Here is a 49,262-nt window from a genome sequence, read left to right as displayed (position 1 = left end):
GCCCTTTCGCCTTCGCCTTCCTGCACCGGCACCCGGACGTCGAAGGGCAGCTGGCGCCCGGCAGTGCGGCGCGGGCCCTGGTGCGCGAGGTGCTGCTGAAGGGAGAGCAGGACGGGGCGCTGGTGCCCGGCTGCGCCCGGGTGGGCGAAGCGCTGGTGTGGGGCACGCTGGCGGAGTGGGTGCGCGTGCTGACGGAGAGAAACGAGGAGGTGTACCGGGAGGAACTCCTCGAATCGGCCGAAGCCCTCTGGCGCGCCCTGGCGAAGGAGGAAGACTCCGGTGGCTCCCACGGGGGCGGCACTCCTCCTGGTGCCGCTCAGCGAGAGTCACCGCCGCCGGCCGAGGACCCTGGCGCCTCCGCCGACAAGGTGACTCCTCTCTCTGGCGATTCGCTGCCCGAACGCTCGGCGCTTCCAGCCGGTGCGTCAGCTTTCGTCCCCACGCAGTGGGAATCGCCAGCAACCTCCTCACCGTTCGCGAGCGAGCTGGCTGCCGCCGACGCAACCCCGCGGTCGGGCGGCGGCACGCGCCTCGGCTGTTGGAGCCCGTACGGGCCTGGACGGATGTGGGGCTCCTCTTCCCTGCACGTGAATGAGCGCATGGTGACGCCACCGGGATGGCGGTCGGGGCGCTCATCGAGGTGCGGTGTGACTCCTGCCGACAGCGAAGACCAGGTCATCGTGGTCGATGTACCCGCCCGGCGAGCAGCTCTTCACGCCCTGGAGGTAGCCGAAGACTCCGCGGATGGCCTGCACGTCACCGGCGGGGAGGGTGAAGGTGGCGGAGAGCTCCTGCGCTTCGGGCTCCGTCACCTGCAGCCTCCCGAGGTGCGTCCAGACGGGGTGGTGCGCATCCGGCGCGTGGAAGAGGTCCAGCGCGTCCAGGCCGGGCAGGAGGGCCCAGACGCTGGCGGTGACCGTCACCTGCCGTCCTGGCGCGAGCGGCCGTCCATCCGTGGTGGCGATGCGCAGCCCCTCCAGGGACTCGGTCACCAGGTAGGTGCCGTAGTCACCGTCCGGGCAGCTCGAAGCGAGCGTGTTGGGCGCGTAGATCTCGGGGCCCACGAGTCCGGAGCCGCGCACCAACACCCCGGTGTCACAGGAGGCGCCCACGGTTTCGCACCTCGGGGCCAGGAGCACCGGGTCCGGGTCTGCGATGCCAGGGTTCCTCACGACGGCGGAGACAGCGGGACTCCGGCGGAGGTTGTACGCGGTGTCGTAAGCACGGGCCTCCAGCACGGCCGGCCCGTTCAGCTCCCCACGGGTGTCCCAGGTGAATTCGTAGGGCGCCGACGTGTCACTGCCGCGCAGCTCGCCGTTGACCCAGAAGTCCACGCGGTGGATGGCGACGTCGTCGAGCGCGGCGGCGAACACGCGCACGGTGTTCCGCAGCCTCGCCTTGTCGCCCGCAATGATGAGCCACACCTGGGGCGGCCGGGTGTCACCGGAGGCCGGCGGAGCGCCCGTGTGCAGCAGCAGGTTGGGGGAGCCCCGTCCGGTGAAGGCCAGGCGACCCGGCGTGGCCGAGCCGGTGAGTGCCGCGGCCACCTGCGCCGGCGTCGCGGACGGATGGGTCTCCAGGTAGAGCGCCGCCGCGCCGGCCACATGGGGCGAGGCCATGGACGTCCCTTCGAGCACCGCGGTGGCGGTGTCGTCGGAGTTCCACGCCGAGGTGATGTCCTGCCCCGGCGCGAAGAGGTCCACGCAGCGCCCGTGGTTGGAGAAGCCCGCCCGCTCATCCGTGTCCCGGGTGGCGCCCACGGTAACGGCCTCGGCGGTGCGCGCGGGAGACTCGTTGCAGGCGTCGAGACTGTCGTTGCCTGCCGCCACCACGGTGGTGACGCCCGAGGCGATGAGGTCTCGGACGGCCTGGTCCATCGCCTCCGAGGGCTCGAAGCCCAGGCTCAGGTTGGCCACCGCGGGCGCGACGTGGTGGGCGGCCACCCAGTCCAGGCCCGCGATGACGCTCGACAGGGTGCCCTCGCCATCGCAGTCCAGGACGCGCACGGGGTGCAGCGTCACGCCCCGGGCCACGCCCCAGGTGCTGCCACCCAGCGTTCCCGCCACGTGGGTGCCGTGGCCATCGCAGTCTTCCGCCGAGCCGCCCGGCTCCGCCGCGTCGAACCCGTCACCGAGCCGGCCGTGGAACTCGGCGTGCGTCCGACGGAGGCCGGTGTCGATGACGTACGCATGGACGCCCGCGCCCGTCAGCGCGGAGCGGTAGACGCCATCCAGGGGCAGGTCCACCTGGTCGATGCGGTCCAGTCCCCAGGGGGCATTCGCATGCACCGACGACAGGCGGACGTACGCGTCCTGCTCGACGAGCGCCACGGCGGGGTCCGCGCGCAGGGCGGCCACGCGCTCCTCGGAGAGGTCGGCCACGAAGCCATGCAGCACGTGGTCATACGTGCGCGCCACACGCGCATCATGCTTGCGGGCGACGTCCAGCGCCTGCTGCTTCACGCCCGCCGCCTGGACACGGGCGTCCGCCGGGCCCGGCTTCAACATGACGATGTATCGGCCGGGGACCCGGCGCGCGCTGGAGGACTTCGGGGGTTCGGCGCAGCCCATCAGCGCCAGTCCAGACAGCGTGGCCCACAGGAACGTCAGAAGGTGTTTCCGCATGCCTCCCTGACCCCCGAGTGACTTCGGACGGTCGCGGAGAAATGAAGAAGGTGCGCCCTGCGCTCAGGCGCCCTGGAGCGGGCCCCGGAAGCCGCTCGGCTCCGCGTGCACCGTGGTGTTGCCCGCGAGCATTCCCTTGGTGAAGAAGGGGTTCTCGAAGAACACGTACGGGGTGACGGGCTCGGGGCGGCTCGCGGCCTCCAGCCTGGCGGCGAGTGCGGGCGGCAGCGTGAAGTCGAGCGCGCGCAGGTTGTCCTCCAGTTGCTCCAGCCGGCTCGCGCCGATGATGGTGGAGACCACGCCCGGACGCGTCGCCACCCAGTTGAGCGCCACCTGCGCGGGCGTGCGCTCCACCTCCTTCGCCACGGCAACCAACTCCCGGACGATGCGCCACGGGCGCTCCTGGAGGAACTTGTCCGCCACGGGGTTGCCGCTGGCCAGCAGGGCATGGGCGCGCCCTTCTCCCTTCGGCTTCGTGCCCTCGCGCGTGTACTTGCCCGTGAGGAGCCCACCGGCCAGTGGGCTCCACGGGGTGATGGCGGCGCCCATCGCGAGCGCGGCGGGGAGGTGCTCGCGCTCGATGCTGCGCTCCGCGAGCGAGTACTCCAGTTGCAGCGCCGCCACCTTCTCCCAGCCGTTGCGCTCCGCGAGCGTCTGCGCGCGGGCGAAGTACCACGCGGGCACGTCGGAGAAGCCGAGGTAGCGGACCTTGCCCTCGCGCACGAGGCCGGTGAGCGTCTGCATCACCTCCTCCACGGGCGTCAGGCCGTCCCAGACGTGCAGCCAGTACACGTCCACGTAGTCCGTCTTGAGGCGCCGCAGCGAGCCTTCGAGCGCATTCAGGATGTGCTTGCGGCTGTTGCCTCCGGCGTTCGGGTCGCCGGGGGAGAGGTTCGCCGAGAACTTGGTGGTGAGCACGGCCCGCTGCCTGCCGCCGTGCTTCGCGAAGAAGTCGCCGATGATGCGCTCGCTGGAGCCGGAGGTGTACGCATCCGCGGTGTCGATGAAGTTGCCGCCCGCCTCCAGGTAGCGCGCCAGGAGGCGATGCGAGTCCTCCTCGGTATTCCCCCAGCCCCAGTCGGTGCCGAAAGTCATCGTGCCCAGGGCCAGCGGGCTGACCCGCAGGCCCGTCTGGCCGAGCAGGTGGTACTTCGCCAGGGAGTCAATCAGTTGCGTCGTCATGTCGGCTCTCTCCATCCGGAGGCGATGGGCACCAGCGCCCATCGCCCTGCTACGGATAGGGGAGTGCCCATTCGAAGGCAGCCCGCTTCTTGCGCCTGATTGAGGGCGCGAGGTGGCGCCCGCTCAGTCGATGTTGAAGTACACGTCGTCGATGGCGCCGTGGAACTGGTCGTTGTTGCTGCCCGTACTCTTGGCGCCGATGCCGACCGGCTGCCCCACCGGGCTGATGTCGTAGGTGGAGTCGATGAGCGCGCTGCCCCGGGCGATGTTGTCGATGAGGATGGTCAGCGTGGTGCTGGTGCGCTGGCAGGAGACCTTGTGCCAGGTGCCGTCCGCCACGCCCACCGACGACTTGACGATGATGGCCTGGGCGCCGCCCGTGGTGCGCACCACGCAGCTCGGCTTGCCGGCGACGGCGTCGTCGAGCTGCAGCTTCCACTGGGCCGTGGTGGACAGCCCCTTCTGCACCAGGTTGGAGCCGTGGTCCGCCGTCAGGTCCGCGAGAGTCAGGCGGACCCGCGCACCGAAGGTGAACAGGGCCGTGCCGGGGTTCAGGTCCGCGGCGTCCGCCGCGCTGAGGTTGGCGTGCGGGCAGCCGGTGCCCGTGCACACCGCGGGGAACTGCACACCCTGTCCGTCGTAGCCCGTCACCGGCACCACCGCGCCGCCATTGGCCGTCTGGACCGTGCCCGTGTGGCCCTTGCCGCTGTCGTCCACCACCGTCGTCACGGGGTTGGACACCGCCTCGAAGCGGTACCGCAGCTTCTGGCTCACCGCGCCCGCGGCCACGGGGCCCAGCACGAGCACCGCCAGCGCCGCGCGCGTCATCACCTGTCCAGGCTGTCTCTTCATGTCTTCCGGCTCCTTCAGGTACTTCGGGGAAACCTGAAGGTACCAGAAGGGGAGGGGCGCTCTCGACGACGCCCCCCGGCTCACACGGAGGGTGCGGACCGCGACTCGCAGAAGCCGAGCACCTCGGCGAAGGGCCGGTCCTCCAGGGCGCCGAAGAGCTTGTGGTTGCCCAGCTTCGCGCGTGAGAGCGCCGGGCTGCTCAGCCCGCAGAGGAAGCGCGCCGCCTGTCGCGGATGCCCGAGCGCCTCCGGGTGCCGAGAGGCCAGCGCGTGGAAGGCGGCCACGTCCAGGCCGGCGGGAAGGGGAGGCCGGGGACGCGGGGCGGGTAGCACCTGGGCCACGCCGGTGCGGCACCAGGTGCAGTGCCCGCAGGGGCGTTCGCGCCGCTGGCCGAAGTGGGCGACCAGGGCGTTGCTCTGGCAGCCCTCGTGCGTGACGAGCCGGAGCACCTCCTGCACGCGCGCCACCTCCTGCGCCTCGCGCTGCTGGAAGCGCTGGAGCAGCAGCGCCCCCAGCGCCGGACCGTCCTCGCGGGGGCGCAGCCGCGTGAAGCGCTGGCGGGGCTCGGAGACCTGCGTCTGCGCCAGCCCTTGCTCCTGGAGGTAGTCGAGCGCCTTCACCAGCCGCTCGCGGGGCTGGCCGAGTGCCTCGGCGACCTCGGTCGGGTCGAGCGAGTACCAGGTGCGCCCCTTCTTCGCTTTGGCGAAGACGTCCTTCACGAACCGAGCCCGCTCTCCCTGGAAGCGCCCTACCAGCTCCTCCAGTGGCACGAGCGGCTGCACCTTGTAGCCCGCGTAGAAGGGCGTGCCCTGGCGCAGCACGCCCTCCAGCTCCAGGTACGTCAGCGCGGTGCGCAGCACGAGCGGCCGCAGGTCATGCCGGTTGGACAGCGCGTACAGGTCGACGTGGAGCTCGGGGCCTCCCGCGAGGACCTCCGTCACCAGCCCTTGCAGCGCCTCGGGCGTGGGCAGGTCGCCGTGGGAGAAGTTCTCCAGGGTGGGCACGTCCTCGGGGCAGGCGAACAGCTCCACCACGGACGGCGCGCCGTCGCGGCCCGCGCGGCCCACCTCCTGGCTGTAGCTCTCCAGGCCCTTGGGCAGGTTGTAGTGGTACACGGCGCGCACGTCCGCCTTGTCGATGCCCATCCCGAAGGCGATGGTGGCCACCACGATGCCGCGCCCCGAGGCCATCCACGCCTCCTGCACCCGCTCGCGGTCCCCGGTCTCCAGGCCGGCGTGGTAGGCGCTCGCGGGGAGCCCCTCGGCGGTGAGGCGCTCCGCCACGCGCTCCGCCGTCTTCTGCAGCGTGACGTAGACGATGGTGGGCCCGGGCGGGCGCGACTTCAGCCGCTCGACGAGCAGCGCATCCCGCGCGTCGGCGCGCACCGGCGTGGTCTCCAGCGTGAGGTTCTCCCGGTAGAAGCCGGTGACGACGGCGTTCTCCCCGGGGATGGCGAAGCCCTGGCAGATGTCGCGCACCACCGCGGGCGTCGCCGTGGCGGTGAGCGCGAGGATGCGCTCGGCGCCGAGGTCTCGCGCCGCCTGTGCCAGCTTGAGGTAGTCCGGGCGGAAGTTGTGTCCCCACTCGGAGACGCAGTGCGCTTCGTCCACCGCGAAGAGGGAGATGCGCAGCTCGCGCAGCAGCGCGGTGAAGCGCTCGTTGTTGAAGCGCTCGGGCGCCACGTAGAGCAGCTTCAGCGCGCCACCCCGCAGGGCTTCCGTCACCTCGCGCGACTCCTCCAGGGACAGGGACGAGTCCAGCCTCGCGGCCCGGATGCCCCTGCGTCCGAGTGCGTCAATCTGGTCCTTCATCAGTGCGATGAGGGGGGACACCACCACCGTGACGCCCTCCAGGAGCAGCGCCGGAAGCTGGTAGCAGAGCGACTTTCCGCCGCCCGTGGGGAATACGGCGAGCGCCGCCGCCCCCGGCCCCAGCAGCGCCGAGAGCACCTCTCTCTGGCCGGGCCGGAATTCCGCCAGCCCGAAGCGCTCACGCAGGGTGCCTTCGAGCGCTTCCATTCCCCGTCCCATGTGGCCTTCCTTCATTCAGTTACGCCCTCGTAACACCCTGTGGCGGCCATCCGGTGACACCTGTCACGGTTACCGGTGTTTCGTGGCAGGACGCCCTGCTTGGGACGAGTCAATCGTTCGGTCCAAGCGGTTTGGCCCGGAGTGTGAAAGAGTCCGGGTTCCCCAACGTGACTGACATCTGTCGGGTGTGGAGGCGATGCAGGCAGGCGCCCCGTCACCACACCCCTGTCGCGGGACTGGCCGCAAGCAGAAGGAGATGAATGGCTTTTCTGGATCGCATCCTCGACCCTCCCAGCTACGGCTATGAGCGAAATGGCGAGCTCTACGTGCCGACCCACCGGGAAATCACCGCCGAGTTCTTCTCCCGGCTCAACGTCGTCCGCTCCCGGAAGAACTGGTTGGGGCTCTTCGCCTGGGTGACGAGTCTCAGCTTCGGCATTCCGCTCGTCCTCTTCCTCACCCACCACTTCAGCTGGTGGCTGATGGCCGCGGGCTTCGTCTACAGCATGGTGGTCCTCGGGACGCACGGCACCGTCTGGTTCCACCGCTACTCCACCCACGGCGCCTACCAGTTCAAGAACGCGTTCTTCCGCGAGCTGTGCCGCAACCTGGTCATCAAGATTGTCGTGGAGGAGGCGTACGTCGTCTCGCACCACGTCCACCACAGCTTCTCGGAGCAGCCCGGGGACCCGTACAACGTGCGCGCGGGCTGGCTCTACTGCTTCCTGGCGGATGTGAATCACCAGGCCATCAACAAGAACCTGGACCGCAAGGACTACGCGCAGGCCTGCAAGCTGATGAAGCACACGGGCGTGCGCCTCAACAGCTACGAGCAGTACCAGCGCTGGGGCTCGCTGTGCCATCCGGGGTACACGGTGCTGCACTTCGCCCTCAATTGGGCGTTCTGGTACGGCGCGTTCTTCCTCATCGGCGGGCACGCGCTGGCGCTGGCCCTCTTCGGCTGGGCCGGGGTGTGGGCCATCGGCGTGCGCACGTACAACTTCGACGGGCATGGCGGCGGCAAGGACAAGCGGCGGGACGGCGTGGACTTCAACAGGCGGGACCAGTCCATCAACCAGCTCTGGCCGGGGCTCATCACGGGTGAGTGGCACAACAACCACCACCTGTATCCCAGCGGCGCGCGCGCCGGCTTCCTGCCGTATCAGTTCGACACGGCGTGGCTCTTCATCCGCTCCTGGGCGTGGATGGGCGCCATCACCTCGTACCGCGACTACAAGCAGGACTTCATGGACCGCTACTACCTGCCGTGGCTGAAGGGCGCGAAGGCGCCCGACGGCCCGGCGCCCGAGCAGGTCCCCGAATCCGGTCTGTCCTGAAGCAGGCCCCCCGGCCCGCGCAACCGCGGGCCGGGGCGCACCACGCGCGTCTGAGCCCCCGACAGCGGTAGTGTCCCGTTTCATGACCTACCAACGCAGCCCGGTGAAGGCGCCCCGTGTTTCCGGCATGGCGCTCAAGGCCTTCGTCAACACCCTGGAGAGCGGGGTTGGCTCCGTGGTGCTGGAGAAGCTGGTGCGCGACAGCGGCATCGACCGCTGGCGCGAGCAGCCTCCAGGAGACGCTCCGCCCCTCCAGCTTCCGCTTCCACACGGCGAGCCCGCCGCCCAGGTCCAGACGCCCCAGGACCAGGCCGCGCGCGCCGTTGCCGCGTCCCCCGTGCCGAAGGAGCGCGAGACTGTCTCGGCCTACGCGCGTGCCTACCGCGAGGGCGCGGACCCCGTGGCCGTGGTGCGGCGCATCCACGAGGCCATCCAGAAGCTCGATGAAGGGAAGGAGCGCCTGGGCCTCTTCGTCGCGCGCAAGCCGGACGAGGTGCTGCGGGCCGCGGAGGCGTCGGCGGAGCGGCTGCGCGCGGGGCGCCCCCTGAGCGTGCTCGACGGCGTCCCCGTGGTGCTCAAGGACGAGGTGGACCTGGCCGGCTTCCCCACCACGCTGGGGACGAAGTTCCGCAACCAGGTGGCCGCCGCGGACTCGACGGTGGCCGCGCGCCTGAAGGCCGCCGGCGCCCTCATCCTCGGCAAGGCCAACATGAACGAGATTGGCATCAACCCCATCGGGTTGAACCCGCACCACGGCGCGGCGCGCAACCCGTGGAACCGGGGCCACATCACCGGTGGCAGCTCCAGCGGCTCGGGCGCCGTCGTGGCCGCGGGCCTGTGCCCGCTGAGCATCGGCGCGGACGGCGGTGGCTCCGTGCGCATCCCCGCGGCCCTGTGCGGCATCGTCGGCCTCAAGGCGACGTGGGGTCGCATCCCCGAGACGGGCGTGCCGCCGCTGTGCTGGAACGTGGGCCACGTGGGGCCCATGGGGCTCACCGTGGACGACGTCGCCGCGATGTACGCGCTCATCGCCGGGCCGGACGGGCATGATGTCGTCGCGCAGGCGCAGCCGCCGCACCACCTGTCGGGCTACGAGAACGCGGACCTGTCCGGCGTGCGGCTCGGCATCTGCTGGCCCTACTTCGAGGACGCCGACGCGGACGTGGTGGCGCGCTGCAAGGAGGCGGTGCGCGCGCTCACCGACGCGGGGGCCCGGGTGGTGGAGATTCCCGCGCCTGACCTGAACACGATTCTGTGGACGCACAGCTGCATCATCCTGAGCGAGATGGCGTCGGCGATGCTGCCCTACGTGAAGTCGCGCTCCTCGGACTTCGGGCTCGACTCGCGCACCAACCTCGCCATTGGCCGGCACTTCCGCGCCACCGACCTGGTGCATGCGCTGCGGCACCGGCACAAGCTGACGCGCGAGCTGCTGGCGCTCATGGCGGGCGTGGACGTCCTCGTCACGCCGACGACGGCCACGACGGCACCGGTGATTCCCGAGACGACGCTGCCGGACGGCGAGTCGAACCTGCCGGTGGTGGACGCGCTGATGCGCTACGTGCGCCTGGCCAACCTGACGGGCTTCCCCGCGCTGTCCGTGCCGGCCGGCTTCGACGGCGCGGGCCTGCCCGTGGGCGTGCAGCTCACCGGGCGGCCCTACGAGGAGCACCTGCTGCTGCGCCTGGGCCGCGCGGTGGAGCGCGCCACGGAGGTGCGCACGCCGCCCCTCCATGCGACGGCGCTGCGTTAGCCGGCTTCCGTCACGCGCGAGCGGAGCACCGCGCCCAGCGCCTCGGCCGTGTCCGGTGGGAGCCGGGCGAGGTGCGTGTAGAGCAACTCCTCCACCTGGGCCACCGTCTCCGCCGGAGCGCCGGCCTCACGCAGGCCGGCGAGCACCGTGTAGGCCGCCGCGCCGAGCGGCCCGACGAAGCCTCGCGACTCCTCCCAGAACTCCTCGAAGCAGGGCACCGCGTCCCCGGCGGCGACGCGGACCAGCCGCCCCAGGCAGGCGCCCCACCAGGCGCGGTGGGCCTCCAGCGCCTCGGCGGTGGAGAAGGGGCCCTGGCGCACCTCCACGCGCGTGCCGCCCTCCGCGGGGCGCAGGGCGATGGCGGCGCGCGTCGCGTCCGCGCCAAGGCCCCCGCCCTCCCACGCCATCTCCAATTCCAGCCCTTCGCCCGGCGTCACCGAGAGAATCTGTCCGCGCTGCATGACGGGCGCGCCGCTGGCGTCGATGAGGCTCACCTGGAATGGCTCGCCGGAGGCCACGTCGCCGGTGGCGCCCGTGCGGTGTCCGCCGGGAGGCGCGCCGTACCAGCGCCGCAGCCGGAAGGGGTCTCCGAAGGCCGCGAAGACTTCTTCCGGGCCCTGGGCCAGCCACACGTCCATCGTCAGCTCTCTCATGCCATCCCCGCGCGGGTGCGAACCTCGAAGCGCGGGACGCCGGCCCGCAGGGAGTGGGGGACGCGGTACTGCTCCACCACCAGGCTGATGCGCGCCCCCGAGAGCGCCGGGGCGCCCGCGTCGATGGCGGCGACCTCGTGCGTGAGGTCCCCGCGGAACACCACCAGCGTGCGCGGCACGGGCTTGAGCGCCGCCACCCGGTTGCCCCGGTGGTACAGCCGCAGCTCTCCACCCGAGAGCGTCTCCGGCACCTGCACGTAGAGCACGCTCACCGCCACCGGACAGCCGATGCCGGCGCCGTAGAACTCCAGGCTCCGGTCGATGTGCGCGCCCACCCCGCGGCCCTCGCGCACCAGCAGCGGGTTGAGCAGGAACGTGTCGCAGTCCGGCAGCAGCGCCGTGTCCAGGTAGGGCGCGAAGGCGGGGAACATCGCCGTCACCTCCGACAGGGCCTCCCGCCGGAAGGTGATGGAGAAGCCATACGTCCCGGAGAACTGCCCCGACAGGTTCGAGTCGCCGAGCAGGGAGGAGCCGAGGATGGCCTTCCGGATGGACTCGACGGTGGCGGGCGACAGGGCCTCGGGCGTGCGGTGGACGAAGCTCTGGAGGCGGAAGGCTCCGCCCCACGGTGGCTGGAAGCGCATGGGCGGACTCTAGCCCACCCTGGCGCCAGGCAGGCAGCGGCGCGGGTGGACCCGGCGAGCCAGGGGAACCCGTGTCTGCCTGCTTCTGTTCTGCGCGCCGCGCCCTACCCATCTCTACGGGAAGGATTGCGATGACCATGTCGGGCGACGTCCAGAGCATCCTGCGCTCCCCCGAGCGACTGGCCGCGCTGCGCCGCACCGCCCTCCTGGGCACCCAGGCCGAGGAGGCCTTCGACCGGCTCACCCGCCTGGCCTGCCGCATCCTCCGCGCGCCCATCGGCCTGGTGAGCCTGCTCGATGACAACCGTCACTTCTGCAAGAGCTGCATCGGCCTGCCGGAGCCCTGGCAGAGCCGGCGCGAGCTGCCGCTGTCGCACTCGCTCTGCAAGTACGCCCTGGGCGGCGGAGACCCCCTCGTGGTGACGGATGCCCGCGAGGACCCCGTGCTCCGGGAGTGCCTGGGCGTGAAGGAGATTGGCGTCGTAGCCTACGCGGGCGTGCCGCTCGTCAGCTCCGGGCAGACGCTGGGGAGCTTCTGCGTCCTCGACACCGTCCCGCGTCAATGGACGGACGACGACATCCACATCCTCAAGGACCTCGCGGCCGCGGTGATGACCGAGCTGGAGCTGCGGGCCACGCGCGAAATCGAGGTGGATGCGAGGGCGGAGCACGCGCGCCGCGAGGAGGCGGAGGACGCGCGCCGGCGGATGGCGCTGCTGGCGGACGCGAGCGCGCTGCTGGCGGACGTCTCCCGGAGCGAGGCCTCGCTCCAGCGGCTGGCCGAGCGAATCATCCCCGACCTGGGCGAGCTGTGCGACGTGGAGCTGCTCGGCGACGACGGGCCCTTCTCGGCCGGCGATCGGCTGGCCCACGTGGAGCCCGCGGGTCTGGAACGGCTGCGCGCCGTGCTGTCCTCTCCGGAGGCGCGGGACGTGTGGCGGGCGGGCGAGGCTTCCGAAACCTTCCGGCTCTGCGTGGACGACGTGCCCTCCGCCCGGCGGGGACTCGAGTCGCTCCTCCGGCGGATGGACGTGCGCTGCCTGCTTCGCGTCCCGGTGCTCACGCCCGAGGGACTGGAGGGGCTGCTCTCGGTGGGGCGTTGCTCGCGGGATGCGCGGCCCTACCAGGACGTGGACGTGGAGGTGGCGCAGGCGCTCGCGGGGCGCATCGCCGTGGCGCTGGAGAACGCCCGGCTCCTCCAGCAGGTGCGCGAGGGCGTCCGTGCCCGCGACGAGTTCCTCTCCATCGCCGCGCACGAGCTGCGCACGCCGCTGACGCCGCTGAAGCTGCAGCTGGAGACGCTCCGCCGCAGCGTGGCGGCCGCCGGTCTCGATGACGCACGGGTGCTCCGTCACCTGGAGCGCTCGGCGGGCCAGGTGCAGCGCCTGGCCCAGTTGGTGGAGCGCCTGCTGGACGTGTCGCGCGTGGCCACCGGGCGGCTGGGGCTGCTGCTCGAGGAGCTGGACCTCTCCGCCCTGGCCACGGAGGTGACGGACCGCTTCCGCGAGGAGGCGGAGGCCGCGGGCAGCCGGCTGGAGGTCCACACCCCCGGCCCGGTGCGCGGCGTGTGGGACCAGCTCCGGCTGGAGCAGGTGCTGTCCAGCCTCCTGTCCAACGCCATCAAGTACGGCGCGAGCCGTCCCATCCACGTTGCGGTGGAGGGCCATGGCGAGCTGGCGCGCCTGTGCGTGCGAGACCACGGCATCGGCCTCAGGCGCGAGGACACGGGCCGCATCTTCGAGCGCTTCGAGCGCGCGGTGTCCCCCCACCACTACGGCGGCATGGGGTTGGGGCTGTACGTGGCGAAGCAGATCATCGAGGCCCACGGCGGCACCATCGTGGTGCGGAGCCAGCCGGGGCAGGGCTCGACCTTCACCGTCGTCCTTCCCACCCAGGTGCCGCCCCGGCAGGTCTCCGCGGAGCAGGGAGCGTCCGCCGCTTCAGGGGCGTGAGGGGGGGGCCGCGCTCAGGGGAAGAGGAAGTGCCCGCCCGAGGTGGCTCGCGTCAGGTCCAGCAGCTCCTCGGAGGAGTTGAGCACGGACCAGGCGCCTTGCTCTTCAGGGAGCAGGCTCGCGGCCACGCGCCCTCCCGCCACGAGCGGGATGTTCGGCGTCGTGCGGTGCAGCAGCTCCAGGGTGAGCCGCGCGTCGTCCAGGCGCTCCGGCATGGCGACGGAGAGCCCGACGAAGGCGGGCTGCTCGCGGGCGACGAACACCGCCAGGTCCTTGGCGGGCGTGTCCGCTCCCAGGAAGCGCACGTGCCAGCCGTCGAGCGCCAGCACCTGGGCGACGAGCCGCGCCCCGAGCAGGTGCCGCTCTCCGGGCGCGCAGGCGATGACGGCCCGGGGCCCGCCCTGGTGCCACCCGAGGCCTGGCAGCGACTGGGTCAGCAGCTCGCGCAGCAGCTCCGAGGCGGCGTGTTCCTCCGCCACGGTGATGGCACCGTTGCACCAGCGGTCGCCGACGGCCTGCATGACGGGGCGGGCCAGCGCGTCCACGAGGAACGCCGCGCCGCCACCGTCCATGTAGTCATGCACCGCCTCGAGCACCGTCCCGGTATTCCCCACGAGGAGCGCGTCCGCGACGACTTCGGGAGAAGGCAACCGTGTAAGGGACAAGACACCCACCTCCTGGCACTCGGGTTCCACCTGGGAACGTGGGGGTGCGCGCCGCCGGTGCAAAGCCCCTGTGCGGCGAACATTCGCCTTGTGGTGGGGCGGGACATGCTGGAGCCTTGTCCCAATGCAGCCAACTCTCCAGGTCATGGCTCCGCTGCTCGTCCTCCTGGCGGTGGGCGGATGCCGGCGTGAGCCCGATGCGGGTGCGGCCCAGAAGGTCGCGCTCCCCGAAGTCGCACCCAACGCGCTCCGCGCTCCCCAGGACTTCGCCGCCATCGAAGCCCCGGCGGAGCGCTCGAAGGCGCTCTTCCTCGAGGCCAGCCGCGTGTTCCTGCACCCGCGCTGCGCCAACTGCCACCCCAGCGGCGACGTGCCCCTCCAGGGCATGAACGGACAGCCGCACGACCCACCGGTGGTGCGCGGTCCGGAGGACAAGGGCGTCGTCGGCATGGAGTGCACCAGCTGCCACCAGGACCGGAACCTGGCGCACGCCCGTGTGCCCGGCGCGCCGAACTGGCACCTGGCGCCCATTGAAATGGCCTGGGTGGGCAAGAGCCCGCGCCACCTCTGCGAGCAGCTGAAGGACCCCCAGCGCAACGGCGGCAAGACGCTGGCGCAGCTCGTCGAGCACAACGCCCACGACGAGCTGGTGGGCTGGGGTTGGAGGCCCGGGTGGGACCGCGAGCCCGCGCCCGGAACGCAGGAGCAGTTTGGCGCCATCATCTCGGCGTGGGTGGAGACGGGCGCGGAGTGCCCGAATGAGGAGGCACGGCCATGACGATTCACGTCCGCGTCAACGGTGTGGAGAAGGAGCTGGAGGTCGACCCGGAGATGCCGCTGCTCTGGGCGCTGCGCGACGTGCTCGGCCTCACGGGGACGAAGTACGGCTGCGGCCAGGCGCTGTGCGGCGCGTGCACCGTCCACCTGGACGGCCAGACGGTCCGCGCGTGCGTGACGCCGGTGCGCCGCGCGGAGGGGAAGTCGGTGACGACGATTGAGGGCCTGTCGCCGGACGGCAGCCACCCCCTGCAGAAGGCCTGGTGCGACCTGGGCGTCCCGCAGTGCGGCTTCTGCCAGGCGGGGCAGATCATGAGCGCCGCGGCGCTGCTGGCGAAGAAGCCGAAGCCGACGGACGCCGACATCGACCAGTCGCTCGCCGGCAACCTGTGCCGGTGCGGCACGTACACGCGCATCCGCGCGGCCGTGAAGAAGGTGGCGGGCATTGCCGAGGAGGAGCCATGACCCGGCACCTCCAGTTGATTTCGCGGCGCTCCTTCCTCGAGGGGCTGAACCTGGCGGTGGGCGGGCTCACCCTGGGCCTCTTCTCCGCCGAGGCGCTCGCGGCCGAGCCCTCCGGACGCACGGGCAAGAAGCCGAAGACGAGCTCCCCGGCGATTGAAGACGGCACCCCGGGGCTCAACCCGAATGCCTTCGTCCACGTGGCCCCGGACGGGCTCGTCACCATCGTCTGCCACCGCTCGGAGATGGGGCAGGGTATCCGCAGCTCGCTGCCGGTGCTCATCGCGGACGAGCTGGGCGCGGACATGGCGCGCGTGCGCATCCTCCAGGCGGACGGCAACAAGGCCTACGGCGACCAGAACACCGACGGCTCCAGCAGCGTGCGCGGCATCTACGACGACATGCGCCGCGCTGGCGCCACCGCGCGCACCATGCTGGTGGCCGCCGCCGCGAAGCGCTGGAAGGTGAAGCCGGAGGACTGCGAGGCGAAGGACCACGCCGTCTTCCATCGCGACGGCAAGCGCACGCTGGGCTTCGGCGAGCTGGCGGCCGAGGCGGCGAAGCTGGCCGTCCCCGAGGCGAAGTCCGTCAGGCTGCGGCCGAAGGCCGAGCTTCAGCACGTGGGCCGGCCGCTGCCGCTGCTGGACGGGCCCGCGTACGTCAACGGCTCCGCCGTCTTCGGCGCGGACGTGAAGCTGCCGGGCATGCTCGTCGCGGTGATTGCGCGGCCCGCCGTCGTGGGCGGGAAGGTGGCGCGGTACGACGCGGCGAAGGCGCTCGCCGTCCCCGGCGTGAAGCGCGTCCTCGAGCTGCCCGCGCCCCAGAAGCCCTACGTCTACCAGCAGTGGGGTGGGGTGGCGGTGCTGGCGGAGAACACCTGGGCGGCGCTGAAGGGCCGCGCGGCGCTGGACATCACCTGGGAGGACGGGGAGAACGCGTCGTACGACTCGAAGCAGTACCGCGAGGCGCTGGCCGCGTCGGTGCGCGCGCCGGGCACCGCGGTCCGCAACGTGGGCGACGTGGACAAGGCCCTGGCCGGGGCGGCGCGCGTCGTCGAGGCCGAGTACTACACCCCCCATTTGCCGCACGTGCCCATGGAGCCGCTCGTCGCGCTGGCCCGCGTGGACGGCGACACCTGCGAGGTGTGGGCCCCCACGCAGAACCCGCAGGACGCGCAAGAAGTAGCCGGGGGCATCCTCAAGATTCCGCCCGAGAAGGTGAAGGTCCACGTCACCTTCCTCGGCGGCGGCTTCGGCCGGAAGTCCAAGGCGGACTTCATCGCCGAGGTGGTGTGGCTGGCCCGCGAGGCGGGCGCTCCGGTGCGCGTGCAGTGGACGCGCGAGGACGACGTCCGCAACGACTACTACCACTCGGTCAGCATGCAGCGGCTGAGCGCGGGCCTGGACGCGGAGGGCAAGGTGGTGGCCTGGCGCCACCGCACGGCCTTCCCGCCCATCGCCTCCACCTTCGCGCCCGCGAACCGGCCGGGCTCGAGGGACCTGCAGCAGGGCGTGACGGACCTGGCGCTCGCCGTGCCCAACGTCCGCGCGGAGACGTGCGAGGCCAACGCCCACGTGCGCATCGGCTGGCTGCGCTCCGTCTACAACATCTTCCACTCCTTCTCGGTCAACTCGTTCATGGACGAGCTGGCCCACGCGCGCGGCGTGGACCCGCGCGACATGCGCCTGGAGTTGCTGGGGCCGCAGCGCGTGGTGACGTTGGCGGAGCTGGGCGTCCCCAAGCTGGAGAACTACGGCCAGTCCCTGGACGAGCACCCCGTCGACACCGGGCGCATGCGGCGCGTCGTCGAGCGGGTGACGAAGCTGGCGCGCTGGGACGAGCGCAAGCAGGACGGCCGGGCGCTGGGGCTCGCCGCGCACCGCAGCTTCCTGTCCTACGTGGCCGTCGTCGCGTCGGTGGTGAAGGATGCGGCTGGCAGGCTCCGCGTCGACGAGGCCTGGGTGGTGGTGGATGCCGGGACGGTCATCAACCCGGACCGCGTCCGCTCGCAGATGGAGGGCTCGGTCATCTTCGGGATGAGCATCGCCCTGCACGGGGAAATCAGCATGAAGGGCGGCGCGGTGGAGCAGTCCAACTTCCGCGACTTCAAGCTGGTGCGCATCAACGAGGCGCCCCGGAAGATTCACGTCGACATCGTGGAGAGCGACGGCGCGCCCGGTGGCATCGGCGAGCCGGGGGTGCCTCCCGTCGCGCCGGCCATCGCCAACGCCGTCTTCGCGCTCACCGGCACCCGCGTGCGGGAGCTGCCGCTGGCGCGCTCGTTCCCGGTCTGACGTCCCCCGCGGGCGGCGGTGCACCTGTCAGTGCATCGTCGCGCCCGGGGGCCGCCGCTCCATGGCGAGCGGCAGCTCCACGGTGAAGGTGGCGCCCCGGCCCTGCTGGCTCTCCGCCAGGATGGTGCCCTGGTGCGCCTCCACGATTCGCCGGCTGATGAAGAGGCCCAGGCCCAGGCCGCCGTAGTTGCGGGTGGAGACGGCGCGGCCGAACTTCTCGAAGATGCGCGCCAGGTGCTCCGGGGCGATGCCAATGCCCTCGTCCCGCACGATGAAGCGGGCCCTGTTGCCCACCTGCTCCACCCGGAGCACCACGGGCTGGCCGGGCCCGTACTTGATGGCATTGGACAGCAGGCCCCGCGCCACCTGCTCCAGCCGGTGCCGGTCCCACCAACCCATCACCGGCCCCGGGGCCTCGACGACGAGCTCGCACCCGGCCTGGGCGGCCTGGGTCCGGAACTGCTCCACCACCGCGCGCAGGACGGCCGTCAGGTCCATCGTCTCCCGCTTCAGCGACAGTGTCTCGCCGGTGAGCTGGGTCACGTCCAGCAAGTCGTTGATGAGCGCGGTGAGCTTGCGAATCTGCAGGGTGGCATTCTCCGCCGTGGCCAGCACGCGCTCCCGGAGCCTGTCTCCGGGGATGTCCGCGCGGGCCTCGCGCGCGAGCCCCTGGAGCTTCATCTGCAGCGGCGTGAGTGGCGTCTTCAGCTCGTGGGAGGCCACGGTGAGGAACTCGTCGCGCAGCCGCACGGACTCCTGGAGCCGGGCCTCGGTCTGCTTCAGCGGCGTCACGTCCTGGAGGGCGAGCACCGCGGTGGCCGGGTGGCCGTGCATCGCCGGGAGCAGCTCCGAGTCCGTGAGGAGTGAGTACGTCCCCGCCTCCGTGTGCCACACCACGGGGGCCTGCATGAGCCGCTCGCCACGCGCGGCCCGCGCTCCGGGGCTATGCTCCCTGGGAATGGGCGTCCCCGCGTCGTCGGTGAGGCGGTACACGGCGTCATAGTCGTTCGTGGGGAAGCCCAGCGGAAAGACGCCGCCCGCCATCCGGTGGGCGGCCTGGCTCGCGAAGAGGGCCCGTCCGGTGCCGGGCTCTATCAGCAGGAAGGGGATGGGGAGGAGGTTGAGCACCGACTCCAGCCACTGCTGCTGGTTGGTCAGGTGCGCCGCCAGCTCCTCCGCCCTCTGCCGGGACTGGACATGCTCCGTCACGTCCATGGAGAAGGACATGACGGAGTCCACCTGCCCGTCGGCGTCGCGCAGCGGCACGTAGGCGATGTTGAAGTAGCGGTCCTCCCGCGCGCCGTCTCCACGCGGGTCCACCCGGGCGAGGACCTCCCTCATTTCGAGGGGCTTTCCGGATTCGTAGACGTGCTGCAGCTCCCGGGAGTAGTCCTCGCCATTGCGGTTGCGCTTGACGAGCTCCTTCAGAGACAGGTCGGTGAGATCCACTCCGTACGCATATTGCCGGTAGAGGGGGTTGACGAGCGTGAAGACCTGGTCGGGGCCACGCAAGATGGCGATGGACGCCGGGACGTTCATGAGGACGTCGTAGAGGCGCGCCCGTTCGACTTCCACCTCGGCCTCCGCCCGCTTGCGGTCGGTGATGTCATGCACGAGGGCGACGAAGCCCTTCACGTGGCCCTGGGGCGTGCGCGTAGGGACATAGGTGGACTGGACGTGCAGCATCCGCCCGTCCCGGAGCGTCAGGGCGCTCTCGTAGCTGACGGTCTCCCCCGCCAGGGCCCTGCGCATCCAATCCTTCAGGTGGGCATACCCCATCTCGCCGGACAGCCCGCGCACCGGCTGGCCCGTCAGTGCGTCGGGATTGAGCCCGAACCACGTCTCGAACGCCCGGTTGCAGAAGACGTAGCGCTCGTCGCGGTCGACGTAGGCCACCAGGGCAGGGAGCGCGTCGGTGATGGCGCGCAATTGGTGCTCCCGCATGCGCACCACCTCGCGGCTCTCCTCCAGGGCCTCCTTCGCGAGCACCTGCTCCGTCACGTCGCGCTGGGTGCCCCACACGCGCACCAACTGGCCGCCCTCCACCACGCCAACGAGGTTCGCCAGCCGCACGCGCTCCCCGCCGGCCTTGTCCACCTGGCGCGTCTCCACATTCTCCATCCGATAGCCGAGGCGGACGAAGGGATGGACGGCCTTGTCGACATGGGCCGGGTCCTGCGTGAGCATGGCAATCATCTGCTGCAGCGTGGTGCCCAGCATGTCCCGCACGCACGCGAAGCCCGTCATGCGCGCCATCGTTTCGTTCGTCTCGGCGACGGCGCCCCGGGTCAGCAGCGCCTGGACCTGCGCGTCCTCGGGCAGGCGCGTGTCGATGGGCGGCTCGATTTCCAGCCGCCAGATGCCCTCGGTACTCTGGGCGACGAAGGTGCGGTAGCGCTCGTCGCTCTCCCGGAGCGCCTGGGTGGTTCGCCGCAGCGCGCGCTCCGCGCGCTTGTGCTTGGTGATGTCCTCGGCGGTGGAAATCCACTCGCGCACGAGGCCCCGGTCATCGAACACCGGCACGCTCCGGATGACGGTGTCGCGGTAGGTCCCGTCATGGCACCGCAGCCGCGCCTCGCCCCGGTAGGGGTCCCTGAGCTCGAGGGCCGCGGCCCACTCCGACACGAAGCGCGTGCGGTCGCTCGGGTGGATGGCGTCGAGCCAGCCCAGCCCCAGGTGGGCGTCATGGCTCTGTCCCGTGAAGGCGAGCCAGTGGGGCGCCGGCTCCACCAGCTCTCCCCGGCCGTTGGTGGTCCACACCGTCTGCGCCACGGACTCCACCAGGGAGCGGTAGCGCTGCTCGCTCATGCGGAGCGCCAGGTCCGCGCGCTTCGACTCCGTCGTGTCCACCACGGCGATGCCGATGCCTTGCGTGACGCCGTGGATGTCGCGCACGGGGTAGTAGTTCACCAGGAAGTGGCTCTCGGCTCCGCCGTCCTTGTAGGTGGGGCCGACAATCTCCAGGTTCAGGGCCGGCTGTCCCGTCTCCAGGACCTGCCGGTAGTGCGGCTCGACGAAGGGCCACAGCTCGGGGATGACGTCGCGCACCTTGCGGCCCAGGTGGGCCTGGCGGGGCAGCCCGTTCATGTCGGCCAGGGCGTCGTTGATGTGGATGAAGCGCAGGTCCAGGTCCACGAAGGCGAGGCCCACCGGAGCACTGGCCACCATCGTCTCGAGGAACAGCCGGGACTGCTCCGCGGTGATGCCTTCGATGGCTTCCCTGTCCGTCAAGCCCGTGCCGTGACCCAACACCTGCGCTCCTCCCAAGGGTTCACCCTGGACGAGCCCACAGGGTGGCGGTGCCCGCCCGGCCCTTCCAGCCGGGGCATTCTTCCTGGAGTGTGCGCATCTTGGACACCCGCCGGGAGAAGCGGGCCGGGAGGAGGCGCCTCGTGCCCACACCCGCCCGGTCCGGGCCTCGGCCCCACGGCGGAGCGGGCAGAGCGCTCGCACGGGAGCCGCCCGCCCCGGACGCCCCAGGCGGCGGGCGCGTGGCCGGAAGAAGCCACGCGCCCGTTCATTCCTCCGGCGGCGCTGAGGGCTCCAGTGCGCGCAGGAGCGCGAGGAACTCCGCCGCCACGAAGGAGACGTTCGGCGGCTTCAGCAGCGAGTTGTGGTCGCCCGGCACCTCGCGCACCGTCACGCCTCCACGGACCCAGGTGGACCAGCCAGCGTCCGCGCTCTCGGGAGCCACGGAGATGGAGGCCGCGAGCAGGAGGGCCGCCGGGCCCGAGAGGGCGGCGGAGGGCACGTATGTCCGGTGGGCCTCGGTGAGCCGCTCGTAGACGCCGAAGAGGCGTCCGACCTGCTCCGGCTCCAGGGCACCGGCGGCGGGCAGGCCGCGGACCAGCTCGGTGATGCACTCCAGCAGCGCCTCGCCCTGGAGCTGGCCCAGCCGCTCCACGTCGGCGGCCGGGGCATTCTCCAGGGGGAGTCCGGCCATCTGCGCGAAGGCGGAGAGCCGCGCCGCGGCGGAGCGCTCCGGCCGGGGCTGGCCGGAGGGGGCGAGGGCATCCAGGAGGACGAGCAGCTCCACCCGCTCCCCCAGCGACTCGAGCTGGCGCGCCATCTCATAGGCCACCATGGCGCCGAGGGACCAGCCGGCCAGGAGGTAGGGGCCCTGGGGCTGCGCCTCGCGCACCTGCTCCACGTAGAGGCGGGCCAGGGCCTCCATGGAGGCGGGAGGCAGCTCGCCGCCCTCCAGTCCGGGGGCGAAGATGCCGTGGATGGGCCGCTCGTCACCGAGGTGGCGGACGAGCTCCGCGTAGCTGAGCAGCGCCCCGCCGCCGCCGTGGACGAGGAACAGCGGCCGGCGCTGGGAGGTGCCGGAGTCGAGGCGCGCGAGGTTGGGCGTGCCCGGGCGAGCGGGTACCAGTGCGGCGAGCCGCGCGACGGTGGAGCCCTGGAAGAGGGCCGCCACGGGCAGCGCCAGGCCGGTGCGCTCACGGATGCGCGCCATGAGGCGCACGGCCAGCAGCGAGTGGCCGCCGAGGTCGAAGAAGTCGTCCTCGGTGCCGACGCGCTCCACGCCGAGCACCTCGGCGAATACCTGGGCGAGCTGCTCCTCCAGCGGCGTGCGCGGCGCGACGTACCCGCCGAGGGCCGAGGCCGCATCCGGCGCGGGCAGGGCCTTGCGGTCCACCTTGCCGTGCATCGTCAGCGGGAAGGCCGCCAGCGGCACGAAGGCCGAGGGCACCATGAACCCGGGCAGCCGGGCCGTGAGCGCCGCGCGGAGGTCCGCGACGGAGGGTGGCGCCCCCGGCTCGGTGGGCGTCACGTAGGCCACCAGCCGCTTGTCGCCGGGCGAGTCCTCGCGGGCCAGCACCAGCGCCTCGGCCACGCCCGGGGCGCGGAGCAGGGCGGCTTCGATTTCCGCAAGCTCGATGCGGTAGCCGCGCACCTTCACCTGTGCGTCGACGCGGCCGGCGAACTCCAGCACTCCGTCGGCGCGCCAGCGCGCGAGGTCACCGGTGCGGTAGAGGCGTGCGCCGGGGACGGAGGAGAAGGGGTGGGGGACGAAGCGCTCGGCGGTGAGGGCGGGCTGGCCCACGTAGCCACGGGCGAGCCCGTCGCCACCGGCGAACAGCTCGCCGATGACGCCCGGGGGCACGGGCTGGCCGGAGGCATCCAGCACGTACACCTCCGTGTTGCCGATGGGCCGGCCGATGGGCACGGAGGCGCCCACGGTGGAGGCGTCCGTCACGGGGTGGAAGGACGTGACGAAGGTGACCTCGGTGGGGCCGTAGCAGTTGAGCACGGGGATGCGCAGCTCCTCCACGGCGCGGCGCACGTGGGGCGCGCTCGCCACGTCACCGCCGCAGAGCACCTGCCGCAGCGGGCGCAGGCCGGCGAGGTGGTGCTCCACCATCTGCGTGAAGAGGCCCGCGGTGAGCAGCAGCGTGGTGACGCCATGGCGGGCAATCACCGCGCCCAGCTCCTCGACGTCGGAAGGAGGATGCGGCGGGAAGACGGCGAGCTTCCCACCGTGCAGCAGCGGGCCCCAGACCTCCATGGTGGCGGGGTCGAAGGAGATGGGCGCCAGGTGGAGGAACGTCTCGTCCGGGCCCAGGTGCACGAAGCCGGCGCCGAAGAGCGTGCGCAGCACGGCGGCGTGCGAGGTGCCCACGCCCTTGGGCCTGCCGGTGGAGCCGGAGGTGAAGTCGACGTACGCGAGGCTGCCCGGTAGGGCCGTGGAGGGCGGCGCATGCGCGGGCGGCGGTTCCACGGGCACGTCCTCCAGCACCAGCGTGACGAGCCCCTTCGTGGGCAGCTTCGACAGCAGCGCGCGCGTGGTGACGAGCACGCTCGGGCCCGAGTCCTCCAGCATGGCCGCGAGGCGCTCGCGGGGATACGACGCGTCCAGCGGCACGTAGGCACCGCCGGCCTTGAGGATGGCCACCAGCGAGACGATGAGCTCCAGCGAGCGGTCCACGCCCAGGGCCACGCGCGAGTCGGTGGACACCCCCAGCGCCCGCAGGTGCCACGCGATCTGGTTGGCGCGTGCGTCGAGCTGCCGGTAGGTGAGTTTCGAGTCGCCGAACTCGACGGCGACCTTGTCGGGGAAGCGGGAAACCACCTGCGCGAAGACCTCGGGCACGGTGGCGCCGCGCGGGTACTCGGCGGAAGTGGCGTTCCACTCCACGAGCACGCGCTGGCGCTCCTCGCCCGTCAGCAGGGTGGCGGAGGCCAGGGGCGCATCGGGCCGGGCCACGAGCGCCTCCACCAGCGCGCGGAAGTGCTCCACGAGGCGTGTGGGCGTCCCGGGCTCGAAGAGGTCGAGGTTGTAGCCCAGCGTGCCGGTGATGCCCTGGGGCGTCTCCGTCAGGCCCAGCTCCAGGTCGAACTTGATGGCGCGCGGGTCCGCCTCCAACGGGTGCAGGCTGAGCTCGGACGCGCCCGGCTGCGCGGTGCCGCCGGCCTGGGCGTTCTGCAAGGCGAAGAGGACCTGGAAGAGCGGGCCGCGGCTCCTGTCGCGCTCGGGCCGCAGCTCCTCCACCAGTCGCTCGAAGGGCACGTCCTGGTGGGCGTAGGCGCCCAGGGCCGTCTCCTTCACCTGCTGGAGCAGTTGGCGGAAGGACTCGACGCCGCGCACCTGGGTGCGCAGCACCAGCGTGTTGACGAAGAAGCCGATGAGCCCTTCCGTCTCGCCGCGCTGGCGCCCGGCGATGGGCGAGCCCACGCAGATGTCCTCCTGCCCGGCGTAGCGCGCGAGCAGCGCCTGCCATGCGGCCAGCAGCAGCATGAACGGGGTGACGCCCTCGCGTTGGCAGAGCGCCTTGAGCCCCTGGGTGAGGGCCAGGGGCAGCTGCACGGGGATGAGCGCGCCACGGAGCGTCTGCACCGGCGGGCGCGGCTTGTCGGTGGGGAGCTGCAGCGTCGCGGCGCCCGCGAGGTGGCGGCGCCAGTAGCCGAGCTGCGCCTCGAGCACCTCCGCCTGGAGCCACTGGCGCTGCCAGACGGCGTAGTCGGCGTACTGCACGGGCAGCTCGGGCAGCGGTGAGGGTCGGCCATGGCGGAAGGCGCCGTAGAGGGCGGTCACCTCGCGCACCAGCACGGCCATGGACCAGCCGTCCGAGATGATGTGGTGCAGGTTGAGCACCAGCACGTGCTCGGCTGGAGCCAGCCGCAACAGCAGCGCACGCAGCAGCGGGCCCGTGGCCAGGTCGAAGCGGTGGGCGCCTTCCAGGGCCAGCAGGTGCTTCGCCTCGTCGAGGGCTGCCGCGCCATGGGCGCCCAGGTCCACCACGGGCAGCGGCAGCTCGAACGCCGGGGCGACGTGCTGGACGGGCTGGCCCGCGTGCTCGCGGAAGGTGGTGCGCAGTGACTCGTGGCGGCGCATCAGCTCGGTGAGGGCGCGCTGGAGCGCGTCCACATGGAGCACGCCCTCCATGCGCACGCCGATGGGGATGTTGTACGCGGGCGTGCCGGGCTCGAGCTGGTCGATGAACCACAGCCGCTGCTGGGCGAAGGACAGCGGCAGCGCGTCCGTGCGTGGCACCGGCACCAGCGGAGGCGGCTCGGGCAGCTCCGCGAGCCCGCGCGCGAGCAGGCCCCGGTGGACCTCGCGGGCGCGCTGGTGCAGATCGCGCCAGGTGAGCGTCTGGCCCTCATGCTCGGCGGCCACCGCGTCGGGCGTGAGCCGGGCCTGCGCCTGGAGGAGGCGGTGCAGGTTGGCGTCCGCGGCCGTGGCGGCGTCGGGCTGCTTCCACGCGTGGAACAGCAGGTGCCGCTCGTCGTCGGTGAGGAAGGACACGCGGGACAGCTGGCGGTCCGGGTTCGCCAGCGCCGACTCCAGCAGGGCGCGCAGGTGCCGCACCATCCGCGCGGCCGTCGAGGCGTCGAACAGGTCGGTGCTGTACTCGAGCTGGCCCTTGAGTCCGTCGCCCCGGTCGGAGATGGCCAGGGTGAGGTCGAACTTCGCGGTGCGGTGCTCGGCCCTGAGGGGGCTCAGCTTCAATCCCGCGCCCATCAGCGCCGGCAGGGGCGCGTTCTGGTACGCGAGCATCACCTGGAAGAGGGGCGTGCGTCCGGCCTCGCGCTCGGGGCGCAGCGCCTCCACCAGCTTCTCGAAGGGCACGTCCTGGTGGGCATAGGCGCCGAGCGTCACGTCCCGCACGCGGGCGAGCAGCGCGCGGAAGCTGGGGTCTCCGTCCAGCTTCGTGCGCAGCACCAGCGTGTTGACGAAGAAGCCGATGAGCCCTTCCAGCTCCGCATGCGTCCGGCCGGCGATGGGCGCGCCGATGCTGACGTCGTCCTGCCCGGAGTAGCGGGCCAGCAGTGCCTGGAAGGCGGCGAGCACCACCATGGACGGCGTGGCCCCCTCCTGCCGGCAGAGGGCGTCGAGCGCGTCCGACAGCTCACGTGGGAAGTGGAACGGGTGTCCGGCGCCGCGAGTCGACTGCGTCGTCGGACGCGCCCTGTCGGTGGGCAGCGCGAGTGCGCGGGGCGCGCCATGGAGCTGCTGGCGCCACCAGCCGAGCTGCGTCTCCAGCGCTTCATCGCGCAGCCAGTCGCGCTGCCAGAGCGCGAAGTCGGCGTACTGCACCGGCAGCGGCTCCAGGCGTGCGGGCCGGCCCTCGGCGTGGGCCGTGTACAGCGTGGCCAGTTCCTGGACGAGCACGCCCAGGGACCAGCCATCCGCGATGACGTGGTGCAGGGTGAGCATCAGGACGTGCTGCTCCGCCGACAGGCGCACCAGGAGCACGCGCCACAGCGGCCCCGTCTCCAGGTTGAAGGGCTGGCCGGCCTCGTGCTCCAGGGCGTGGCGCAGTGAGGCCTCACGGGCGTCTTCGGGCAGGGCCTCCAGGTCCAGCCACCCCGCGGGCAGGGTGGGGCTGTCGTGGATGACCTGCACGGGCTGGTGCTCGTGCTCGTGGAAGGTGGTGCGCAGGGACTCGTGGCGCTGGAGCAACTCACGCAGGCCACTGGCGAGCGCGGGCACGTCGAGCGCGCCGTCCATCCTCACGGCGAAGGGGAGGTTGTAGGCGGTGCTCTCGGGGTCGAGCTTCGCGAAGAACCAGAGCCGCTGCTGCGCGAAGGAGAGCGGCAGGGGGCCGTCGTCCTTCCGGGGACGGAGCAGCGGCTGGGCGGTGGAGGCCCGTGTGTCCGCCTGCGCCTCGATGCGCTCTGCCAGCGCCGCGATGGTGGGGGCGGCGAAGAAGTCGCGGAACGACAACTCCACGCCGAAGTGCTGGCGGATGCGCGAGAGGACCTGTGTGGCCGTCAGGGAGTGGCCCCCCAGCTCGAAGAAGTCGTCCTCCGCGCCGACGGTGTCCAGGTGGAGGACGCGGGCCCAGAGCGCCGCCAGCTCGCGCTCGCAGTCGGTGCGGGGCGGACGGGTGGGGACGCGGTCCTGGAAGGCCGAGGGGGCCGGGAGCGCCTTGCGGTCCACCTTGCCGTTGGCGGTGAGGGGCAGCGCGTCCAGGCGTCCCAGCGCGGAGGGCACCATGTACTCGGGGAGCCGCTCCTTGAGGGCCGTGCGCAGGCCGCCCAGGTCCAGCGACGCGGGCGCGACGACGTAGCCGACCAGGCGCTTGTCGCCAGGCGAGTCCTCGCGCGTGACAACCACCGCCTCGCGCACCTCGGGGAAGGCGAGCAGGGCGGCTTCCACTTCGGACAGCTCGATGCGGTAGCCGCGCACCTTCACCTGCGCGTCCGCGCGGCCGAGGAACTCCAGCACGCCGTCCTGCCGCCAGCGGGCGAGGTCTCCGGTGCGGTACAGGCGCGCGCCGGGAGTGGACGAGAAGGGATGGGGGACGAAGCGCTCGGCGGTGAGGGCCGGCTGCTCCACGTAGCCGCGCGCCAGGCCGTCGCCGCCGATGAACAGCTCGCCGATGACGCCCGGGGGCACCGGCTGCCCGTGGGCCTCGAGCACGTAGACCTGCGTGTTGCCGATGGGCCGGCCAATGGGTACGGAGGCGCCCACGTGGGCCACGTCCGTCATGCGGTGACACGAGGTGAAGAGGGTGCCTTCGGTGGGGCCGTAGCAGGCCGTCACGGGGATGCGCAGCTCCTCCAACACCCGGCGCACGTGGGGCCCGCTCACCACGTCTCCTCCCGTGAGCAACTGCCGCACCGTCCGCAGGCCGGGCAGGTGGCTGTCGACCATCTGCGCGAAGAGGCCGGCGGTGAGGTGCAGGGTGGTGACGCCGTGCTTCACCAGCACGGACTCCAGCTCGTAAACGTCCGAGGGCGAGTGAGGCGGGAAGACCGCGAGGCGCGCGCCATGCAACAGCGCGCCCCAGACCTCCAGGGTGGAGGCATCGAAGGAGATGGGCGCGAGCAGGAGGAAGGTCTCCTCCGGCCCCAGGTGCGCGTAGTCGACGCCGAAGACGGTGCGCAGCACGGCGGACTGGAGCGTGCCCACGCCCTTGGGCCGGCCGGTGGAGCCGGAGGTGAAGTCGATGTACGCGAGGCTGTCGGGCAGGGCCGTCGAAGGCGGCGCATGCGTGGGGAGGCCGGACAGGTCCGCGTCCTCCAGCACCACGGTGGCCAGCCCTTCGGCGGGAAGCTTCGACAGCAGCGCGCGCGCGGTGATGAGCGCGAGGGGGCGCGAGTCCTCCAACATGGCGGCGAGGCGCTCACGGGGGTAGCCCGGGTCCAACGGCACGTAGGCGCCACCGGCCTTGAGGATGGCCACCAGCGTGACAATCAGCTCCAGCGAGCGCTCCAGCGCCACGGCCACGCGCGAGTCGGTGGACACGCCCAGGCCGCGCAGGTGCCAGGCGAGCTGATTCGCGCGCTCGTCGAGCTGCCGGTAGGTCAGCGTCGCGTCGCCGAACCCGACTGCGACCTTGTCGGGGTAGCGGGCCACGACCTGCGCGAACACCTCGGGCAGGGTGGAGCCGCGCGGATACCCGCTGGTGGTGGCGTTCCACTCCTCCAGCACCCGGTGGCGCTCCTCGGTGGAGAGCGGTGGCGCCTCGGAGGCGCCGTCCCGCGGTTCCACGGGGCGGGGCTTCGCCTGCTCCCGCGCGGCGACTTCCTCCAGGGGGAGGACCGGCAATGACAGCGCGAGGGCGTCACGGTGCCTTGGCGCCGCGGGCGTGCCCCTGCCCGCGAGGGCGGCATCAATCAGGAGTGCCACGCCTTCGAGCGTGGGGGACACGAACAGCCCGCGCAGGGGCAATTCCACGCCGAAGCCAGCACGGATGCGACTGATGGCCTGGGTGGCCAGCAGGGAGTGGCCGCCCAGGTCGAAGAAGTTGTCGCTGACGCCCACGCGCTCGAGGCCGAGGAGCTGGCACCACTGCTCCGCCAGCCGTTCCTCGGTGGGCGTGCGGGGCGCGACGTAGTCACCCGCTGCGCTCGCGAAGTCCGGGGCGGGCAGGGCCTTGCGGTCCACCTTGCCGTTGGACGTGAGCGGCAGCGCCGGCAGCACCACCACGGCCGAGGGCACCATGTATTCCGGCAGGGCTTCCTTGAGGGCGGCCCGGAGTGTGGCTCCGTCCAACTGGGCGTCCTCGTGCGCTACCACGTAGCCCACCAGCCGCTTGCCACCGGGGCCGTCCTCGCGCGCCACCACGACGGCCTCGCGCACCGCGGGCAGCTTCGCCAGCGCGGACTCCACCTCCCCCAACTCGATGCGGAAGCCCCGCACCTTGACCTGTGCGTCCGCGCGGCCGACGAAGTCCAGCGTGCCGTCTTCACGCCAGCGCACCACGTCGCCGGTGCGGTAGAGGCGTGCGCCCGCCTCGCCCGAGAAGCGGTCCGGCACGAAGCGCTCGGCCGTGAGCGCGGGACGCCCGGGGTAGCCGCGCGCCACGCCCGCGCCGCCGATGAACAGCTCCCCCTTCACGCCCACCGGCACCGGTTCGTCGCGCGCATCCAGGACGTAGGCGCACACGTTGGCCAGCGGCCGGCCGATGGAGGGCACCCGCCCGTCCGCGACACACCCGGTGAGCGTCGCGACGACGGTGGCCTCCGTCGGGCCGTAGCTGTTGATGAAGCGCCGGTCCGGGGCCACCCAGCGCGACACCACCTCCGCCGGCAGCGCTTCCCCGCCGGAGATGACGGTGCGCAGCTCCGGCAGTCCGTCCGCCGGGGTGGCCGCGAGGGCCGCCGGGGTGAGGCTGATGACCGTGAGCGACTCCTCGCGCAGCAGTTGCTGGAGCGGCGCGCCCGGCATGAGCTTCTCCAGCGGCGCGAGCACCAGCGTGGCCCCAGAGGTCAGCGTGGTGAAGATCTCCTCCACCGACAGGTCGAAGCTCAGGCTGGCGAACTGCAACACGCGGCTGCCGGGGCCAATGCCGTACGCCACCGCCTCATGCGTCACCAGATTCGCGACGCTCCGGTGCTCCACGGCGGTGCCCTTGGGCTGGCCGGTGCTGCCGGAGGTGTAGAGCAGGTAGGCCAGATGGCAGGGGGCCACGCCTGCCTCGGGGGCGTCGGTGCTCTCGCGCGCGAGCGCGTCCTGCTCGGTGTCCAGGCAGAGCGCCCGGGCCTGGTGGGACTCGGGGAAGCGCTCCAGCAGCGCAGACTGTGTCACCAGCGCCGAGGCGCCGCTGTCCTCCAACATGAAGGCCAGTCGCTCGCGCGGCAGCAGCGGATCCAACGGCACCCAGGCACCACCGGCCTTGAGGATGCCCAGCAGGCCGATGACGACGTCCAGCGAGCGCTCCACGCTCAACGCCACCCGCGACTCGGGCTGCACGCCGCGGCGGCGCAGCGCCTGGGCGAGCTGGTTGGCGCGCGCGTCCAGCTCCCCATACGTGAGGCGCGCGGCCCCCAGGGTGGCCGCCAGCGCGTCGGGCGCGGCCCGGGCCCGGGCCTCGAAGAGCGAGTGGACGCAGGCGTTGGGGACATCCGCGCGGGTGGCATTCCAGTCCACCAGCAGCCGGTGCCGCTCTTCGCCTCCCAGCAACGTGAGCGCGGACAGGCGGCGCTCGGGAGCGGCCACCAGCGCCTCCACCAGCACGCGCAGGTGACGGACGAGGCGCTCGGCGGTGGACGCGTCGAACAGGTCCGCGCGGTACTCCAGTCCGCCACGGAAGCCCTCCGGAGTGCGGGACATGACCAGCGACAGGTCGAACTTGGCGACGCGGCCGTGGGTGGGAATCTCCTGGAACGTCAGCCCCGACACGGCCAGCTTCGCCGGCGGCATGTTCTGCAGGTTGAACATCACCTGGAACAGCGGCGCCTGGCGCAAGTCACGCATGGGCTGGAGCTGCTCGAAGGGGACGTGCTGGTGGGCGAAGGCGCCCAGCGCCGTCTCGCGCACGCGGCCCAGCAGCTCGCGCACCGTGGGGTCTCCGTCCAGGCGGGTGCGAAGGACCAGGGTGTTGAGGAAGAAGCCGACCAGCCCTTCGAGCTCGCCGCGGTTGCGCCCGGCGACGGGAGCACCGACGCAGAGGTCGTCCTGCCCGGAGTAGCGCGACAGCAGGAGCTGGAAGGCGCCCAGCAGGAACATGAACGGCGTGACGCCCTCACGCAGACAGAGGGCCTCCACGGCCTCCGTCAGCTCGCGCGGGAGCGCCACGGGGAGGCGAGCGGCCTGGGGGCTGTCGCGATGCGCGCGCGGCCTGTCCGTCGGCAGCTCCAGCTCCTGCGGCGCCCCGTCGAGCTGCCGCCGCCACCACGCGAGCTGCTCCTCCATCACCGCCCCCTGCATCCACTGGCGCTGCCAGAAGGCGAAGTCGGCGTACTGGAGCGGCAAGGGTGGCAGGGAGGGCGGCTGGCCGGAGGCGAAGGCTCCGTAGAGCTCCACCACCTCGCGCGCCATCACCCCGATGGACCAGCCGTCGGAGATGATGTGGTGGACGTTGAGCAGCAGCACGTGCTCGTGCGCGTCGAGCGCCATCAGGGACGCGCGCAGCAGCGGGCCCGTGGCCAGGTCGAAGGGGTGCTGGGCGTCGGCCTCGGACAGCCGCTGCGCCTCGGCCTCGCGCAGCGCGGAGGGGAGCGGGCGCAGGTCGGTGACCTCCAGCAGCAGGGCGGCCGCCGGGGAGATGACCTGGACGGGGCCGTCGGGCCCGTCGCGGAAGGTGGTGCGCAGCGCTTCGTGGCGATGCACCAGTGCTTCGAGGCTCCGCCGGAGGGCCTCGAGGTCCAGCACGCCGTACAGCCGGAGGGCGTAGGGGATGTTGAACGCGGGGCTGCCAGGGGCGAGCCGGTCCAGGAACCACAGCCGCTGCTGGGAGAAGGAGAGTGGCAGCGAGGACGTGCGCGCCACCGGCACCAGCGGAGGCGCGGAGTCCGACACACCCTGGGTGTCGATGTGACGGGCGAGCGCTTCCAGGGTGGGGCACTCGAAGACGGCGCGCAGGGGAAGCTCCACGCGGAAGGCGGCGCGGACGCGGGCCACCAGCCGGGTGGCCAGCAGGGAGTGGCCGCCCAGCTCGAAGAAGTTGTCGTCGAGTCCCACACGGCTGGTGCCGAGGAGCTGGGCGAAGAGCTCCGCCAGGGTCTGCTCGGTGGGGGTGCGCGGCGCCACGTACCGGCCGCGCTGCGCCGCCGAGGCATCCGGCGCGGGCAGGGCCTTGCGGTCCAGCTTGCCGTTGGCCGTCAGTGGCAGCTCGCCCAGGTGCACGACGGCGGAGGGCACCATGTACTCGGGCAACCGCTGCTGCACGTACGCGCGCAGCGCGGGGGCCTCCAGGGGACCTGCGTCGCCCGTGACGTAGGCCACCAGGCGCTTGTCACCCGGTGCGTCCTCGCGCACCACCGCCACCGCCTCGCGCACCCCGGCGTGCGTCAGCAGCGCGGCTTCCACCTCCGCCAGCTCGATGCGGTAGCCACGCACCTTCACCTGCGTGTCGATGCGGCCCAGGAACTCCAGCACCCCGTCCGCCCGCCAGCGCGCCTTGTCGCCGGTGCGGTAGAGGCGCTCCCCGGCAGTCGCGCTGAAGGGGTGGGGGATGAAGCGCTCGGCGGTGAGGTCCGGGCGCGAGAGGTAGCCCCGCGCAAGGCCCTCGCCGCCGATGAACAGCTCGCCGGGGACGCCCGCGGGCACGGGCTGCAGGTGCGCATCCAGCACGTACACGTGGGTGTTGGCGATGGGCCGGCCGATGGGAATGGAGACGCCCACCTGCGAGGCGTCCGTCATCCGGTACGTGGAGGTGAAGAGGGTGGACTCGGTGGGGCCGTAGCAGGCCGTCACCGGAATGAGCATTCCTTCCACCACGCGACGCACGTGGGGGGCGCTCACCACGTCGCCTCCCGTGAGGAGCTGGCGCACGCCGCGCAGGCTCTCGGGCTTGAGGTCCACCACCTGGGAGAAGAGGCCCGCGGTGAGGTGGAGCGTGGTGACGCCGTGGCGCTGGAGCACGGTGCTCAGCAGGTCCAGGTCGCCAGGCGACTCGGGCGGGAAGACGACGAGGCGCCCGCCGAAGAGCAGCGGACCCCAGACCTCCAGCGTGGAGGCGTCGAAGGAGATGGGGGCGATGAGGAGGAAGGTCTCCTCCGGCCCCAGATGGGCATAGCGGGCGCCGTGCAGCAGGCGCAGCACGCCCCGGTGCTCGACGGCGACGCCCTTGGGACGGCCCGTGCTGCCGGACGTGAAGTCCACGTAGGCGAGGTGACGCGCGCCGGCACCTGACACTGGCCGCGAGCACGGCTGCGCGTCCAGGGGCCACTCCTCCGCCAACACGCAGGGCACCGACTCCGCGACGGGCAGCCGGGCGCGGAGCGCCTGCGAGGTGATGAGCAGCCGGGGCGGTGCATCCTCCAGCATGAAGGCCAGCCGCTGGGTGGGGTAGGAGGCATCGAGCGGGAGGTAGGCACCTCCGGCCTTGAGGATGGCCAGCAGTGAGACGATGAGCTCGACGGAGCGCTCCAGGCACACGGCGACGAGGGAGTCGGGGCCCACGCCGTGCGAGCGCAGCAGGTGCGCGAGCTGGTTGGCGCGCGTGTCGAGCTGCGCGTAGGTGAGACGCTCCGCGCCGAACTCGAGGGCGATGGCTTCGGGGCGGAGGTCGGCCTGCTGCTCGAACAGGTGGTGGATGCATGCCTCGCGCGGATAGTCCGAGGCGGTGTCGTTCCACTCCTGGAGGAGTTGGTGGCGCTCTGCCTCTTCGATGAGAGACAGCTCGCCCAGGCGGGAGTCGGGCGAGGTGAGCGCGGCGTCCAGCAGGGTGCGCAGGTGCCGCGCCAGGCGCGCGACGGTGGACGCGTCGAAGAGGTCGGTGCGGTAGCCCAGGATGCCGGCCAGGCCCCGGGGCGTCTGGGTCAGGGCCAGCGACAGGTCGAACTTCGAGGCCTCGGCCTCGCGCTCCAGCGGGTGGAAGGACAGGCCCGGCAGCGACAGCGCGGCGCCAGGCGTGTTCTGCAGCGCGAGGGTGACCTGGAAGAGCGGCGAGTGGCCGAGGTTGCGCTGGGGTTGCAGCTCCTCGACGAGCTTCTCGAAGGGGACGTGCTGGTGCTCGTACGCGGCGAGGGTGGTGGCGCGCACCTGCGCCAGCAGCTCCCGGAAGGTGGCGCGAGGGCCGAGCTGGGAGCGCAGGACGAGGGTGTTGACGAAGAAGCCGATGAGCCCTTCGGTCTCCGCGCGCGTGCGCCCGGCGATGGGCGTGCCGACGCTGACGTCCTCCTGGCCGGAGTAGCGGGACAGGAGCAGCTGCCAGACGGCGAGCAGGGCCATGAAGGGCGTGACGCCCTCGCGCTGGCAGAACGCGGAGAGGGCCTCGGCCACGGGCGGGGGCAGGACGACGGGCAGCGCGGCGCCGCGCTGGGACTGGACGGTGGGACGGGGCCTGTCGGTGGGCAGCTCCAGCAGGGTGGGTGCGCCGGAGAGCTGCTGCTTCCAGTAGCCGAGCTGGCGCTGGAGGACGTCGCCCTGCAGCCACGCGCGCTGCCACGCGGCGAAGTCGGCGTACTGGATGGGCAGGGGCGTCAGTCGGGGCGGTTGCCCCGAGGTGAAAGCCTCGTAGAGGGAGACCAACTCCCGCACCAGCACGCCGGTGGACCAACCATCCGAGACGATGTGGTGGAGGTTGAGCAGCAGCACGTGCTCATGGGAGTCGAGGCGCAGCAGCGCGGCGCGCAGCAGCGGGCCGGTGGCGAGGTTGAAGGGTCGTGCGGCTTCGGCGGAGGCCCGCCGGCGCGCCTCGGCCTGGCGTGTGTCCTCGGACAGGGAACCCAGGTCGATGAGGTCCAGCGGCAGGGCCGTGGGCTCGGAGATAACCTGGACGGGGTCTCCAGCATCGTCGCGGAAGGTGGTGCGCAGGGACTCGTGACGGTGCACCAGCGCTTCGAGGCTTTGGCGCAGGGCTTCGATGTCCAGCGCTCCCGAGACGCGCAGGGCGGCGGAGATGTTGTAGGCGGCGCTGCCGGGCTCCAGCTGGTCGATGAGCCACAGCCGCTGCTGGGCGAAGGACAGCGGCAGCGGACCCGTGCGAGGCACCGGCACCAGGGGCGGAGCGGAAGCCTCGGGCGCCTGGGTGTCGATGCGGCGAGCGAGGGCTTCCAGCGTGGGGGCCTCGAAGATGGCGCGCAGGGGCAGTTCCACGCGGAAGGCGGCGCGGATGCGAGAGGCCAGCTGGGTGGCCAGCAGCGAGTGGCCGCCCAGCTCGAAGAAGTGGTCCTTCACGCTCACGCGAGGCAGGTGGAGGACCTCGACCCAGAGCGCCGCGAGCGCCTGCTCCATCGGGGTGCGCGGCGCGACGTACTCGGCGGCGGAGGGGACGGCGTCCAGGGCGGGCAGGGCCTTGCGGTCGACCTTCCCGTGGGTGTTGAGGGGCAGGGCCGCCAGGAAGACGAAGGCGGAGGGCACCATGTACTCGGGCAGCGAACGGAGCAGCGAGGTGCGCAGCGCGGCCGTGTCGAGGGGGTGGCCCTCGGGCGTGACGAGGTACGCGACAAGGCGCGGGTTGCCGGGCACGTCCTCGCGCGCGAGCACCACGGCACGGCTGACGCTGGCCTCGTGCTCAAGGGCGGCTTCGATTTCGCCCAACTCGATGCGGAAGCCGCGCAGCTTCACCTGGAAGTCGATGCGGCCCAGGTAGTCCAGCTCGCCGTTGGCCAGCCAGCGAACCTTGTCGCCGGTGCGGTAGAGACGGCCGCCTGCAACCGTGCCGAACGGGTCGGGAACGAACTTCTCGGCGGTGAGCTCCGGGCGGCCGAGGTAGCCACGCGTCACGCCCGCGCCGCCGATGAAGAGCTCGCCGGGGACGCCGGTGGGGACCGGCTGCATGCGCTCATCGAGGATGTACACCTGCACATTGGCCAGCGGGCCGCCCAGCGTGGGCCGGGAGGCACCGCGAATGGCACGGGCAGTGGTGTCGACGGTGCACTCGGTGGGGCCGTAGACGTTGAAGCACTGGATGAAGGGGTGGGCGGACAGCTTCGCCCACAGCGCTTCGTCCACGGCCTCGCCACCCACGAGCACGCGCAGGGGTCGCGACGCGGCAAGTCCCTCTTCCAGCAGCAGCCGCAGGTGAGAGGGAGAGCAGTCGAGCACGTCGAGTTGGTGCTTCTCCACCCACGCCTCGAGCAGCGCGACATCCTCGCGAGCGGCCTGGGGAACGACGCACAGGGCATGGCCGTTGGCCACCTGGATGAGCTGCTTCACCGAGGCGTCGAAGGCCAGCGGCGCGTTGAGGCTGATGCGCAGCGCACCCTCAGCCCCCGCGTAGACGGTGGAAGCGAGGGCTGCGCGCAGGTTCATCACCGAGGCGTGCTGAACCATGACGCCCTTGGGACGGCCGGTGGAGCCGGAGGTGTAGATGACGTAGGCGAGATGCTCGGGCGAGGTGACCCGAGGCGGGTTGGCCTCGGACTCGTGCGAGAGCTCCTGCACGGTGGACGTATCGTCCAGGTAGAGGGGCTCCACACCGGAGCCTTCCATGCGCTCGGACAGGTGGCGCTGGGTGAGGGCCAGCCGCGCACCGCAGTCCTGGAGCATGAAGGCCAGGCGCTCACGCGGGTAGGCCGGGTCCATGGGGACGTAGGCACCACCCGCCTTGAGGATGGCGAGGACTGCGACGACCATGTCCACGCCACGCTCCATGCAGAGCGCGACGCGTACCTCGGGCCCGACGCCCCGCTGGCGCAGGACCTGCGCGAGCTGGTTGGCGCGGCGGTTGACCTGCGCGAAGGACAGCGACGCGGAGTCATCGAGAACCGCGACGGCGTCAGGCGTACGGGTGACCTGGAGCTCGAAGCACTCATGCACGGCGCCTTCCCAGGGCAACTCGTGGTGGGTGCGGTTCCAGTCGACCAGCAGCAGATCTCGCTCGGTCCGCGGGAGCAGGGGCAGGTCCCCCACGCGGGAGTCGGGCGAGACGAACGCGGACTCCAGCAGGGTGCGCAGGTGCTCCACCATGCGAGCGGCGGTAGCGGCCTCGAACAGGTCGGTGCGGTAGTTGAGGGTGCCGAGCAGCCCGCGCGGTGTCTGGGCCAGGGCCAGGGTGAAGTCGAACTTCGTCGCTTCCGCCTCGCGCTCCACGCGGACGAAGGAGAGGCCCGGCAGCGACAGCGCCGCCATGGGGGCGTTGTTGACCACCAGCATGACCTGGAAGAGAGGCGAGTGGCTGAGGCTGCGCCGGGGCTGCAGCTCCTCCACCAGCTTCTCGAAGGGGACGTGCTGGTGCTCATACGCCGCCAGCGTGGTGGCTCGCACCTGCGCGAGCAGCTCGCGGAACGTGGCTTGGGGGGAGACTCGCGAGCGCAGCACGAGCGTGTTGACGAAGAAGCCGATGAGTCCTTCCGTCTCCGCTCGGGTGCGGCCCGCGATGGGAGAGCCGACGCTGATGTCGTCCTGACCGGAGTAGCGCGAGAGCAGCACCTGCCAGGCAGTGAGCAGGACCATGTAGGGCGTCACGCCCTCGCGCTGGCAGAAGGTGGCGAGCGCCTCGGATGAACCCGGAGGGAACTCGATGGGCAACAGGGCGCCACGCTGGGACTGGACGGCGGGACGGGGCTTGTCGGTGGGCAGCTCCAACAGGGCCGGCGCGCCGGAGAGCTGCTGCTTCCAGTAGTCGACCTGACGCCGGAGGACGTCGCCCTGCAGCCAGGTGCGCTGCCACGCGGCGAAGTCGGCGTACTGGATGGGCAGGGCCGCCAGCCGCGGCGGTTGCCCCGAGGTGAAGGCCTCGTAGAGGGAGACCATCTCCCGCACCAGCACGCCGATGGACCAACCATCCGAGACGATGTGGTGCATCGTCATGAGCAGCAGGTGTTCCTGCTCGGCGAGTCGCAGCAGCGAGACGTGCAGCAGCGGGCCGGTGGCGAGGTTGAAGGGCCTCTGGGCCTCGGAGGCCGTGGAGCGGCGTGCTTCGGCCTGACGCTCGTCCTCGGAGAGGTGGGCGAGCTCAACGATGTTCAGATGGAAGGCAGTGGGCTCGTGGAGCTGCTGGAGCGGGCCGTCGGTGCCTTCGACGAAGGTGGTGCGCAGGGACTCGTGGCGATGCACCAGGGCTTCGAGGCTCTGGCGCAGGGCCTCGGTATCCAGTGCTCCCGAGATACGCAGGGCGGCGGGGATGTTGTAGGTGGCGCTGCCAGGGTCGAGCTGGTCGATGAGCCACATCCGCTGCTGCGCGAAGGAGGGCACCAGCGCTCCCGTGCGGGGCACCGGCAGCAACGGAGGCGCGGACGCCTCGGGTCCTTGAGCGCCGAGACGACGCGCGAGGGCATCCAGGGTGGGGGCCTCGAAGATGGCGCGCAGCGGGAGCTCCACGCGGAAGGTGGCGCGGATGCGGGAGACGAGCTGCGTGGCCAGCAGGGAGTGGCCGCCCAGGTCGAAGAAGTGGTCCGTCACGCCCACGCGAGGCACACGGAGGACTTCGGCCCAGAGGGAGGCGAGCTGTTCCTCGACGAGGGTGCGAGGGGCGACATAGCCGTCGCGGGGGGCAGCGGCGTCCGGGGCGGGGAGGGCCTTGCGGTCCACCTTGCCGTTGGGGGTGAGGGGCAGGGCCTCCAGGACGACGAAGGCGGAGGGCACCATGTACGCGGGGAGGCGTTGGTTGAGGAAGGCGCGCAGGGCGTCGGCTTCGGGGCGAGGGCCGGCTGCCGAGGTGAGGTAGGCCACCAGTCGCTTGCCGCCGGGCACGTCTTCGCGAGCGACGACGAGGGCTTCGTGCACGGAAGGGTGCTCGCGCAGGACGGAGGCGACTTCGGCGGGCTCGACGCGGAAGCCACGCACCTTCACCTGGAAGTCGGCGCGGCCGAGGAAGTCCACGCGGCCATCGGGCAGCCAGCGCACGCGGTCTCCCGTGCGGTACATGCGCGCGCCGGGCAGCGGAGAGAAGGCGTCTGGCAGGTAGCGCTCGGCGGTGAGCTCGGGGCGGTGCAGGTAGCCGCGAGTCACCTGGGCGCCGCCGACGTACAGCTCGCCGGGCACGCCGAGTGGCACGGGCTGCAGAGCCTCGTCCAGGACGTACAGCCGCGTATGGGCCAGGGGCCGGCCCAGCGGCGCCGCGGCGCTGGAGGTCGACGCGGAGACATCACCGGAGCGCGAAGCCGTTGCTTCGTCCTGCACGGCACCTGGCGCCTGCGCGGCGCTGGAGGCGGGTCCATGCAGCAGCCCGGCGAGGACGCCCACCGTCGTCTCGGTGGGGCCGTAGTGGTTGTGGATTTCGCACCCGGGCGCCAGCGTGCGTACCGTCTGAAGCATCGCGGGTGTGGAGGACTCGCCGCCCAGCACCAGCCGCTTGCGAGGCAGCACGAGGTGGGGCTCCGCCGCCGTCAGCAGCGCGGCCAGGTGCGAGGGAACGATCTTGACGCAGTCGATGGGGTGCTGTCCGAAGTACTCGGCCACACCGGAAGGGCTGCCCGCACGCTCCTGGGTGAGGACGTGGAGAAGGCCACCGGTGCACAGGGCGGGGAAGAGCACGGTGTTGCCCAGGTCGGCGGCGAAGGTGGAGACGAGGGCGAAACTTTCGCAATCGGCGAGGCCAAGGCGCTCGGTGACGGAGTGGACGTAGGAGAGCAGGTGGCCATGGGCCACGGCCACGCCCTTGGGCCTGCCGGTACTGCCGGAGGTGAAGAGGACGTAGGCCAGGTGCCCCGGGTGGGGCGCGCACGCGGGGGCCGCGGTGCTCAGGCGCTCCAGGACGGAGGAGTCCTCGTCCAGTCGCACGACGGCGACGGATGAGGAAGCGAAGGAGGCGGCATGCCGTGCATGCGTCACGACGACGGGAGCAGCCACCTCCTGCACCAGCGCCTGGAGGCGCAGCGCGGGCTGGGCCGAGTCCAGCGGCACGTAGGCGCCCCCGGCCTTCCACACGGCGAGCAGCGCCAGCACCATGTCGACGCCGCGCTCCAGGCAGAGGGCAACGCAGGTGTCAGCGCCCACGCCGAGTGAGCGCAGGTGCCAGGCCAGTTGATTGGCGCGCGCGTCCAGTTGGGCATACGTGAGGACTTCACCTTCACACGCCACGGCGGGACGTGAGGGGTGCAGCGCGGCCTGGGCCTCGAAGAGGGCGGGCACGGACACGTGGGGCGCGGGCCCCGTCGCGGTGGCGTTGAAGGACTCGAGCAGCAGCGTGCGCTCGGCGGCCGGCAGCAGCGGCAGTTCACCCACGCGCGTCTGCGGCGCGGATAGCGCGGCCTCCAGCAGCGTTCCCAGGTGCTCCACCATGCGAGAGATGGTGGAGGCGTCGAACAAGTCGGTGCGGTACGTGACGTTGCCGACGACGCCGCGAGGCGTCTGCGCCAGGTTGAGCGTCAGGTCGAACTTCGTTGCTTCCGCCTCGAATTCGAGAGGCTGGAAGGACAGTCCTGGCAGGGACAGCGCGGCGGTGGGTGCGTTCTGCAGGACGAGCATCACCTGGAAGAGAGGCGAGTGGCTGAGGCTGCGCTGCGGTTGCAGTTCCTCCACCAGCTTCTCGAAGGGGACGTGCTGATGCTCGTAGGCAGCGAGCGTGGTTGCACGCACCTGCGCCAGTAGCTCCCGGAAGGTGGAGCGCACCTGCACCTGCGAGCGCAGCACGAGGGTGTTGATGAAGAAGCCGATGAGCCCTTCCGTCTCCGCACGGGTGCGCCCTGCGATGGGAGAGCCGACGGAGACGTCCTCCTGCCCGGAGTAGCGCGCCAGCAACACCTGCCACGCGGCGAGCAGGGCCATGAAGGGCGTCACTCCCTCGCGCTGGCAGAACGCAGAGAGGGCCGCGTCCAGCTCCGGCGGCAGGTGGACGGGGAGCGAGGCACCGCGCTGGGACTGGACGGCGGGGCGGGGCCTGTCGGTGGGCAACTCCAGGAGTGCCGGTGCACCCGAGAGCTGCTGCTTCCAGTAGTCGAGCTGACGCTGGAGGACCTCGCCTTGCAGCCACGCACGCTGCCACGCGGCGAAGTCCGCGTACTGGACAGGCAGGTCCGCAAGTTGAGGCGACTGGCCGGAGGCGAAGGCTTCGTAGAAGGAGACCAGCTCGCGCACCAGCACGCCGGTGGACCAGCCATCCGAGACGATGTGGTGCACCGTCAGCAGCAGCACGTGCTCCTGTGCATCCAGCACCAACAGCGAGGCGCGCAGCAGCGGACCCGAGGAAAGGTCGAACGGCTTCAGCGCCTCGGCGGACACGAGCCGGCGAGCCTCTGACTCACGCTGCTCGGCGGCCACGGAGCGCAGGTCGATGACCTCCATCCCCAGGGCGGCGGGCGGAGCGATGACCTGGACGGCGCCACCCGAGTCCTCCCGGAAAGTGGTGCGCAGGGACTCATGACGGTGCACCAGGGCTTCGAGGCTTCGGCGCAGGGCCTCGGCATCCAGCGCCCCCAGGACGCGCAGTGCGGCCGGGATGTTGTAGGCGGGACTGCCTGGCTCGAGCTGGTCGATGAACCACAGTCGCTGCTGCGCGAAGGACAGGGGCAGCGCGCCCGTGCGGGGCACGGGGACGATGGCGGGCGCCAGGTTCCCCGCGGCGGACTCCCGTGCGGAATCGACGCGCACGGCGAGCGCTTCGAGCGTCGGAGCCTCGAAGAGGACGCGCAGGGGCAGCTCCACGCCGAAGGTCGCGCGCACGCGCGAGATGAGCTGCGTGGCGAGCAGCGAGTGTCCACCCAGTTCGAAGAAACCGTCATGCAGGCCCACGCGTGGCACGCGCAGCACCTGGGCGAAGAGTCCGGCCAGCAGCTCCTCGGTGGGCGTCCTCGGGGCGACGTAGGCCGCGTCCGGAGCGGACGACACCGCCTCCGGCGCGGGCAGCGCCTTGCGGTCCACCTTGGCGTTCGCCGTCAGCGGGAAGGCGTCCAGACGCACCAACGCGGAGGGCACCATGTACTCGGGCAGCCGCTGCTTGAGCCAGGCACGGAGCGCGGTGACGTCGAGTGACTCGGGTGCTACGACATAGCCGACGATGCGCTTGTCTCCGGGCACGTCCTCACGCACCAGCGCCAGGGCCTCTCCCACGCCGGCGAAGGCGCGGAGGGCCGTCTCCACCTCGGCCAGCTCGACGCGGAAGCCGCGCACCTTCACCTGCGTGTCAGCGCGGCCCACGAAGTCCAGCACCCCGTCCGCGAGCCAGCGGACCAGGTCTCCGGTGCGGTAGAGGCGGGCTCCCGGGAGGCCGCTGAGCGCGTCCGGCACGAAGCGCTCGGCGGTGAGGTGCGGCTGCCCGACGTAGCCACGGGCCACGCCTTCGCCTCCGATGAACAGCTCTCCGGTGACACCCACGGGCACCGGCTGGCCCTGCGCGTCCAGCACGTACACCCGGGTGCTGCCAATCGGCGTGCCGATGGGCACGGTGGTGCCCAACTGCTCCGCGCCAGTCACTGGATACGAGGTGGCGAACACCGTGGTCTCGGTGGGGCCGTAGAAGGCGGTGACGGGGATGCGCAATTCCGCCACCGCGCGGCGCACGTGGGCCGGGGAGATGACATCGCCGCCCGTCATGATGTGCTTCACCGCGCCCAGCCCCGGCGGCGGGTTGTCCACCAACTGGATGAACAGGCCGATGGTGGCCCAGAGCGTGGTGACGCCCGATGTCTCGATGACGTGACCCAGCTCCTCCAGCGAGGGCACGTGCGGTGGCATCACCACCAGCCGCGCACCGTGCAGGAGCGCACCCCAGATTTCGAACGTCGACGCGTCGAAGGAGATGGGGGCGAAGTGGAGCAGCGTCTCGTCGGGGGCGAACCGCGCGTAGTCCACGCCGAGCAGGGTGCGCAGCACGCCACGGTGGGTGGTGCCGACGCCCTTGGGCCTGCCGGTGGAGCCCGAGGTGAAGTCCACGTAGGCCAACGTGTCGGGCAGGGCGCGCGAGGGCGGCGCGGAGGCGGGCCCGTCTTGGAGCGGGGCCTCCTCCAGCATCACGGTGGCGAGCCCGTCTGTGGGCAGCCGGGAGAGAAGGGTTCGCGTGGTGACGAGGACCCGGGGACGCGTGTCCTCCACCATGGCGGCGAGGCGCTCGCGCGGGTACGACGGATCAAGCGGGACGTAGGCGCCACCGGCCTTGAGGATGGCCAGGAGGGAGACGATGAGCTCCAGCGAGCGCTCCACGGCCAGCGCCACGCACGTGTCGGCGCCCACGCCCAGCCCGCCCAGGTGCCAGGCCAGCCGGTTGGCGCGCGCGTCGAGCTCGCGATACGTGAGCCGCGCGTCACCGAACTCCACGGCGACCTTGTCCGGGAAGCGCGCGACGACGCGCGAGAAGACCTCGGGCAGGGTGGCGTCGCGCGGGAAGCTGGACGCGGCGGCGCTCCACTCCACCAGCACCTGCTGCCGCTCCGGCTCCGTGAGCATGGACACGGACGCGAGCGGCGCCTCCACCCTGTCCACCACGCGCTCCAGCAGCGTCGTCAGATGGCCCACCAGGCGCGCGGCGGTGGCCTCCGCGAACAGGTCGGTGTTGTAGACGAGTGCGCCGGTGTAGCCGTCGTCCGACTCGAACAGGTTCAGCTCCAGCTCGAAGCGGCTGGTGCGGCTCTCCACCTCCACGGGCCGCACGGCCAGCGGCGAAGCGCTGGAGGAGGGCGCGGGGTCGCCCTGCAAGGCGAACATCGCCTGGAAGAGGGGAGACCGGCTGAGGTCACGCTCCGGACGGAGCTCCTCCACCAGCTTCTCGAAGGGCAGGTCCTGGTGGGCGTAGGCGCCGAGCGTGGTCTCCCGCACCTGCGCGAGCAGCGTCCGGAAGCTCGCGGCCGGGTCCACCCGCGCGCGGAGCACCAGCGTGTTGACGAAGAAGCCGATGAGCGCTTCCAGGGCCTCCTCGCGCCGCCCCGCGATGGGCGAGCCGACGCTGAGGTCCACCTGTCCCGAGTGGCGGTGCAGCACCACCTGCCACGTGGCGAGCAGCAGCATGAAGGGCGTGACGCCCTCCCGCTGGCTCACGGCACGCACGCGCTCCGCGAGCGCTCGCGGCACATGCACCCGAAGGCGTGCGCCGTTGAAGGTCTGCACCGGGGGACGGGGCTTGTCCGTGGGCAGCTCCAGCGGTGTCACGCCCTCCAGTTGGCGGCGCCACCAGTCGAGCTGCGCGTCCAGCGCCTCGCCCCGCAGCCACGTGCGCTGCCACACCGCGTAGTCGGCGTATTGCAGGCGCGGCTCCGGCAGCGGCGAGGGCTGCCCTCGCGAGAAGGCCGCGTACAGCGTCGTCACTTCCCGGACGAGCACGCCCAGGGACCAGCCATCCGTGACGATGTGGTGCATGTCGAGCACCAGCACGTGCTCGGAGCCGCTCAGCTTCAGGAGCAGTGCGCGGACGAGGGGACCGGTGGTCAGGACGAAGGGGCGCCGGGCCTCCTCCGCCGCGAGGCGCCGGGCCGCGGACTCAGCCGTGCTCGCGTCGAGCGCGCTCAGGTCCTCCACGCGCAGCGGCAACTCCGCGGCCGGGGCGATGACCTGCACGGGGCCGCCCTCGTCCTGGCGGAAGGAGGTGCGCAGCGCCTCATGGCGTCGCACCACTTCCGACAGGGCACGCTGGAGCGCCGCGACGTCCAGCGCTCCCTCCAGCCGCACCGCCACGGGCAGGTTGTAGGTGGCGCTGCCGGACTGGAGCTGGTCGATGAGCCACAGCCGCTGCTGCGCGAAGGACAGCGGCAGCCGCCCGGAGCGCGGCGCGGGCACGAGCGCGGGCGCCCGCGTGTGTCCGGTGGGCGCGCTGGCTTGGATGCGCGCGGCGAGTCCCTCGACGGTGGGCGCCTCGAACAGCGCGCGCAGGGGCAGCTCCAGGCCCAGGGTGGAGCGCACGCGGGACACGAGCTGTGTCGCCATGAGCGAGTGGCCGCCCAGCGCGAAGAAGCTGTCGGTGACGCCCACGCGGGGCAGCCGCAGCACGGCGGCGAACAGCTCCGCCAGCTTCTCTTCCAGCGGCGTGCGAGGGGCGGTGAAGGGCAAGCCTCCGCGCAGGCTCTCCGCGTCGGGCGCGGGCAGCATCCGCCGCGCCAGCTTTCCGCTGGGCGTCAGCGGCAGCGCCTCCAGCGTGACGAACGCGGAGGGCACCATGTACTCGGGGAGCCGCTGCTGGAGGAACCCGCGCAGCGCCTCCGTGTCGAGGGGCACCGGTGAGGCCAGGACGAGGTAGCCCACGAGCCGTTTGTCGCCGGGCACGTCCTCGCGCACCACGGCGGCCGCGTCGCGCACGCCAGAGAAGGCGCGCAGGGCGGCCTCCACCTCGCCCGTCTCCACGCGGAAGCCGCGCAGCTTCACCTGTCCATCCAGGCGGCCGAGGAACTCCACCGTGCCGTCGGCCTTCCACCGCGCCGAGTCTCCCGTGCGGTACAGCCGCGCGCCCGGCACGTCGCTGAACGGGTGCGGAACGAACTTCTCCGCCGTCAGCTCCGGCCGGCCCGAGTAGCCATGCGCCAGGTGCGCGCCGCCGAGGAACAGCTCCCCGGGCACCCCCACCGGGCAGGGCTGCCCGTGCGCGTCCAGCACGTAGAGCTGCGTGTGCGGCAGCGGCGCGCCGATGGAAGGCATCCTCGGCCACGTGGACGGAGGCCCTTGCAGCCGGTACGCGGAGACGACGTGCGTCTCCGACGGGCCGTACTGGTTCTCCAGCACGCACCCCGGCAGGCGCTCGAAGAAGCCCACCAGCGCCGGAGTCACCTGGAGCTGCTCACCCGCCGTCACCACCTCGCGCAGCGCGCGCGGCACCGTGGCGCCGTGAGCCACCGCGTCCGCCACCGCCTGGAGCGCGACGAACGGAAGGAACAGTCGTTCCACCGCGTGCCGGTCCATGAAATCCAGCAGCGCGGGCATGTCCTGACGCAGGCCCCCCGTGGGCAGCACCAGCGTCCCGCCGGCCCACCACGTGGAGAACAGCTCCTGGAAGGACACATCGAAGCTGAGCGCGGCGAACTGGAGCGTGGTGGCGTCCGGCTTGACGGACCGGGCGAGCTGCCACGTCAGCATATGGCTCAGCGCGCGGTGGGGCAGCGCCACGCCCTTGGGCTGGCCCGTGCTGCCGGAGGTGTAGATGACGTAGCAGGTGGCCTCGGGTGACAGCTCGCGCGCGGGCGCGTGGGAGGGCTGACGTGCGATGGCCTCCGAGTCGGTGTCCACGAAGACGCGGCGCGCGCGCAGGTCCGCGAGCAGCACGGACGCGAGGTGCGACTGCGTGAGGACCACGGGCGCGCCCGAGTCCTCCAGCATGAAGGCGAGCCGCTCGGCGGGGTAGCTCGGGTCCAGCGGCACGTAGGCGGCGCCGGCCTTCAATGTGGCCAGCACGGCGACGGCCATGTCCAGGCCCTTGTCCAGACACAGGCCCACGGTGCCACCCACGGGCACGCCCAGGTGCACCAGGTGGTTCGCGAGCTTGTTGGCACGCGCCTCCAGCTCCGCGTAGGTGAGCGAGCGCGTGCCATCCGTGACGGCCACCGCGTGTGGCGCCAGTGCGGCCATGGCCTCCACCGGCCAATGGACCGGCAGCGGCGAGTGCGGCTCGCGCGCGGTGCTGTTCCACTCCACCAGCAGGCGGCGTCGCTCATCGGCCTCCAGTAGTGGCAGACGCCACAGGGACTGAGCCGCGTCCGTCACGGCCGACTCCACGAGCCGCACCAGGTGCCCGGCCATGCGCCGCGCCGTGGCGTCGTCGAAGAGGTCGGTGTTGAACTCGAACACGCCGGACAGCTCTCCGGCCGTGTCCGTCATCAGCAGGGACAGGTCGAACTTGGCGGTGCCGCTGCTCACGTCCAGCGGGCGCATCGTCACCGCCGTGGCCTCCCCGTCGGTCTGCCGCCGGGGCGCGTTGTGCAACGTCAGCAGGACCTGGAACAGCGGAGAGCGGCTCAGGTCGCGCTCGGGGCGCAGCTCGTCGACCAGCTTCTCGAAGGGCACGTCCTGGTGCGCGTACGCGTCGAGCGTCGTCTCGCGCACGTGCGAAAGCAGCTCGCGGAACGTCATCCGCGGGCGGAGTTGGGTGCGCAGGGCCAGGGTGTTGGAGAAGAAGCCGACGATGTCCTCCAGCTCGCCCTGCTGGCGGTTCGCGACGGGCGAGCCGATGACGATGTCGTCCTGACCCGAGTAGCGCGCCAGCAGCGTGCTGAAGACGGACAGGAGCGCCATGAAGGGCGTGACGCCCTCGCGCTTGCACAGCGCGTGGAAGGCCGCGGAGAGGTCCTCGCCCAGACGCACCGGCACCGTGGCGCCGCGGTCCGTCTGCACGGGCGGGCGAGGCCGGTCCGTGGGCAGCTCCAGCGCTTGCGGCGCGCCGTGGAGCCGCTGCTTCCACCAGGACACCTGCCTGCCCAGCACCTCGTCCCGCAGCCACCCGCGCTGCCACACGGCGTAGTCCGCGTACTGGAGCGCCAGCGGTGCCAGCGGTGACGGCAGGCCCCGGGAGAACGCCGCGTACAGCGCGCCCACGTCGCGCACGAGGAGGCCGTTGGACCAGCCGTCCGACACGATGTGGTGCACGGTGACGAGCAGCAGCTGGCGCCGCTCGGACAGCCGGACGAGGGTGCCGCGCAGCAGCGGAGCACGGGTCAGGTCGAAGGGCGTCTGGGCCTCGGCGACCGCGTGTCGCCAGGCCTCGGGCTCCTGCTCGGCTTCGGGCAGTCCGCCCAGGTCCACCACCGTCAGTGACAGCGGCGCCTCCAGGTGGATGCGCTGCACGGGCTCGCCGTCCTCCCGGGTGTGAAAGGTGGTGCGCAGCGCCTCATGGCGCCGGACGAGCTCCTGGAGCGCGCGCTCCAGCGCCCCCACGTCCACGGCACCGTCGAGCTGGAGCGCGGCGGGGATGTTGTAGAAGGCACTGCCCGGCTGGAGCCTGTCGAGGAACCACAGCCGCTGCTGCGCGAAGGAGAGCGGCAGCGCGTCCGTGCGAGGCACCGGTGCCAGTGGCGGTGCGGAGGCCTGCGGCGCTCGAGCGTCGACGCGGCGGGCGAGGGCTTCCAGCGTGGGCGCCTCGAAGACGGCACGCAGGGGAAGTTCCACGCCGAAGGCTCCCCGCACGCGGGAGATGAGCTGCGTGGCCAGCAGAGAGTGGCCGCCCGCTTCGAAGAAGTGGTCCTTCGCGCCCACGCGGGGTACGTGGAGCACGTCGGCCCAGAGGGTGGCGAGCTTCTCCTCGGTGGGGGTGCGCGGTGCGACGTACTCGGACGCGGAGGACGCGGCGTCAGGGACGGGCAGGGCCTTGCGGTCCACCTTTCCGCTCGGAGTCAGCGGGAAGGACTCCAGGACGATGAAGGCCGACGGCACCATGTACTCGGGCAAGCGGGCCGCGAGGGCCTCGCGCAGCGCATCGGCCGAGAGGTCCGACGCACCGACGACATACGCGACCAGGCGCTTGTCGCCGGCCCGGTCCTCGCGAGCCATCACCACCGCCTGCTGCACGGCGGGTTGCTGCTCCAGCGCGGACTCGATTTCACCCAGCTCGATGCGCAGGCCGCGCACCTTCACCTGGAAGTCGGCCCGGCCCAGGTATTCGATTTCTCCGTCCGCCAGCCATCGCGCCACGTCGCCGGTGCGGTACAGCCGCGCGCCCGGCGTGTCGCTGAAGGCATCCGGGATGAAGCGCTCCGCCGTCAGCTCAGGGCGGCCCAGGTAGCCGCGCCCCACCTGCACGCCGCCGATGAACAGCTCTCCCGGCACGCCGATGGGCACCGGCCGCAGGTGCGCGTCCAGGAGACGAATCTGCGTGTTGGCGACGGGGCGGCCGATGGGCACCGAGCGGTGCGGCTCATCGCGCACGCACGCGTAATACGTGACGTCGACGGCGGCCTCGGTGGGGCCGTAGAGGTTGTGCAGGCCGGCGGCGGGCAGCCGCTGCAGGCAGCGCCAGGCCAGCTCGAGTGGCAGGGCCTCGCCGCTGCACACCACGCGCGTCAGGGAGGTGCACCGCTCCAGCCCTGGCTCCTCCAGGAACACCTGGAGCATGGACGGGACGAAGTGCAGGGTGGTGACGCGCTCCTCGGCGATGAGCCGCGCGAGGTACGCGGGCTCCTGGTGGCCTCCGGGCCGTGCCACCACCAGCCGCGCTCCTGTCAGCAACGGCCAGAAGAACTCCCAGACGGACACGTCGAAGCTGAAGGGCGTCTTCTGCAGCACCGTGTCGGACGCCGTGAGGCCGTACTCCCGCTGCATCCACAGCAGGCGGTTGACGACGCCGCGGTGCGAGTTCATCGCGCCCTTGGGCCGGCCGGTGCTGCCCGAGGTGAAGATGACGTAGACCAGGGCCTCCGGGCCGGCGAGCGGCTCGGGACGGGACTCCGGCTGGCGGGACACTTCCGGCCACTCCGAGTCCAGGCACACCACGCGAGCGGAGTGGGGTGGCAGCTCGGGCAGCAAGTGCTGCTGCGTGAGGAGCACCGGCGTGGTGGTGTCCTCCAGCATCCAAACGAGACGCTGGGCCGGGTAGTCCGGGTCGAAGGGGACGTAGGCGCCACCGGCCTTCAGCGTGGCCAGCAGGGCCACCACCAGCTCCAGCGAGCGCTCCAGGAAGAGGCCGACGCGCACCTCGGGGCCCACGCCCAATGAGCGCAGGTGGTGCGCGAGTTGGTTGGCGCGCGCGTCGAGCTGCCGGTAGGTGAGGCTCTCGCCCTCGAAGCACAGCGCCACCGCGTCGGGCGTGCGCTCCACCTGGGCTTCGATGAGCGTATGGAGGCACGCGTCCGCGGGGAAGTCGGCCCGGGCGCCGTTCCACTCGCGCAGGAGGCGGTGCTGCTCGGCGCCGTCCATGAGGGGCAGCTCGGCCAGGCGTGCTTCGGGCCGGTCCACCACGCCTTGCA

Annotated in this window: 15 protein-coding genes and 1 pseudogene; 6 read left to right on the top strand and 10 right to left on the bottom strand. The window is 71.9% G+C overall.

Features of this window, described 5'->3' with window-relative positions; genetic code table 11:
• From G4D86_RS52435 to G4D86_RS50085, 5 genes are all read right to left on the bottom strand, one after another.
• A partial coding sequence (locus G4D86_RS52435) for a hypothetical protein (protein ID WP_205520413.1) occupies positions 1-290 on the bottom strand: 290 nt, incomplete at its 3' end.
• Between the two features lie 342 nt (positions 291-632).
• Positions 633-2,624, bottom strand: a complete 1,992-nt coding sequence (locus G4D86_RS50100; RefSeq protein WP_240360938.1) for a S8 family serine peptidase — start codon at positions 2,622-2,624, stop codon at positions 633-635.
• Positions 2,625-2,687: 63 nt separating this feature from the next.
• On the bottom strand, positions 2,688-3,806 hold the full coding sequence (locus G4D86_RS50095) for an aldo/keto reductase (protein WP_164002802.1): 1,119 nt from the start codon (positions 3,804-3,806) through the stop codon (positions 2,688-2,690).
• Between the two features lie 123 nt (positions 3,807-3,929).
• Positions 3,930-4,658, bottom strand: a complete 729-nt coding sequence (locus tag G4D86_RS50090; protein WP_164002801.1) for a laminin G domain-containing protein — start codon at positions 4,656-4,658, stop codon at positions 3,930-3,932.
• A gap of 80 nt (positions 4,659-4,738) precedes the next feature.
• Positions 4,739-6,688, bottom strand: a complete 1,950-nt coding sequence (locus tag G4D86_RS50085; protein WP_240360937.1) for a RecQ family ATP-dependent DNA helicase — start codon at positions 6,686-6,688, stop codon at positions 4,739-4,741.
• Positions 6,689-6,948: 260 nt separating this feature from the next.
• Here G4D86_RS50085 and G4D86_RS50080 point away from each other — a divergent pair, with 260 nt between their 5' ends.
• A complete protein-coding gene (locus G4D86_RS50080; RefSeq protein ID WP_164002799.1) occupies positions 6,949-8,025 on the top strand; it encodes a fatty acid desaturase in 1,077 nt (358 codons plus the stop codon).
• 82 nt (positions 8,026-8,107) lie between these two features.
• On the top strand, positions 8,108-9,778 hold the full coding sequence (locus tag G4D86_RS50075; RefSeq protein WP_164002798.1) for an amidase: 1,671 nt from the start codon (positions 8,108-8,110) through the stop codon (positions 9,776-9,778).
• Here G4D86_RS50075 and G4D86_RS50070 read toward each other — a convergent pair.
• The gene (locus G4D86_RS50070) at positions 9,775-10,431 is read right to left on the bottom strand and encodes an SRPBCC family protein (RefSeq protein WP_164002797.1); all 657 of its coding nucleotides are present in this window, start codon (positions 10,429-10,431) and stop codon (positions 9,775-9,777) included. The two genes, G4D86_RS50075 and G4D86_RS50070, sit on opposite strands and share 4 nt — an antisense overlap.
• Positions 10,428-11,075 (bottom strand): 2OG-Fe(II) oxygenase, encoded by a 648-nt coding sequence (locus tag G4D86_RS50065; RefSeq protein WP_164002796.1) that lies wholly within the window; start codon positions 11,073-11,075, stop codon positions 10,428-10,430. Before G4D86_RS50065 ends, G4D86_RS50070 begins: the two co-directional genes overlap by 4 nt.
• Before the next feature lie 137 nt (positions 11,076-11,212).
• On the opposite strand from G4D86_RS50065, the gene G4D86_RS50055 reads away from it, so the two are divergent.
• The gene (locus tag G4D86_RS50055; RefSeq protein ID WP_240360936.1) at positions 11,213-13,027 is read left to right on the top strand and encodes a GAF domain-containing sensor histidine kinase; all 1,815 of its coding nucleotides are present in this window, start codon (positions 11,213-11,215) and stop codon (positions 13,025-13,027) included.
• Positions 13,028-13,041: 14 nt separating this feature from the next.
• Here the strand turns inward: G4D86_RS50055 and G4D86_RS50050 are convergent, their stop codons facing one another.
• Entirely contained in the window at positions 13,042-13,692 is a 651-nt protein-coding gene (locus G4D86_RS50050) for a cobalamin B12-binding domain-containing protein (RefSeq protein WP_205520412.1), read from the bottom strand.
• Positions 13,693-13,816: 124 nt separating this feature from the next.
• Here G4D86_RS50050 and G4D86_RS50045 point away from each other — a divergent pair, with 124 nt between their 5' ends.
• From G4D86_RS50045 to G4D86_RS50035, 3 genes are read left to right on the top strand one after another with little or no spacing between them, the layout of a single operon-like run.
• Positions 13,817-14,470, top strand: coding sequence for an Isoquinoline 1-oxidoreductase subunit (locus G4D86_RS50045; protein ID WP_164002795.1), 654 nt, complete (start codon positions 13,817-13,819; stop codon positions 14,468-14,470).
• Positions 14,467-14,934: a (2Fe-2S)-binding protein gene (locus G4D86_RS50040; protein ID WP_164002794.1), complete on the top strand. Its 468-nt coding sequence runs from the start codon at positions 14,467-14,469 to the stop codon at positions 14,932-14,934. Before G4D86_RS50045 ends, G4D86_RS50040 begins: the two co-directional genes overlap by 4 nt.
• A complete protein-coding gene (locus G4D86_RS50035) occupies positions 14,931-17,225 on the top strand; it encodes a xanthine dehydrogenase family protein molybdopterin-binding subunit (RefSeq protein WP_164002793.1) in 2,295 nt (764 codons plus the stop codon). Before G4D86_RS50040 ends, G4D86_RS50035 begins: the two co-directional genes overlap by 4 nt.
• Before the next feature lie 27 nt (positions 17,226-17,252).
• Here G4D86_RS50035 and G4D86_RS50030 read toward each other — a convergent pair whose 3' ends face one another.
• Both G4D86_RS50030 and G4D86_RS50025 read right to left on the bottom strand, forming a co-directional pair.
• Positions 17,253-20,474, bottom strand: a complete 3,222-nt coding sequence (locus G4D86_RS50030; protein WP_164002792.1) for a PAS domain-containing sensor histidine kinase — start codon at positions 20,472-20,474, stop codon at positions 17,253-17,255.
• Positions 20,475-20,742: 268 nt separating this feature from the next.
• Positions 20,743-49,251, bottom strand: a pseudogene (locus tag G4D86_RS50025) (non-ribosomal peptide synthase/polyketide synthase); the annotation flags it as partial.
• Between the last annotated feature and the right edge of the window lie 11 nt (positions 49,252-49,262).

The sequence above is a fragment of the Pyxidicoccus caerfyrddinensis genome (genome assembly GCF_010894405.1).
GTDB classification, from domain to species: Bacteria; Myxococcota; Myxococcia; order Myxococcales; family Myxococcaceae; genus Myxococcus; species Myxococcus caerfyrddinensis.
This window is presented reverse-complemented; position numbering and strand designations above follow the sequence as displayed.

What these genes read in the sequence shown, in the direction of transcription:
- G4D86_RS50040 (WP_164002794.1), top strand. Translation starts at nt 14,467, where the DNA reads ATGACGATTCACGTCCGCGTCAACGGTGTGGAGAAGGAGCTGGAGGTC.
- G4D86_RS50090 (WP_164002801.1), bottom strand. Translation starts at nt 4,658, where the DNA reads ATGAAGAGACAGCCTGGACAGGTGATGACGCGCGCGGCGCTGGCGGTG.
- G4D86_RS50065 (WP_164002796.1), bottom strand. Translation starts at nt 11,075, where the DNA reads ATGCGCTTCCAGCCACCGTGGGGCGGAGCCTTCCGCCTCCAGAGCTTC.
- G4D86_RS50080 (WP_164002799.1), top strand. Translation starts at nt 6,949, where the DNA reads ATGGCTTTTCTGGATCGCATCCTCGACCCTCCCAGCTACGGCTATGAG.
- G4D86_RS50035 (WP_164002793.1), top strand. Translation starts at nt 14,931, where the DNA reads ATGACCCGGCACCTCCAGTTGATTTCGCGGCGCTCCTTCCTCGAGGGG.
- G4D86_RS50075 (WP_164002798.1), top strand. Translation starts at nt 8,108, where the DNA reads ATGACCTACCAACGCAGCCCGGTGAAGGCGCCCCGTGTTTCCGGCATG.
- G4D86_RS50055 (WP_240360936.1), top strand. Translation starts at nt 11,213, where the DNA reads ATGTCGGGCGACGTCCAGAGCATCCTGCGCTCCCCCGAGCGACTGGCC.
- G4D86_RS50095 (WP_164002802.1), bottom strand. Translation starts at nt 3,806, where the DNA reads ATGACGACGCAACTGATTGACTCCCTGGCGAAGTACCACCTGCTCGGC.
- G4D86_RS50100 (WP_240360938.1), bottom strand. Translation starts at nt 2,624, where the DNA reads ATGCGGAAACACCTTCTGACGTTCCTGTGGGCCACGCTGTCTGGACTG.
- G4D86_RS50085 (WP_240360937.1), bottom strand. Translation starts at nt 6,688, where the DNA reads ATGGGACGGGGAATGGAAGCGCTCGAAGGCACCCTGCGTGAGCGCTTC.
- G4D86_RS50070 (WP_164002797.1), bottom strand. Translation starts at nt 10,431, where the DNA reads ATGAGAGAGCTGACGATGGACGTGTGGCTGGCCCAGGGCCCGGAAGAA.
- G4D86_RS50045 (WP_164002795.1), top strand. Translation starts at nt 13,817, where the DNA reads ATGCAGCCAACTCTCCAGGTCATGGCTCCGCTGCTCGTCCTCCTGGCG.